General features: G+C 73.0%; 51 protein-coding genes and 1 pseudogene (1 of these 52 only partly in view). 17 read left to right on the top strand and 35 right to left on the bottom strand.

All coding sequences use genetic code 11. From position 1 onward, the window contains the following. From ACZ7G1_RS07115 to ACZ7G1_RS07105, 3 genes and pseudogenes are all read right to left on the bottom strand, one after another. On the bottom strand, positions 1-584 hold the 5' portion of the coding sequence (locus ACZ7G1_RS07115) for a tyrosine-protein phosphatase (RefSeq protein ID WP_470881508.1). It extends 52 nt beyond the left edge of the window; only the first 584 of its 636 coding nucleotides appear in the window; its start codon is at positions 582-584; its stop codon lies off the left edge, out of view. A gap of 91 nt (positions 585-675) precedes the next feature. After that, positions 676-750: pseudogene (locus ACZ7G1_RS07110) on the bottom strand (hypothetical protein); the annotation flags it as partial. A 109-nt stretch (positions 751-859) separates the two neighbouring features. Beyond that, positions 860-1,864, bottom strand: a complete 1,005-nt coding sequence (locus tag ACZ7G1_RS07105) for an NAD-dependent epimerase/dehydratase family protein (protein ID WP_470881506.1) — start codon at positions 1,862-1,864, stop codon at positions 860-862. Between the two features lie 219 nt (positions 1,865-2,083). Here ACZ7G1_RS07105 and ACZ7G1_RS07100 point away from each other — a divergent pair, with 219 nt between their 5' ends. Continuing rightward, on the top strand, positions 2,084-2,680 hold the full coding sequence (locus ACZ7G1_RS07100) for a hypothetical protein (protein WP_470881504.1): 597 nt from the start codon (positions 2,084-2,086) through the stop codon (positions 2,678-2,680). A 50-nt stretch (positions 2,681-2,730) separates the two neighbouring features. After that, positions 2,731-4,164, top strand: a complete 1,434-nt coding sequence (locus ACZ7G1_RS07095; RefSeq protein WP_470881502.1) for a PepSY-associated TM helix domain-containing protein — start codon at positions 2,731-2,733, stop codon at positions 4,162-4,164. Here ACZ7G1_RS07095 and ACZ7G1_RS07090 read toward each other — a convergent pair whose 3' ends face one another. From ACZ7G1_RS07090 to ACZ7G1_RS07075, 4 genes are all read right to left on the bottom strand, one after another. Further along, on the bottom strand, positions 4,165-4,728 hold the full coding sequence (locus ACZ7G1_RS07090) for a winged helix-turn-helix domain-containing protein (RefSeq protein WP_470881500.1): 564 nt from the start codon (positions 4,726-4,728) through the stop codon (positions 4,165-4,167). Between the two features lie 350 nt (positions 4,729-5,078). Continuing rightward, positions 5,079-6,110: a glutamine synthetase gene (gene glnII / locus ACZ7G1_RS07085; RefSeq protein WP_470881498.1), complete on the bottom strand. Its 1,032-nt coding sequence runs from the start codon at positions 6,108-6,110 to the stop codon at positions 5,079-5,081. Positions 6,111-6,266: 156 nt separating this feature from the next. Then, positions 6,267-7,424 (bottom strand): ARPP-2 domain-containing protein, encoded by a 1,158-nt coding sequence (locus ACZ7G1_RS07080; protein ID WP_470881496.1) that lies wholly within the window; start codon positions 7,422-7,424, stop codon positions 6,267-6,269. Further along, entirely contained in the window at positions 7,421-8,830 is a 1,410-nt protein-coding gene (locus tag ACZ7G1_RS07075; protein ID WP_470881494.1) for a hypothetical protein, read from the bottom strand. Before ACZ7G1_RS07075 ends, ACZ7G1_RS07080 begins: the two co-directional genes overlap by 4 nt. Positions 8,831-9,007: 177 nt before the next feature. Between ACZ7G1_RS07075 and ACZ7G1_RS07070 the strand changes: the two genes are divergently transcribed. Then, positions 9,008-9,955 carry a Gfo/Idh/MocA family protein gene (locus ACZ7G1_RS07070; protein ID WP_470881492.1) on the top strand — a complete coding sequence of 316 codons (948 nt, stop codon included), beginning with the start codon at positions 9,008-9,010 and terminating at the stop codon, positions 9,953-9,955. Here the strand turns inward: ACZ7G1_RS07070 and pdxR are convergent. Together pdxR and ACZ7G1_RS07060 are read right to left on the bottom strand one after the other, a co-directional pair. Then, positions 9,945-11,330 carry a MocR-like pyridoxine biosynthesis transcription factor PdxR gene (gene pdxR, locus ACZ7G1_RS07065; protein ID WP_470881490.1) on the bottom strand — a complete coding sequence of 462 codons (1,386 nt, stop codon included), beginning with the start codon at positions 11,328-11,330 and terminating at the stop codon, positions 9,945-9,947. The genes ACZ7G1_RS07070 and pdxR overlap by 11 nt on opposite strands. A 37-nt stretch (positions 11,331-11,367) precedes the next feature. Beyond that, a complete protein-coding gene (locus tag ACZ7G1_RS07060) occupies positions 11,368-11,727 on the bottom strand; it encodes an arsenate reductase family protein (RefSeq protein ID WP_470881488.1) in 360 nt (119 codons plus the stop codon). Between the two features lie 149 nt (positions 11,728-11,876). Here ACZ7G1_RS07060 and ACZ7G1_RS07055 point away from each other — a divergent pair, with 149 nt between their 5' ends. Continuing rightward, on the top strand, positions 11,877-12,152 hold the full coding sequence (locus ACZ7G1_RS07055; RefSeq protein ID WP_470881486.1) for a hypothetical protein: 276 nt from the start codon (positions 11,877-11,879) through the stop codon (positions 12,150-12,152). Between the two features lie 60 nt (positions 12,153-12,212). Here ACZ7G1_RS07055 and ACZ7G1_RS07050 read toward each other — a convergent pair whose 3' ends face one another. The 3 genes from ACZ7G1_RS07050 to glnA form a co-directional block, all read right to left on the bottom strand. Further along, on the bottom strand, positions 12,213-13,409 hold the full coding sequence (locus tag ACZ7G1_RS07050) for a cytochrome P450 (protein ID WP_470881485.1): 1,197 nt from the start codon (positions 13,407-13,409) through the stop codon (positions 12,213-12,215). Continuing rightward, positions 13,406-14,119, bottom strand: coding sequence for a cyclodityrosine synthase (locus ACZ7G1_RS07045; protein ID WP_470881483.1), 714 nt, complete (start codon positions 14,117-14,119; stop codon positions 13,406-13,408). Before ACZ7G1_RS07045 ends, ACZ7G1_RS07050 begins: the two co-directional genes overlap by 4 nt. Before the next feature lie 228 nt (positions 14,120-14,347). Further along, entirely contained in the window at positions 14,348-15,772 is a 1,425-nt protein-coding gene (gene glnA / locus ACZ7G1_RS07040; RefSeq protein ID WP_470881481.1) for a type I glutamate--ammonia ligase, read from the bottom strand. A 220-nt stretch (positions 15,773-15,992) separates the two neighbouring features. Between glnA and ACZ7G1_RS07035 the strand changes: the two genes are divergently transcribed. After that, on the top strand, positions 15,993-16,460 hold the full coding sequence (locus ACZ7G1_RS07035; protein ID WP_470881479.1) for an RDD family protein: 468 nt from the start codon (positions 15,993-15,995) through the stop codon (positions 16,458-16,460). Positions 16,461-16,534: 74 nt separating this feature from the next. Here ACZ7G1_RS07035 and ACZ7G1_RS07030 read toward each other — a convergent pair whose 3' ends face one another. From ACZ7G1_RS07030 to lipB, 4 genes are all read right to left on the bottom strand, one after another. Next, a complete protein-coding gene (locus ACZ7G1_RS07030) occupies positions 16,535-17,239 on the bottom strand; it encodes a DUF4191 domain-containing protein (RefSeq protein WP_470881477.1) in 705 nt (234 codons plus the stop codon). A 10-nt stretch (positions 17,240-17,249) separates the two neighbouring features. Beyond that, on the bottom strand, positions 17,250-17,465 hold the full coding sequence (locus tag ACZ7G1_RS07025; protein WP_470881475.1) for an SCO2195 family GlnR-regulated protein: 216 nt from the start codon (positions 17,463-17,465) through the stop codon (positions 17,250-17,252). A 286-nt stretch (positions 17,466-17,751) separates the two neighbouring features. Next, entirely contained in the window at positions 17,752-18,720 is a 969-nt protein-coding gene (lipA, locus tag ACZ7G1_RS07020; protein ID WP_470881473.1) for a lipoyl synthase, read from the bottom strand. 135 nt (positions 18,721-18,855) lie between these two features. Further along, entirely contained in the window at positions 18,856-19,665 is an 810-nt protein-coding gene (gene lipB, locus ACZ7G1_RS07015) for a lipoyl(octanoyl) transferase LipB (protein WP_470881471.1), read from the bottom strand. Positions 19,666-19,953: 288 nt separating this feature from the next. Between lipB and ACZ7G1_RS07010 the strand changes: the two genes are divergently transcribed. After that, positions 19,954-21,429 (top strand): regulator, encoded by a 1,476-nt coding sequence (locus ACZ7G1_RS07010; protein ID WP_470881470.1) that lies wholly within the window; start codon positions 19,954-19,956, stop codon positions 21,427-21,429. Between the two features lie 40 nt (positions 21,430-21,469). Here the strand turns inward: ACZ7G1_RS07010 and ACZ7G1_RS07005 are convergent, their stop codons facing one another. Beyond that, positions 21,470-22,834 carry an NAD(P)/FAD-dependent oxidoreductase gene (locus ACZ7G1_RS07005; protein ID WP_470881468.1) on the bottom strand — a complete coding sequence of 455 codons (1,365 nt, stop codon included), beginning with the start codon at positions 22,832-22,834 and terminating at the stop codon, positions 21,470-21,472. Positions 22,835-23,023: 189 nt separating this feature from the next. Next, on the bottom strand, positions 23,024-23,944 hold the full coding sequence (locus ACZ7G1_RS07000; protein ID WP_470881466.1) for a TIGR01777 family oxidoreductase: 921 nt from the start codon (positions 23,942-23,944) through the stop codon (positions 23,024-23,026). 39 nt (positions 23,945-23,983) lie between these two features. On the opposite strand from ACZ7G1_RS07000, the gene ACZ7G1_RS06995 reads away from it, so the two are divergent. Next, positions 23,984-24,484 (top strand): GNAT family N-acetyltransferase, encoded by a 501-nt coding sequence (locus ACZ7G1_RS06995; protein ID WP_470881464.1) that lies wholly within the window; start codon positions 23,984-23,986, stop codon positions 24,482-24,484. Here the strand turns inward: ACZ7G1_RS06995 and ACZ7G1_RS06990 are convergent. Next, complete coding sequence (locus ACZ7G1_RS06990) at positions 24,474-25,157, bottom strand: TetR/AcrR family transcriptional regulator (RefSeq protein ID WP_470881463.1); 684 nt, start codon at positions 25,155-25,157, stop codon at positions 24,474-24,476. The two genes, ACZ7G1_RS06995 and ACZ7G1_RS06990, sit on opposite strands and share 11 nt — an antisense overlap. Positions 25,158-25,277: 120 nt before the next feature. Here ACZ7G1_RS06990 and ACZ7G1_RS06985 point away from each other — a divergent pair, with 120 nt between their 5' ends. Further along, the gene (locus tag ACZ7G1_RS06985; RefSeq protein ID WP_405853207.1) at positions 25,278-26,072 is read left to right on the top strand and encodes an SDR family NAD(P)-dependent oxidoreductase; all 795 of its coding nucleotides are present in this window, start codon (positions 25,278-25,280) and stop codon (positions 26,070-26,072) included. A 90-nt stretch (positions 26,073-26,162) separates the two neighbouring features. On the opposite strand, the gene ACZ7G1_RS06980 is transcribed toward ACZ7G1_RS06985, so the two are convergent. Further along, positions 26,163-26,684, bottom strand: coding sequence for a DUF4240 domain-containing protein (locus ACZ7G1_RS06980; protein ID WP_470881523.1), 522 nt, complete (start codon positions 26,682-26,684; stop codon positions 26,163-26,165). 99 nt (positions 26,685-26,783) lie between these two features. Between ACZ7G1_RS06980 and ACZ7G1_RS06975 the strand changes: the two genes are divergently transcribed. Next, positions 26,784-27,713, top strand: a complete 930-nt coding sequence (locus tag ACZ7G1_RS06975; protein ID WP_470881461.1) for an SDR family oxidoreductase — start codon at positions 26,784-26,786, stop codon at positions 27,711-27,713. Between the two features lie 20 nt (positions 27,714-27,733). Here the strand turns inward: ACZ7G1_RS06975 and ACZ7G1_RS06970 are convergent, their stop codons facing one another. From ACZ7G1_RS06970 to ACZ7G1_RS06945, 6 genes are all read right to left on the bottom strand, one after another. Next, positions 27,734-28,696 (bottom strand): helix-turn-helix transcriptional regulator, encoded by a 963-nt coding sequence (locus tag ACZ7G1_RS06970; RefSeq protein WP_470881459.1) that lies wholly within the window; start codon positions 28,694-28,696, stop codon positions 27,734-27,736. Positions 28,697-28,730: 34 nt separating this feature from the next. Then, positions 28,731-31,436, bottom strand: a complete 2,706-nt coding sequence (gene aceE, locus ACZ7G1_RS06965; RefSeq protein WP_470881458.1) for a pyruvate dehydrogenase (acetyl-transferring), homodimeric type — start codon at positions 31,434-31,436, stop codon at positions 28,731-28,733. 302 nt (positions 31,437-31,738) lie between these two features. Then, positions 31,739-32,362, bottom strand: a complete 624-nt coding sequence (locus ACZ7G1_RS06960) for a GntR family transcriptional regulator (protein WP_470881457.1) — start codon at positions 32,360-32,362, stop codon at positions 31,739-31,741. Between the two features lie 128 nt (positions 32,363-32,490). Further along, a complete protein-coding gene (sucB, locus tag ACZ7G1_RS06955) occupies positions 32,491-34,263 on the bottom strand; it encodes a 2-oxoglutarate dehydrogenase, E2 component, dihydrolipoamide succinyltransferase (RefSeq protein WP_470881455.1) in 1,773 nt (590 codons plus the stop codon). Positions 34,264-34,325: 62 nt separating this feature from the next. Next, positions 34,326-35,714 carry a dihydrolipoyl dehydrogenase gene (gene lpdA / locus ACZ7G1_RS06950; protein WP_470881454.1) on the bottom strand — a complete coding sequence of 463 codons (1,389 nt, stop codon included), beginning with the start codon at positions 35,712-35,714 and terminating at the stop codon, positions 34,326-34,328. A gap of 290 nt (positions 35,715-36,004) precedes the next feature. Continuing rightward, on the bottom strand, positions 36,005-37,510 hold the full coding sequence (locus tag ACZ7G1_RS06945; RefSeq protein ID WP_470881452.1) for a leucyl aminopeptidase: 1,506 nt from the start codon (positions 37,508-37,510) through the stop codon (positions 36,005-36,007). Between the two features lie 313 nt (positions 37,511-37,823). Here ACZ7G1_RS06945 and ACZ7G1_RS06940 point away from each other — a divergent pair, with 313 nt between their 5' ends. The 5 genes from ACZ7G1_RS06940 to ACZ7G1_RS06920 are packed head-to-tail and all read left to right on the top strand — an operon-like array spanning position 37,824 to position 44,339. Further along, on the top strand, positions 37,824-39,923 hold the full coding sequence (locus ACZ7G1_RS06940; protein WP_470881450.1) for a hypothetical protein: 2,100 nt from the start codon (positions 37,824-37,826) through the stop codon (positions 39,921-39,923). Between the two features lie 26 nt (positions 39,924-39,949). Beyond that, positions 39,950-41,494, top strand: coding sequence for a GT4 family glycosyltransferase PelF (pelF, locus tag ACZ7G1_RS06935; protein WP_470881448.1), 1,545 nt, complete (start codon positions 39,950-39,952; stop codon positions 41,492-41,494). After that, a complete protein-coding gene (locus ACZ7G1_RS06930) occupies positions 41,491-42,915 on the top strand; it encodes a hypothetical protein (RefSeq protein WP_470881446.1) in 1,425 nt (474 codons plus the stop codon). The genes pelF and ACZ7G1_RS06930 overlap by 4 nt, the downstream gene beginning before the upstream one ends. A gap of 9 nt (positions 42,916-42,924) precedes the next feature. After that, entirely contained in the window at positions 42,925-43,545 is a 621-nt protein-coding gene (locus tag ACZ7G1_RS06925) for a spherulation-specific family 4 protein (protein ID WP_470881444.1), read from the top strand. Next, the gene (locus ACZ7G1_RS06920) at positions 43,542-44,339 is read left to right on the top strand and encodes an endo alpha-1,4 polygalactosaminidase (protein WP_470881443.1); all 798 of its coding nucleotides are present in this window, start codon (positions 43,542-43,544) and stop codon (positions 44,337-44,339) included. The genes ACZ7G1_RS06925 and ACZ7G1_RS06920 overlap by 4 nt, the downstream gene beginning before the upstream one ends. Here ACZ7G1_RS06920 and ACZ7G1_RS06915 read toward each other — a convergent pair. Both ACZ7G1_RS06915 and cobS read right to left on the bottom strand, forming a co-directional pair. Next, on the bottom strand, positions 44,336-45,568 hold the full coding sequence (locus ACZ7G1_RS06915; RefSeq protein ID WP_470881442.1) for a hypothetical protein: 1,233 nt from the start codon (positions 45,566-45,568) through the stop codon (positions 44,336-44,338). The genes ACZ7G1_RS06920 and ACZ7G1_RS06915 overlap by 4 nt on opposite strands. 56 nt (positions 45,569-45,624) lie before the next feature. Beyond that, positions 45,625-46,389 carry an adenosylcobinamide-GDP ribazoletransferase gene (cobS, locus tag ACZ7G1_RS06910; protein WP_470881440.1) on the bottom strand — a complete coding sequence of 255 codons (765 nt, stop codon included), beginning with the start codon at positions 46,387-46,389 and terminating at the stop codon, positions 45,625-45,627. 67 nt (positions 46,390-46,456) lie between these two features. Here cobS and ACZ7G1_RS06905 point away from each other — a divergent pair, with 67 nt between their 5' ends. After that, on the top strand, positions 46,457-47,221 hold the full coding sequence (locus tag ACZ7G1_RS06905) for a hypothetical protein (RefSeq protein ID WP_470881438.1): 765 nt from the start codon (positions 46,457-46,459) through the stop codon (positions 47,219-47,221). Here the strand turns inward: ACZ7G1_RS06905 and ACZ7G1_RS06900 are convergent. The 4 genes from ACZ7G1_RS06900 to ACZ7G1_RS06885 all read right to left on the bottom strand — a co-directional run bounded on the left by ACZ7G1_RS06900 (position 47,161) and on the right by ACZ7G1_RS06885 (position 52,184). Continuing rightward, entirely contained in the window at positions 47,161-47,979 is an 819-nt protein-coding gene (locus ACZ7G1_RS06900) for a hypothetical protein (protein WP_470881436.1), read from the bottom strand. The two genes, ACZ7G1_RS06905 and ACZ7G1_RS06900, sit on opposite strands and share 61 nt — an antisense overlap. Beyond that, entirely contained in the window at positions 47,976-49,739 is a 1,764-nt protein-coding gene (locus ACZ7G1_RS06895; RefSeq protein WP_470881435.1) for a phosphatidylglycerol lysyltransferase domain-containing protein, read from the bottom strand. Before ACZ7G1_RS06895 ends, ACZ7G1_RS06900 begins: the two co-directional genes overlap by 4 nt. A gap of 101 nt (positions 49,740-49,840) precedes the next feature. After that, positions 49,841-50,923: a nicotinate-nucleotide--dimethylbenzimidazole phosphoribosyltransferase gene (cobT, locus tag ACZ7G1_RS06890; protein WP_470881433.1), complete on the bottom strand. Its 1,083-nt coding sequence runs from the start codon at positions 50,921-50,923 to the stop codon at positions 49,841-49,843. Positions 50,924-50,981: 58 nt separating this feature from the next. Continuing rightward, positions 50,982-52,184: a bifunctional adenosylcobinamide kinase/adenosylcobinamide-phosphate guanylyltransferase gene (locus tag ACZ7G1_RS06885; RefSeq protein WP_470881431.1), complete on the bottom strand. Its 1,203-nt coding sequence runs from the start codon at positions 52,182-52,184 to the stop codon at positions 50,982-50,984. 91 nt (positions 52,185-52,275) lie between these two features. Between ACZ7G1_RS06885 and ACZ7G1_RS06880 the strand changes: the two genes are divergently transcribed. Next, positions 52,276-52,482 (top strand): hypothetical protein, encoded by a 207-nt coding sequence (locus ACZ7G1_RS06880; protein WP_470881429.1) that lies wholly within the window; start codon positions 52,276-52,278, stop codon positions 52,480-52,482. Positions 52,483-52,520: 38 nt separating this feature from the next. Here ACZ7G1_RS06880 and ACZ7G1_RS06875 read toward each other — a convergent pair whose 3' ends face one another. From ACZ7G1_RS06875 to ACZ7G1_RS06865, 3 genes are all read right to left on the bottom strand, one after another. Continuing rightward, a complete protein-coding gene (locus ACZ7G1_RS06875) occupies positions 52,521-53,594 on the bottom strand; it encodes a S1C family serine protease (RefSeq protein WP_470881427.1) in 1,074 nt (357 codons plus the stop codon). 83 nt (positions 53,595-53,677) lie between these two features. Further along, positions 53,678-54,454 carry a class I SAM-dependent methyltransferase gene (locus ACZ7G1_RS06870; RefSeq protein WP_470881425.1) on the bottom strand — a complete coding sequence of 259 codons (777 nt, stop codon included), beginning with the start codon at positions 54,452-54,454 and terminating at the stop codon, positions 53,678-53,680. Positions 54,455-54,525: 71 nt separating this feature from the next. Continuing rightward, positions 54,526-55,131, bottom strand: a complete 606-nt coding sequence (locus ACZ7G1_RS06865) for a DUF3043 domain-containing protein (RefSeq protein WP_470881423.1) — start codon at positions 55,129-55,131, stop codon at positions 54,526-54,528. Positions 55,132-55,459: 328 nt separating this feature from the next. Here ACZ7G1_RS06865 and ACZ7G1_RS06860 point away from each other — a divergent pair. After that, the coding region (locus ACZ7G1_RS06860; protein WP_471204000.1) for a PspA/IM30 family protein at positions 55,460-56,268 on the top strand (809 nt) is incomplete at its 3' end.

Raw genomic sequence — 56,268 nt, 5'->3', positions numbered from 1 at the left:
TGGACCCCGAGCCCCTCCCGTACGTACTTCTCCATGGAACCGTGGCGGACCGCCACTTCGTCCAGCGCCGCGTCGAGGTACTCCGGCAGCACTCCGATCAGGTCCAGCGCCAGCTGAGGGTCGCCGCCCTGCGCCGTGAAGCCCTCGATCATCGGCGCGAAGGCCTGGCGCACGGCCGGGTTCACCGCCAGGTACTCGCTCCGCACGGTCTCCTCGTCCGCGCCGAGCAGCGACAGCACGATCGTGGCGGCCCAGCCCGTCCGGTCCTTGCCCGCCGAACAGTGGAACAGCAGCGGGCCGGCCCCGGGCGTCCCCAGCTCGCCGAGCAGGGCGCGGTAGGAGGCACGGGCGGAGTCCCCGGAAACGAAGGTCCGGTACGTCCGCTCGAAGGCCTCCCGCACCCGCCCCCCGCCCAGGTGCTCCTCCGCGAGCGCCGGATCGGAGAGCAGCGTCTTCAGCCGCGCGGCCGGCGGCAGTCCGCTGCCCGCCAGCTGGTCGCCGAGCACGTCCGCGACGAGCAGCCGCGCGTCCGCCGGCAGCCGGTCGGGCCGCTCCGCGCGCTCCCGCTCCGTCCGCAGGTCCACGACCGTACGGATGCCCGAGGCCCGCCACCACCGGCTCCTCGGGCTCCAGCCGGTCGAGCTGCGCCGCGCGCAGCACCCGGCCGGCCCGCACCGACCGCCCGCCGCCGAGCGGCAGCCCGCCGAGGTCACGGAGATTGGCGACGGAGGTGGCGGGGATGGCGGGCATGGCGTCGGCTCCTCCGGTACGCGCGAATGGGGACAAACTTCGTACACCGTCGTACCGACCGTAGTGGATCACCCCGCGACAGGCAGGTCGGAGCCGTACGCCCCGGCCCTCACTCCCCGGACGCGGACAGCTCCGCGAGGACCTTCCGCTCCCGCTCGGCGGAGAGGCCGACCGGCGGCCGGTCGGGGCGCTGCGGCGCGGTCCCGCCGATCGACCGCAGCCAGGCCCAGGTGTCGGCGACCGTCTCGGCCACCGGCCGGCAGCGCAGCCCGGCGGCGACCGCGCGGGAGACGTCGGCCGCGTGCAGCGCGTCGTACGTCTCGCCCGGCGGCACCCACACGGGCAGCTCCGTCCAGGGCTCGACCCCGGCGCCTTCGAGCACCTCCGGCGCCGCCCACCGCAGTTCGGCGTCGGATCCGGTGACCCGCACACAGACGTCGAGGAGCTCGCCCATCGTCGCGTGCCCGGCCGGCGAGATGAGGTTGTACGGCCCCGAAAGCCCGGCTGCCACCGCGTCCAGCGTCCACCCGGCCAGGTCACGGACGTCGACGTACTGGATCGGCAGGGCGCGCGGCCCGGGCGCCAGGACCTGGCCGCCGCGCGCGATCCGGCCGAGCCACCAGGGGAGCCGGCCCACGTTCTCGTACGGGCCGAGGATCAGCCCCGCCCGCACGAGCAGCGTCCGGTCCGCCCCGAAGGCCGCCGTCGCGGCGAGCTCGCCGCCCCGCTTCGCCTCCGCGTACGGCACGTCCCCGTCGTCCTGCGAGCCCTCCACCAGCGGCCCGTCCTCCGCCAGCCCGGCGGCCGGGGGCCAGGAGTACACGGACCGGCTCGACACGTACGCGTACCGCCCCACCCGGTCCGCGAGCAGCCGCGCCGCGTCCCGCACCGCCGACGGCGCCGCCGACCACGTGTCCACGACGGCGTCCCACGACCCGCCTTCGAGCGCGGCCAGGCCCCCCGGCGCCGTCCGGTCCCCGATCAGCGACACCGCTCCCGCCGGCGGCTCGTGCCGGCCCCGGTGGAACACCGTCACCTCCCAGCCCCGCCCCAGCGCCTCCTCGACGACCGCGCGGCCGACGAACTCCGTACCTCCGAGCATCAGCAGTCTCATGGTCCGAAGCCTGCCCGGCCCGCCCGGCCCCGATGAAGGGGTTCCGCTCCCGGAGGATTCCGCCACGGGAGGAACGATGCCGGAGGCCCTCTCTTCGGCCATTCGGCCGGGATGAGACCATGACGCACGATGACGGACGCCCGGTCGCCCCTGCGCGCACTACGAGCCGCACTTTTCGCGGTGGTGTGCGTGGCCTTGGCAGCCGTGGGGCATTCGTCCATGTCTGCGCACGAACTTCCGCCCTCCACGCTCCTCGCCGCCCTCGCCGCGACGACCGCCCTCGCCTGGACCGCCGCCGGCCGCCGCAGAGGCACCCCGACGATCGCCGGCGCCCTCCTCACCCTCCAGGGCGCCCTCCACCTGACCTTCTCGACGACGGGCGCGCACCAGCCGGTCTCCGCCGCGATGCCCGCCATGCCCGCGATGCCCGGCATGGCCCCCACGCACGCGCACGCGATGAGCGGCATGAGCGGCATGGCCGACCACACGGCGACCACCGCCACGGCCGCGCCGACCGGATCCGGCGCCGGCATGCTCGCCGTCCACCTCCTCGCCGCGCTCCTCTGCGGCCTCTGGCTGGCCCACGGCGAGGCCGCCTTCTTCACCCTCGCGCGAGCCGCCCTCGCCTACGCCTTCACGCCCCTGCGCGCGCTCTTCGCACGCGTGCGCGTGCCCGACGCCCCGCGCCTGCCGAACCGCCGGCCGCGCCGCGACGCCCACCGCCCCCACACCGTCGTCCTCGCGCACACCCTGTCCCGGCGCGGCCCGCCCCGACTGTCCGCACCCCGCGCCAAGACCCTCGGAGCACACGTCTGACCGGGGGTCCCCTTCCCCTGTCTGCACCGAACTCCCGAGGACAGTCAGTCATGACGACCATCGACGATCCCGCACGCCCGGACACCCCGGACACACTCGAAGCGAAGCCCGCCGACACGCCCACCAGGCGGGGCGGCACCTGGAGCGCCCTGCGCCCCCTCGTCCTGCGCCTCCACTTCTACGCGGGCGTTCTCGTCGCCCCGTTCCTCCTCGTCGCCGCCGTGAGCGGCCTGCTGTACGCGCTCTCCTTCCAGGCCGAGAAGGTCTACTACGCGCACGAACTCGAAGTCCCCGTCGGCGACACCACCCTGCCGCTCTCCCGGCAGGTGGAGACCGCGAAGGCGGCGAACCCGAACGGCACCGTCACCGCCGTCTGGCCCGGCGCCGAACCCGGCGCGACGACCCGGGTCCTGATGGCCGACCCGGACGCGCCCGAGGACGCCTCCATGGCCGTCTTCGTGAACCCCTACACCGGTGAGGTGCGCGGACAGCTGCCCAGCTTCGGCAGCTCCGGCGCCCTGCCCCTGCGGACCTGGCTCGACGAGCTCCACCGGGACCTGCACCTCGGCGAGACCGGCCGGATCTACAGCGAGCTCGCCGCGAGCTGGCTGTGGGTGATCGCCCTCGGCGGCCTGCTGCTCTGGCTCGGCCGCCGGCGCCGCAACCGCCGCGCCCTGATCCTCCCCGAGCGCGGCCCGAAGTCCCGCCGCCGCACGCTCTCCTGGCACGGCTCCGTCGGCCTGTGGGCCGTCACCGGCCTCGTGCTGCTCTCGGCGACCGGTCTCACCTGGTCGACGTACGCGGGCGAGAACATCGGCGCCGTACAGGACGGTCTCGGCGGCGCCACCCCCACCCTCACCGCGACCGTCGGCTCCGGCGCCGGCTCCTCCTCCGAACACGAGGGCCACGGCGCCGGACACTCCCCGGCCGCTCCCGCCACGGGCACGGACATAGGCCTCGACAAGGCGGTCGAGGCGGCCCGCGCGGCCGGCATCGACAGCCCGCGGATCTCGGTCAAGCTGCCCGCCGACGGCAACGGGTACGTGGTCAAGGAGACCGACACGCAGTTCCCGGTCCAGCTCGACTCGGTCGCCGTGAACCCGGCGGACGGCACCGTCCTCGACCGCCTGGCCTTCGCCGACTACCCGCTCCTCGCCAAGCTCACCCGCATCGGCATCGACGCGCACACCGGCGTGTTCCTGGGCCTCTTCAACCAACTGGCCCTCGCCGCCCTGGCGCTCGCCCTCGTGCTGCTCATCCTGTGGGGCTACCGCATGTGGTGGCTGCGCCGCCCGGGCCGCCCGGTGGCCCGCGGCGCCTGGCGGAAGGTCCCCGTGACCCTGCTCCTGCCGCTCGCGGCCGTCACGGCCGTCGTCGGCTGGTTCGTCCCGCTGCTCGGCCTCAGCCTGCTGCTCTTCCTCGCGGTCGACCTCACCCTCGCCGCCCTGGCGAAGGTGAGGGCACGCTCCGGCCGAACCGCCTGATCAGGGCGTGTACTTGTAGCCGACCCGCCGCACGGTCTGGATCGTGTGGCGGTGCTCGGCCCCCAGCTTGCGGCGCAGCCGGGCCACATGGACATCGACCGTCCGGCCGTCGCCCACATGCCCGTACCCCCACACCGTCGTGACCAACTGGTCCCGCGTGTGCACCCGGTGCGGGTTCCCCACCAGATGCGCCAGCAGCTCGAACTCCAGATACGTCAGGTCCAGCGCCTCCCCGTCCACGAACGCGATCCGCTGCACCCCGTCGATGGCCACCGGCCCCTGCTCCTCCACCGCCACTCCCGCCGCGACGGGAGCCGGTACGGCCGCGGGCGCCACCGGCAACTGCGCCTGCTGATCGGCGGGTACGAGCACCAGGTACCCCACCATCGGCGGGCGCCCCGGCAACGTCGGCAGCGCGTGCTGCGGCGCCGGCAGCAGCGTGGCACCCGGCGGCAGGAAGCTCGCCACCTGCGAGAAGTCGACGACCTCGTTCGGATCGACGGCACGCAGTCGATGCCGACCAGGACGAACGGCGGCAAGAGAAGCGGTCTGGGTCTGGGCCATGGCAAATCAGCTCTTTCGCGCGAAGAAACGGACGGAGAGATCTCGTACGTCGTGCGCGTCGGCCGAAGGCCGCAACCGGCTCGTACCGGTCAGGGCGTTAGAGGGCCGACGCGTTCCTCACGCGTCGACAGCACCGGTCGAAGTCGTGGTGCGCCCGGGTAGGCCAGAACGGCTCGAGGTCGTGGCGACCCGTCGCGGTGTCGTTCTGCATGATGGCCATATCCCTATTGAACCAGAAGGGAATGCCGCCGACGAGCCTTTGGCAGTCGAACATCGTGTCATCCATCCCACATGACGGAAAGGGCGCCCACCGTGTGAAACGGTGGGCGCCCCTTGCGGAGTGCTGGGGGTCAGACCTGGCCGGCCTTGGCGAGGGCCTCGCAGCAGGTGTCGACGATGAGGCGGGTGACGACGTAGGGGTCGACGTTGGCGTTGGGGCGGCGGTCCTCGATGTAGCCCTTCTGGTCCTGCTCGACCTGCCAGGGGATGCGGACCGAGGCGCCGCGGTCGGAGACGCCGTAGGAGTACTGGTCCCAGGGGGCGGTCTCGTGGAGGCCGGTGAGGCGGTCGTCGATGCCGGCGCCGTAGTTCTTGACGTGGTCGAGCGGCTTGGAGCCCTCGCCGAGGGACTCGCAGGCGGTGATGATGGCGTCGTAGCCCTCGCGCATCGCCTTGGTGGAGAAGTTGGTGTGCGCGCCGGCGCCGTTCCAGTCGCCCTTGACCGGCTTCGGGTCGAGGGTGGCGGAGACGTTGAAGTCCTCGGCGGTGCGGTAGAGCAGCCAGCGGGCGATCCACAGCTGGTCGGAGACCTCCAGCGGGGACAGCGGGCCGACCTGGAACTCCCACTGGCCGGGCATGACCTCGGCGTTGATGCCGGAGATGCCGAGACCGGCCTTGAGGCAGTTCTCCAGGTGCGCCTCGACGATCGGGCGGCCGTGGATCTCGTCCACGCCGACGCCGCAGTAGTAGCCGCCCTGCGGGGCCGGGAAGCCGTTGACCGGGAAGCCGAGCGGGCGGGTGCCCTCGAAGAAGGTGTACTCCTGCTCGATGCCGAAGATCGACTCCTGGGAGGCGTACTTCGTGGCGACCTCGACGAGCGCGGCGCGGGTGTTGGACTCGTGCGGCGTCATGTCCGTGTTGAGGACCTCGCACAGGACGAGGACGTCGTTGCCGCCGCGGATCGGGTCGGGGCAGACGAAGACCGGCTTGAGGACGCGGTCGGAGGCGTGGCCCTTGGCCTGGTTCGTGCTGGAACCGTCGAAGCCCCAGATCGGCAGCTCCTCGAGCGCGAGGGTCTCGCCGGCGATGATCTTCGTCTTGGAGCGAAGCTTCGCGGTCGGCTCGGTGCCGTCGATCCAGATGTACTCAGCCTTGAAGGTCACGGGTCTCATCCTTTGGCGTGCTGCTGCGGGGTTCCGTCGCGGCTCGCGGCACTGCGAGAAGCTGCGGTGTCTGCGCTGACTGCGCTGTTTGTGTTCGACCGCAGCTTCGCAACACGGGATTTCCCGTCGGTTGCCCGTTTGTGAACCCCGTGTTACTCAGCTTTCCCGATCTTCGCGCAGCCGCTGTGACACCACGTGCGCGTCGAGCAGCCCGCCGAGCCCCGCCGCTCCGATCCGCCGCACCAGCTCCGCGTACGAGGTGCCCAGCGCCTCCGCCGTCCGCCCCACGTGCCAGTCGTGCCGGTCGAGCAGCCGCAGCAGATAGCCCTTGCGGACCTGGCTGTCGGACAGCCGGAAGCTCTTCAGATAGGCCGTCCGCCCCTTGCGGTCGGTGATCACCTCGCCGATGTGCTGCTCCTGCCCGCCGCGCAGGAACGGCGGCAGGAACCGGTACAGACCGAAGGACCCCATCCGGTACACCCGCTCGAAGGCGTACGGAGTCTCCAGGAGGTCCCGCGCCATCAGACCGTCGTGCGCCACCGCCCAGGCCCGCTCCTGCTCGCGCGCCGCCGCCCGCAGGTCCGCCAGGGTGCGGATGCCGCCGGCCCCGTCGCGGATCCGCGCCGTGAACTCGCCCACCGGGGCGCCGTAGTGCGCGTACTGGTGCACCAGCTCCCCGTACAGGTCCTCCACCAGCGTCGGATGCAGGACCCGGTAGTCCTCCGGGTGCGGCACCACGAAGGCGGCGGCCAGCGCGTCGGCCACGTAGAGCAGCAGCCCGCACTGCCCCGGATGCAGCTCGAAGATCCGCAGCGCCTCCGCGAGCCCCGGCACCGACCACCCCGCGTACGCCGCCTCCGCGCGCGGCGAGAGCCCGCGCCGCACGGCCTCCCGCGACCAGTCGTCCCAGACCACCGAGGGCCCGCCGAAGTGCAGCGCGAGATATCCCTCCAGGGCGAGGTGCAGCGGCAGGAACCGCAGCCGCCGCTCGCCCTGGCGCCGCTTCGCCATCCGGTGCGGCCGCCGCACGGGTACGCTCGCCGGCGCCCCCTCCCCGCCGAGCCGCGTCCCGTACGCCGCCCGCTCCGCCCCGCCCCCCTCGCCCGTCCAGTCCGCGACGAAGCCGTGCGGGATGTACGAGGTGTACGTCGTCCGGTCACCGAGCTCCACGGAAGCCCCGCCCCACCCCTCGTACACCTCCCGGTGCAGCCGCAGCCCCGGCACCGGCTCGGCCCGCACCAGCGGCACCAGCCGCACCCCGCCCCACACCTGCGCCGGACGCACGTCGAGGCCGGTCAGATCGATCCGCGTCACGCCCCCGCCCCTTCCAGAAAACGCTCCACCCGCCGGTCCAGATAGTCCTTCAGCTCCGAGAAACCCGTCCGCCCCTCGGCGAACTGCGCGATCTCCACCAGCGCCGCCAGGTCCTCCGCGTCCCGGATGCCCGCCGTCGGCACGCTCGGCGCGAGCCGGCGCACGTCGAAACCGGTCGCGTCGTATACGGGGTTGAGGTGGACGACACTCGTCGCCCGCCCCGGATCCAGCCGCGTCCGCCACACCCGCAGCACCTCGCCCGCGAGGCCGGGCGGCGCGTTGTCCCAGCCGTCCGAGACGATCACCAGCCGCTCGGGCCCCGTCTCCAGGGCGTCCAGGATCCGCGCCCCCAGCGGCGTCGGGCCGTACGGCCGGACCAGCAGCGGATCGTCCCCGCCCGAGGTCCACAGCGGCGTGTACGCCCCCGGTGCCGCGAGCGCCTCGAGGAGGAAGTGGCAGCCCAGCGCGACCGCCAGCGGCCGGCGCCGCTTCACCGCCGACCCCGACGACGAGAAACTGTCGTCGAGCACCGCCGCCACCCGCCCCCAGCTTCCCGCGTACGGCCCCGCCGCACGCCGCGCGGCGGCCCGCAACGCGCCGGTGAGCTCGGCCCGGCGCTCCACCTGCTCACCGAACGGCAGCGCCAGGACGTACAGCGCCAGCCGCGTCAGCGGCATCGCCGAGAGGTCCGCCCGCGCGGCCGCGGCCCGGTCCGTCCTCAGCCGTTCGAGCCGGGTCATCCGGGGCGCGATCCGCTCCAGGAACACCGCGCGCGACACCCCGTGGCGCGCCGCGAACCCCTCCCCGACCGTGAACGGCAGCTCGTACATCGCGCCCTGCTCGTAACGCGCCCGCCGGTACGCGTCGAGGGTCGCGTTCCCGTACCGGACCCGCCGCCCCGGCGCGAACAGGAAGTCGCCCGTCTCCGGGTCCGCCGGCCGGCCGTGGACGTGCCGCAGGGCGGCCTTCACGCCCGCCCGGTACTTCACCGCGTCCAGCGCCGGATCGGGCCGCGCCGCCAGCCACGCGCGCACGATCGCGCGCGTGCGCCGGTTGTTGACCCCGGCCGCCCGCAGCGCGCCGAACAGCCGGTACACCCGCTGCGGCGGAAGCCGCGCGAGGCGTGCCGCGATCAGCCGCCCCTCGGCCCGCTTCCCCTCGACACCGTCCGCGTCCCCGGCGGAGCGCAGCAGCCCCTCGATGATCAGCGCGGCGTTGTGGTCGTTCACGTCGAGCGCGAGCGCGGCCGCGTACACGGGCCGGTAGTTGACCCGCACGTACTCGTGCAGGAACGACAGCGAGAACCGCTGCTCGGCGGCGGACGAGCGGAACTCCCGCTGCCCGGTCGCCGTCACCGCGGCGTTGACGAACAGCAGCACGTCCTCGGCCGCCACCAGCTCGGACACGGCCCTCCCCCTTCTGCCGGATGCCGGCCGGGGAATGAGGGCGCGAACAGCGAAGACGTTGCTTCAGAGGCAGGTTTCGGAAGTCGCGCCGGAGTCCCGCGGCCGGCCTGGAAACGCTAACCCGGGCGGGCCGGAACCCGCCAACGGGTTGTCGGTGGGGCGGGGCAGACTGGGGGCATGGCGAAGAAGGTGGGCGGGAAGCCCCGTATCGGACTGGTCGGCACAGGGCCCTGGGCGGTCAGGACGCATGCCCCCGCGCTCGCGGCGCACGCGGGGGCGGAGTTCAGCGGGGTGTGGGGGAGGCGTCCGGAGGCGGCGGGCGCGCTCGCGGAGGCGTCGGGGACGCGTGCGTACGACGATCTGGACGCCCTGTTCGAGGCGAGCGACGCGGTCGCGTTCGCGCTGCCGCCGGACGTCCAGGCGCCGCTGGCGGTGCGGGCGGCGGAGGCGGGCTGTCATGTGCTCCTGGACAAGCCGGTGGCCACGACGGTGGCGGGGGCCCGTGCGGTGGCCGAGGCGGTCGAGGCGGCCGGGGTCGCCTCGGTGGTCTTCTGCACCCTGCGGTTCGCGGAGCCGACGGCCCGCTGGATCGAGCGGCGGACGGCGGAGGGCGGCTGGTTCCTCGGCGAGGCGCACTGGCTGGGCTCGCTGTACGGCCCGGGCTCCACGAGCGCGTACGCGGCCTCTCCCTGGCGGCGGGAGAAGGGCGGCCTGTGGGACGTCGGCCCGCACGTCCTCTCGGTCTACCTGCCGGTCCTCGGCGACGTCACCGCGATCACGGCCGCCGCCGGCCCCGACGACACCCATCACCTGGTCCTGCGGCACACCTCGGGCGCGAGCAGCACCGCCACCCTCACCCTCAGCGCCCCGCCGGAGGCCGCCGAGGCCGCGCTCACCCTGTACGGCACGGCGGGCCGCTCCGAACTGCCGCGCTGGGACGGCGCGGTGACGGCTTTCGGCGCGGCCGTCGACGCCCTGATCGGCTCCGCCCGCACCGGCGAACCGCATCCCTGCGGCGCCCCCTTCGGCCTCCGCCTGACCGAGATCCTCACCGAGGCGGAGCGCCTCGCGTCCGGCACCCCGTCCGGCACCGTGCCCGGCTCCGCGTCCGGGCTCAGGGGGTGACGGCGGAGGCCAGCGCCGCGCACAGGGCGTCGAGGGCGGGGGCGTACAGGCGCTCCGGCGGGGTGGCGTAGCCGACGACGAGGGCGTCGGGGTGCGCGGGTCCCGGGGCGGAGGGGTGGCGGTAGGCGGCGAGGCCGTCGAGGGCGACGCCGTGCCGGGCGGCCGCGGCGAGGGCGGCGGGCTCGGTGCCGGGGGGCAGTCGGAGGACGGCGTGGAGGCCGGCGGCGATGCCCGTCACGCGGACCGGCGGGACGCGTTCGGCGAGGGTGGTGACCAGGCGGTCGAGGCGGCCCCGGTGGCGCTGGCGCATGCGGCGGACGTGCCGGTCGTAGGCGCCGGAGTCGAGGAAGTCGGCGAGGGTGAGCTGCTCGGTGGCGGAGCCGTACGGCTCGCGTTCGCCCTTCGCGGCGACGACGGCGTCGACGAGCGCGGCCGGGAGGCACATCCAGCCGATGCGGAGCGCGGGGGAGAGGCTCTTGCTGACGGAGCCGAGGAGGACGGTCCGCTCGGGGTCGAGGCCCTGGAGGGCGCCGACCGGGCGCCGGTCGTAGCGGAACTCGCCGTCGTAGTCGTCTTCCACCACGAGCCCGCCGGAGCGCCGCGCCCATGCGAGGACGCCGGCCCGCCGTTCGGGGAGGAGGGGTCCGCCGGTGGGGAACTGGTGGGCGGGGGTGAGCAGGACGGCGCCCGCGCCGGGCGGGAGCTCCGCGACCCGGGCACCGCCCTCGTCGACGGGCACGGGGAGGGTGCCGACCCCGGCCTCGGCGAGGAGTCCCCGGTGGAAGGGCAGCCCGTAGGCCTCGACGGCCCAGGGGGTCCGCGGTCCCAGGACGCGGGCGAGCAGCCGCAGCGCGTGGGCGGTGCCGGAGCAGACGACGATCCGTTCGGGCCCGGTCCGTACGCCCCGCGCCCGGGCGAGGTAGGCGGAGAGGGCGAGGCGGAGCTCGATCCGGCCGCGCGGGTCACCGGTCCCGAAGGCCTCGTGCGGCGCCGCGGTCAGTGCCCGCCGCGCCGCCGCGAGCCAGGGCCCGCGGGGGAAGGTGGCGGGGTCGGGCTTGCCCTGGACCAGGTCGTACGGTGCCGGTGGCGGCGCGGCCGGCTGTACGGGGCCGGGGGCGGGCGCGGCGACGCCGTCGGCGACGCGGGTGCCGGAGCCCTGGCGGGCGGTCAGCCAGCCCTCGGCGACCAGTTCGGCGTACGCGTCGGCGACGGTGTTGCGGGCGATCCCCAGGTCGGCCGCGAGCGAGCGGTACGGCGGCAGCCGTGTCCCGGGGGCCAGCCGCCCGCCCCGTACGGCCTCGCGCAGCGCGGTGGTGAGGGCCGCCCGCCGGCTTCCGCCCGCGGTGAGGTCCAGATGCAGATCGTTCCCGAGCACGTTGTCCTGGCTCCGTGTCAGCTTCCGGGCCCCGGGGTCAGCGGGACAGGGCGTCCCGTACGGCCTCGTCGGTCCTGCCGACGACGGCCGTGCCGTCCTCGGCCGTGATGATGGGCCGCTGGATCAGCTTGGGGTGTGCGGAGAGCGCCTCGATCCACCGCTCGCGGTTGGCCTCGTCGCGGGGCCACTCCTTCACGCCGAGCTCCTTGGCGTCGGCCTCCTGGGTCCGTGTGATGTCCCACGGTTCGAGCCCGAGCCGTTCGAGGACCCGCCGGATCTCCTCCGGCGAGGGCACGTCCTCCAGGTAGCGGCGCACGGTGTAGTCGGCGCCTTCGGCGTCGAGCAGGGTGAGGGCGCTGCGGCACTTGGAACAGGCGGGATTGATCCAGATCTCCATGCCCCACACGGTACCCCCCAGACCTCCCGCCACCACCCCCCAAACCCCATCTGGCCAGGGGCGATTGTCAGTGGGGGTCTCTAAAATAGGGGGTGAAGGTGAGGGTCCCGGGGAGGGCTCTCGCCGTACCGTTCGCCAGGAGGTAGCCCATGGCTCTCGCCGTGATCCGCACGCCGTCCATCGAACCCTGGAAGCCCCTCCAGCGGAAGCCCCTGCCCGCGGGCCGGCCCCGTGAGTGGTATGTGACGCACAACCGGCGCCTCAAGGCGATGCGCCTCGCCATCGCGCTCCTCGACGCGGGGGTCTACCTCCCGTCGAAGGCCACCAACACGGCCATACGCACCACGGCCGAGGCCATCGGCATCCACCCGCCGTCCGACACCACCTGCCGGATGGTCCGTGCCCTGATCCGTTACGGCCGCTGACACCGGAGGTGCGCTGCCCGGACGGGGTCCGGGCAGCGCTGTCGTGGCAGGGGGCCGCCCTTACCAGGCCACCGGCAGGCGCTCGGGGAGCCGCTTCATGAAGTTGGTGCGCCACACCAGCTGTTCGACCGGCACCGCGAGCCGCAGTTCCGGCAGCCGGTCGAGGAGCGTCTCCAGGGCGATCTCGGCGTGCCGCTTGCCGAGCGCCGTCGCCGGGCAGTAGTGCCGCCCGCCGCCGAAGGAGAGGTGCTCGGCGGCGTTCTCCCGGTCCGGCCGGAAGGTCAGCGGGTCCGGGAAGTGCTCCGGGTCGTGGTTGGCGGCTTCCACGAGCACGAGGACGAGTTCACCGGCCCGCACCTCGACGTCGCCGAGGCGTACGTCCTCCAGGGCGAGCCGCGGCAGCCCGTCGCCGATGGACAGGTTCACCCGGAGCAGTTCGTCCATGGCCCCGGCGACGGCGTGCGCGCCGCCTGCGGTCAGGGCCTCGCGGACGTCCGGCCTGGTCAGGACCGAGACCAGGGCCATGGTCAGGAACCCGGCGGTGGAGATCACCCCGGCGCCGAACAGGGTCACGCCCACCGTCGCCAGCATCTCGTCCGTCAGGTGCGCGTACTCGGGGTCCTCGCGCAGCGCCGCGAGCTCGGCCATCAGTCCGCCGGTCGCCGGGTCGTCGAGGCGCTCGGTCATATAGGCGATGTCCCGGTCCCAGTTGAGGCGGGCCGCCTCGATCTCGCGGGGCGCGTTCATGAACGCCACGTCCAGGCTGCGCAGCAGCCGCGGCCCGTCCTCCTCCGGGATGCCCAGCATCCGGCAGTGCAGCCCCGCCGAGTACGGATCGGCGTAGTCGGCGCGCAGTTCGCCGGGCGCCCCCTCGGCGACCAGCCTGTCGAGCAGGGACGTGGCCCGCGCCCGCAGCCATTCCTCGAGGCCGGGTGCCTTGGGGTTGATGGCCTTCATGACGGCCTTGCGCAGCCCGGCGCCGGTGATGTTGCCCATGTTGTTCACCACGTGCGGCGGGATCGTCAGCGCGTACTGCCGGGGCACTCCCGGGGCCGAGGTGTCCTTGAGGCTGAACCGGGGGTCCTCCAGGACGTGCTTGCACAGCTCGTACGAGGAGACCAGCCAGGCCTCGGCGCCGGCGATCGTGCGGACCTTGCGGACCGGCTCGGCGCGCAGCGCGTCGATCTCGGCGGGCAGCCGGGTGCCGTCCCAGTCGAAGGGGAAGGCCGGCGGTTCGTTCGTCATGACCATGGTCATCGCGCGTCTCCTTCGACAGGCGTGAGGATGCCGTGCCCCTGGTTGCGGGAGGCACGCAGCCCGGTGCCCCGGGCGTAGAGCAGATCGGCGAGGGGCAGGGCCTGGTGGTAGCAGTTGAGCGAGGAGGGCACCCCGAGGATCGCGGGGGTGTCCAGGAAGAGCGGCACCTCGGCGCAGATGTACGCCCGGCACACGTCCTTCTGGAGCGCGCTCGCCTCCTGTCCCGGCGTCAGCTTCCCGGCCAGGAAGATCCCGGTGAGCGCGTCGCAGGTCTCGCGTACCACCGGATCCCCGTCGACGGCCGCCACGACCTGACGGTGCAGCTCCTGGTACGCGGGGAGGGTCTGGAACTCCGACATCCCGCGGGCCCGCACCCGCGTGCCGGTGGGATCGGCCTCGGTGGCGGCGGCCCCGACCTTGGCGCGCACCCCCCGGAGGTTCTTGACGGCCTTGCGTCGGGCCTCGTCGGCCCCGTAGCCCAGGGCCTCGTACATGTCGGCGACATGCAGATCGGTGTAGACGAGATCGACCTGTTCGAAGTGGTCCGTGCCCCAGCGCGTCAGCTCGCGCAGCCGCTGGGCGGTGAAATAACTGTTTCCCGGAGAGACGCCGATGACCACGTGTGCGCCTTCGTCGGCGATGACACGGCAGTGGTCGGTGTACGGCTGGAGCCGGAGCGTCTCTGCGGGGGCGAAAGCCGCCTGAGTCACGTAGGCAGTCCTCATCGCGCCAGCTAGTCCCAGCGGAGCCCTGTGCTCCGGGTGTGGCGGCGGCGACGACGACACGCTATCGACCGGTCGCTGAGCGTGAACACCCTACTCGTAGGTACGCGCGATAGTTCGTCAGCTGTTCGCATTGCCGTGATCTTGGCGTGAAAAACGGCGACGCCCGCCGCCCCCACACAGGGGGCGACGGGCGTCGGAAGACCGCGGTACGGCTTAGAGGTCGAAGTAGAGCTCGAACTCGTGCGGGTGCGGGCGCAGCTGGATCGGGGCGATCTCGTGGGTGCGCTTGTAGTCGATCCAGGTCTCGATGAGGTCGGAGGTGAAGACGCCGCCGGCCTGGAGGTACTCGTTGTCGTCCTCGAGGGCGTTGAGCACGGCCTCCAGGTTGGTCGGGACCTGCTGGACGTTGGCGTGCTCCTCGGGAGCGAGCTCGTACAGGTCCTTGTCGATCGGCTCCGCCGGCTCGATCTTGTTCTTGATGCCGTCGAGGCCCGCGAGGAGCAGCGCCGAGAAGGCGAGGTACGGGTTCGAGGACGGGTCCGGCGCGCGGAACTCGACGCGCTTGGCCTTCGGGTTCGAGCCCGTGATCGGGATGCGCATGGCGGCGGAGCGGTTGCGCTGCGAGTACACCATGTTGACCGGCGCCTCGAAGCCCGGGACCAGGCGGTGGTACGAGTTCACCGTCGGGTTGGTGAAGGCGAGCAGCGACGGGGCGTGCTTGAGGATGCCGCCGATGTAGTAGCGGGCGGTGTCCGAGAGGCCCGCGTAGCCGGTCTCGTCGTAGAACAGCGGGTCGCCGTTCGACCACAGCGACTGGTGGACGTGCATGCCCGAGCCGTTGTCACCGAAGATCGGCTTCGGCATGAAGGTCGCGGTCTTGCCGTTCCGCCAGGCGACGTTCTTGATGATGTACTTGAACAGCATCAGGTCGTCGGCCGAGGCCAGCAGCGTGTTGAACTTGTAGTTGATCTCGGCCTGGCCGGCGGTGCCGACCTCGTGGTGCTGGCGCTCGACCTGGAGGCCGACGTTCTCCAGCTCCAGGGACATCTCGGAGCGCAGGTCGGCGAAGTGGTCGACCGGCGGGGCCGGGAAGTAGCCGCCCTTGTAACGGACCTTGTAACCGCGGTTGTTCTCCTCCGCACCGGTGTTCCAGGCGCCGGCCTCGGAGTCGATGTGGTAGAAGCCCTGGTTCGCCGAGGTCTCGAAGCGCACCGAGTCGAAGACGTAGAACTCCGCCTCGGGGCCGAAGTAGGCGGTGTCGGCGATGCCGGTGGAGGCGAGGTACGCCTCGGCCTTCTTCGCGATGTTCCGCGGGTCGCGGCTGTAGGCCTCGCCCGTGATCGGGTCGTGGATGAAGAAGTTGATGTTCAGCGTCTTGTCGCGGCGGAAGGGGTCCACGCGGGCCGTCGACAGGTCGGCGCGGAGCGCCATGTCGGACTCGTGGATCGCCTGGAAGCCGCGGATCGACGAGCCGTCGAAGGCGAGTTCGTCGGACGGGTCGAAGGCCGTCGCGGGGATCGTGAAGTGCTGCATCACGCCCGGAAGGTCGCAGAACCGGACGTCGACCATCTTGACGTCGTTGTCCTTGATGAACTTCTGGACCTCGTCGGCGTTCTGGAACCCGTTGGTCTGGGACATCCCACTCCTCCTACTCCCGGCCCGGGGAGGGGCGGGGTTTGCAGCGGTCGTGCGGCCAGTGCGGTGGCACACGCTGGACCCGACCATAGGCAGACGGGATTTCTCAAGCATGACCCATTTGTTTCGTCGAAGTTAACCGGGGTGGGTGTCGCCGCGCATGTCGGAGCCGTATCCGCACCCGGGCCGAAGTGATCAAAAACGGGCGCAGTACCGTGGTCGGGTGGACAACAGGCAAGCACTCGGATCTTGGCTCTCCGGCCCCCGCGCGGCGGCCGAGGACGCAGGCGTCGACTTCGGTTACCGCGGTCAGCAGCTGGGGCTGCCGGAACAGGGCCCCGGCTCCATCGCCCGCCCCGGACGGCGCCTCGGCGCCCTGGCCGTCGACTGGGCGCTCTGCCTGCTGATCGCATACGGCCTGATCACCGACGGCTACAACCAGGCGACGGGCAACTGGGCGCTCGGCATTCTGCTCGTCCTGAGCGTGCTGACCGTCGGTACCGTCGGCTCGACCCCCGGCAAGCGCCTCTTCGGCCTGCGGGTCGTCTCCGTGAACGGCGGCCGCCTCGGCCTCGGGCGCGTCGCGATCCGCTCCGCGCTGGTCTGCCTCGCCCTCCCGGCCCTCATCTGGGACCGCGACGGCCGCGGCCTCCACGACCGCCTCTCCGGCGCCGTCCAGGTCCGCATCTGACCCACGCGCACGAGACGCGCGCATGAGGAAGGCCCCGGACCGCTCGGTCCGGGGCCTTCCTCGTCGGTTTCGGGTCAGCGCATCTTTCCGCCGCGCGGCATCCGCATGCCCTTGGGCATCGGACCCTTCGGCAGCGGCATGTTGCTCATCAGGTCGCCCATCGCCCGCAGCCGGTCGTTGGCGGCGGTCACCTGGGGGCCGGTGAGCATCCGGGGCATCTTGAGCATGGTCGTACGGATCTTCTTCAGCGGCACCTGGCCCTCGCCGTCGCCGACGATGATGTCGTGCACCGGCACGTCCACCACGACGCGGCTCATGCGCTTCTTCTCGGCCGCGAGGAGGGTCTTGACCCGGTTCGGGTTGCCCTCGGCGACCAGCACGATGCCGGCCCGGCCGACCGCGCGGTGCACGACGTCCTGGCTGCGGTTCATCGCGACCGCGGGGGTCGTGGTCCAGCCGCGTCCGACGTTCTGGAGCACCGCCGCGGCAGCGCCCGGCTGGCCTTCCATCTGTCCGAAGGCGGCGCGCTCGGCGCGCCGTCCGAACACGATGGCCGCCGCCAGGAGCGCCAGGACGAAGCCCAGGATGCCCAGATAGACCGGATGACCGATGAGGAAGCCGATCCCGAGGAGGACACCGAGTACGACGATGCCCACGCCCGCGACGACCAGACCGACCTTCGGGTCGGCCTTCCGGGTCATCTGGTACGTGAGGGCGATCTGCTTGAGTCGCCCTGGGTTCGCAGCGTCAGCGCTGCCCGTGTTTGCCTTCCTCGCCATGTCCTGAAGTTTACGTGGCCCGCGAGGTACGGCCGGACGCGGCCTCCATCACATGCTGGGCCTCGACCCGGTCCTTGGCGCGGCGGCGGTCCTCCAGGACGGAGTTCCAGGCGTTGCGCCGGGCGGTGCGCTGTCCGGCGCCGAGGAGCAGGGCCTCCACGGCCTTGAGGGCGTCGGTGACGGACGGGAGCGCGGTGACGCGGACGTGCGTCGATGCGGCCGGCATGTCGGGTCCTCTCTCGATGGCGGGTGAGACGAGGTGGGGGGATGCGTGCGAGCGGTGGCGGTGCGTGAAACCAGGCTCACAGATCGGTGTTACCAGGGCGTGACCCGGTGGTCAAACACTGGTGAAACGTTGATGCGGCCGGGCGCGGCGCCCGGAGACGACGGTGCGGCCCGTACGCCCCCGCTGAGCTGCGGGGCCGTACGGGCCGCACCGGATCCGGCCACTACCGACCGGTAACTGCTTGTGCTCGGATTCACACGCGGCCGGGGAGGCCGCGCGGGTCCGCTCAGACCGCCTGGGTGGCGTTGTCCACCGCGCCGCGCTTCTCGATCGCCTGCTGGAAGAGCCGGCCCGCGCGGTACGAGGAACGGACCAGCGGGCCCGACATCACACCGGAGAAGCCGATCTGGTCGGCCTCCTCCTTGAGCTCCACGAACTCCTGCGGCTTCACCCAGCGCTCGACGGGGTGGTGCCGGACGGAGGGACGCAGGTACTGGGTGATCGTGATGAGCTCGCAGCCCGCCTCGTGCAGCTGGCGGAGCGCCTCGCTGACCTCCTCGCGGGTCTCGCCCATGCCGAGGATCAGGTTCGACTTCGTGACCAGACCGTAGTCGCGGGCCTGGGTGATGACGTCGAGGGAGCGCTCGTAGCGGAAGCCGGGACGGATGCGCTTGAAGATCCGCGGGACGGTCTCGACGTTGTGCGCGAAGACCTCGGGGCGCGAGTCGAAGACCTCCTTCAGGAGCTCCGGCACCGCGTTGAAGTCGGGGGCCAGCAGCTCGACCTTGGTGCGGCCCTCGGCGCGGTCCGCCGTCTGCTGGTGGATCTGGCGCACGGTCTCCGCGTACAGCCAGGCGCCGCCGTCCTCCAGGTCGTCGCGCGCGACGCCGGTGATGGTGGCGTAGTTCAGGTCCATCGTGACGACCGACTCGCCGACGCGGCGCGGCTCGTCGCGGTCGAGGGCCTCGGGCTTGCCGGTGTCGATCTGGCAGAAGTCGCAGCGCCGGGTGCACTGGTCACCGCCGATGAGGAAGGTGGCCTCGCGGTCCTCCCAGCACTCGAAGATGTTGGGACAGCCCGCCTCCTGGCAGACCGTGTGCAGGCCCTCGCTCTTCACGAGGCTCTGCATCTTCGTGTACTCCGGACCCATCTTCGCGCGGGTCTTGATCCACTCGGGCTTGCGCTCGATGGGGGTCTCGGCGTTCCGGACCTCCAGGCGCAGCATCTTGCGTCCGTCGGGGGCGACTGCGGACACATCGGCTCCTGTAGCTTCGATTCTTCGGCGCACACCAGGGTACGCCGTTGGTTCCCATGCCTTACTACGTCTGGCCAACCTCTGGCCACTGCCCCGCATTCCTCCGGGGCTCCTCGCGGTTCCTCCGGGGCTCGCTCAGGCGGAGGCCGGCTCCGCCGGGCGCTCGATCACGCGCGGCTTCGGCTCCGCGCCTTCCAGGACCTCCCGCAGATGGCGCTCCACGACCGGCAGCACCTCCTCGATCGTGACGTCGCGGCCCAGCTCGTTGGCGAGCGAGGCCACGCCGGCGTCCCGGATGCCGCACGGGATGATCCTGTCGAACCAGGTGTTGTCCGGGTTCACGTTGAGGGCGAAGCCGTGCATGGTGACGCCCTTGGCGACCCGGATGCCGATGGCGGCGAGCTTGCGGTCCTCGCGGCGCTGGCCGGCGTTGGACGGCGCGTACTCGGGGCCGTTCAGGCGCGGGTCGAACTCCTCGTCCGTCAGCCGCGGGTCGAAGTCGAGCGAGAGGCCGCCGAAGGACGGCCGCTGCTCGATCGGATCGCCGAGGACCCAGACGCCGCTGCGCCCCTCGACCCGGGTCGTCGCCACGCCGAACTCGGCGGCCGTACGGATCAGGGCCTCCTCCAGGCGGCGGACGTGCGCGACGACGTCCACCGGGCGGGGCAGCTTCATGATCGGGTAGCCGACCAGCTGGCCCGGGCCGTGCCAGGTGATCTTGCCGCCGCGGTCCACGTCCACCACGGGCGTCCCGTCCAGGGGGCGCTCGCTCTCCGCCGTGCGCCGGCCGGCCGTGTAGACCGGCGGGTGCTCCAGGAGCAGACAGGTGTCGGCGACCTCGTCGGCGAACCGCGCGGCGTGCACCTCGCGCTGCTTGTCCCACGCCACCTGGTATTCGACGGCTTCGTCGCCGAACCCAAGGCGGACGAATCGCAGCTCACTCACGGCCATGCCTCCTCCTGGGTGCCGGGGTCCGGGGACCGGGGATCATCCCGGGCCGGCTCGGCACCATGCGTCATTCGCGCCCATGCCACTGTACGGCGGCCTCGCGGACACCCCTCCGGCAGGTGACCGGGGGTGCCTACGTCAGCGATGCCGTCAATCCTCACACGATCGGATGAATGTGGGGCGAAGCTGGCGGTACGGGCCGTGAAGACCGCTAAATTCACGCCGTTCCATGAGGGTCCGACGGGGCTGCCGCCCGGACCCGGAAGGCAGGAGACCGCACAGCTGATGACGGAACGACCACCGCAGCGCATCCCGAACCGCCAGCTCGCCGCGCTCATCGCCGAAGCCGGGTTCTCCAACGCGGGCCTCGCCAGACGGGTCGACCAGCTCGGTCTCGAACACGGCCTCGACCTGCGGTACGACAAGACCTCCGTCACCCGCTGGCTCCGCGGCCAGCAGCCGCGCGGCACCACCCCCGCCCTCATCGCCGAGGTCTTCACCCGCCGCCTCGGCCGCCGGCTCTCCGCCCAGGACCTCGGCCTCGACGCCTGCGCCCCGGTCTACGCGGGCCTGGAGTTCGCCGCCACCCCCGAGGAGGCCGTCGACATCGTCAGCGGCCTCTGGCGCAAGGACTCCGGCAGCCACGCCGAACTCCGCAAGATCGCCTTCACCCCGGCCGGCCTCGTCGTCCCCAGCCGCGACTGGCTCATCGGCCGCGCCGACGACCGGGTGGCGCGCGGCGAACCCTCCCCCCTCGCCCCCAGGACCCCCGCGGGGGCTCCTCCGCACGACCCGCGCGTCCCGCCCCAGGGCCGCTTCTCCGTGCCCCGCCAGCGCGGTACGGACAGGGGGCCGGGCCAGCGGGTCTCCAGTGGCGACATCGCCGCGCTCCGCTCCGTCGGCGAGCTCTTCCGCACCCTCGACCACGCCTACGGCGGCGGCCACGCCCGACAGGCCCTCGTCCGGTACCTGGAGCACGAGGCCGAGCCCATGCTGCGCGGCACCTACGGCGAGTCCGTCGGGCGCCGGCTCTTCGCCGCCGTCGCCGACCTCACCCGGCTCGCCGGCTGGACCTCGTACGACATCGCGGCCCACGGCCTCGCCCAGCGCTACTTCGTCCAGGCGCTCCGGCTCGCCCAGGCCGCCGGCGACCGGGCCTACGGCTCGTACGTGCTCCTCACCATGAGCTGCCAGGCCGTCTACCTCGGCCACGGGCGCGAGGCCGTCCAGCTCGCCCGGGTCGCCCAGCAGGGCGTCGGGCCCGCGGCGCCGCCCGTCGTGCAGGCCATGCTGCACGCCATCGAGGCCCGCGGGCACGCCGTGCTCGGCGAGGCCCGCGCCTGCAGCGCCTCCCTCGTCCGCGCCGAACGCGCCCTGGAAGCCGCCCGGCCCGGCGACGAGGTGCCCTACTGGGCCCGGATGTTCGACGAGGCCCAGCTCGCCGACGAACTCGGCCACTGCCACCGGGACCTCCAGCAGTACCGCCCCGCCGCCCAGCACGCCGAGCGCGCCCTCCAGCTCCGCGCCCCGGGCTTCGCCCGCAGCCGCCTCTTCTGCCGGGTCGTCCTCGCCACCTCCCGGCTCGCCCTCGGCGAACTCGACCAGGCCTGCGCGCTCGGCGCCGAGGCCGCCCAGCAGGCCTCCGAGATGCGCTCCGCCCGCGCCGTCGAATACGTCCGCGACTTCGAGCGCCGCCTGGAGCCCTACCGCGACGCCGCCCCCGCCCGCACCTACCGGGACCGGGTCTCCGCCCTCGGCTGAACCCCCGCCCCGAAGGGCGGAGGTCCGGCGGCCCGGAGGGTCAGGCGGCCTGCCGGGGCAGCGGGTGGGCGTGGCCGAGGTCGGCGAGGAGCGAGTCGGCCGCGCGGTGGGCGGAGTCGAGGGCGCCGTGCACGGTCCCGGCCCCCCGGTGGTCGCCGCAGACGTACAGGCCGGCCAGGAGACGGACCGAGCGCCGCGCGTCGTGCGGCGGCGGCATCGCCGGGACGGCGTCGGGCGTGTGGTGGAGGCCGAGGAGCTCCCAGTCGTCGGTGGACGTGCCGTACAGCGTGGCGAGGTGCTTGCGGACCCGCCGCTCGGTGTCGTCGGGCGGCGTGCCGAGCACCGTCGAGGTGACGAGGGCGCGGCCCGCCGGCGCCCGGCCGGGGTCGACCGCGCTCATCACGGCCGTGTGGGCCACCGGACCGCCCGGGTCGGACTCCAGGATCAGGGTGGGGTCGGCGGTGGGCGCGACGGGCGCGGTGTGGTGAAGGACCGTCACCGGGTGGAAGGCGGGCGTCCGCAGCCCCGGCAGGAGCGCGGCGGCCGACCGCGCCCCGGTCGCGAGGATCATCGAGCGACAGCCGAAGACCCCGTGCTCCGCCGTGGTGACCCGGGAGACGGACGCCTCGGTGACCCGGACGCCGGTCCGGACGGTGCCGGGCGGCAGGGCGGCGGCGAGCCGCTCGGGGAGCGCCGCCGAGCCGCCCTCGGGGACGGCGAGCCGGCCCCGGGCGAAGGCGCGGAGCGCGAGGTCCGCCTGGCGGCTGGACATGCCGAGGTCGGGGTCGGCGAGGAGCGCGGCGAGCAGCGGCCGCAGGACCCCCTGGACGGTACGGCCGGGCAGCCGCGCGGTCAGCGCCTCGCGGGCGGTCCGGTCGGGGCGGGCGAGCAGCCGCTGCGTCGGGGTGGCGGCGAGCCGGACGAGGGACGCGCCGAGCCGCGCCTGGTCGAGCGAGGCGGCCGGATGACGGGGGGCGCTCGCGAGGGCGCGTGCCACGCTGAACGCTCCCCCCACGCTCCGGTGGCCCCCGGCCCGGGCCCCGCCGGGCGTCCGGCGCGGGTGCGGCGCGCCCCAGCGCGCGTACCGGCCGTCGGTGTGGACGAGCACCCCGGGGCCGAAGGGGCGCAGCGCGAGGCCGTCCAGCCCCGGTGTCGCCCGCAGTTCCTCGTACGACAGGGTGAGCAGCGGCCCGACCCGGTCGAGGAGGAAACCGTCGACGGAATCGGTCGCCAGCCGGCCTCCGGCCCGCGGCCCCTGTTCCAGGACGGCGACGGAGAGTCCGGCGCCGGTCAGCCGGTGGGCGGCCGCGAGGCCGGCGATGCCGGCTCCCACGATCACGACGTCGACGTCCTCCACGACGTCCGTACGCTGTGCGTTCCTTGTGCTGTTCACGCTGCTGAGCACGTGCCCCTCCCCAGGTCGGCGCGGCGTGTAGGGAGGCCTATGCCCCCAACAGGCCTCCGGAATGCCCGAGTTCGCCGTTCGTGTCGAGCCTAGGCAGCGCTCCCACGGGTGACAGCCGCGCGCGGCGGGGTGCGTGCGGCACGGGGGAGCGCAGAGGCGCGGGGAGGGTGCGCCGGTGGGGGGCGGGGGTCAGCGGAGGGCCGCGCGGATCGAGTCGTCGATGCCCGGGAAGGCGAAGTCGAAGCCGGACTCCAACAGGCGCCCCGGCAGGACCCGCTGACTGCCCAGCACGTCCTGGGCGAAGTCGCCGAGGACGACCTTGAGGGCGGGCGCGGGCACGTGGAAGAGGGCGGGGCGGCGCAGTACCCGGCCCATCGCGGCGGTGACCTCGCGGTTGGTGACCGGGTCGGGGGCGGTGAGGTTGACCGGGCCGACGACGGAGGGGGTGTCGACGAGGTGGCGCAAGGCGGCGACCTCGTCGTGGAGGGAGATGTGGGACCAGTACTGGCGGCCGTCGCCCATCCGTCCGCCGAGCCCGGCGCGGAAGAGCGGGAAGAGCCGTCCCCAGGCCCCGCCCTGGCGCGCCACGACCAGGCCGGTACGGGCGTAGGTGACGCGGATGCCGGCCTCTTCGGCGGGGGCCGCGGCGGCCTCCCACTCCACGCACACCTCGGGGAGGAAGCCGGTGCCGGCGGGGGCGCTCTCGTCGACGGCGCGGTCGCCGGTGTCCCCGTACCAGCCGAGGGCGGTGCCGCAGACGAGGGTCTCGGGCGGGTTCGCGAGCGAGGCGAGGGCCTGGGCGACGGCCGTGGTGCCGAGCACCCGGCTGTCGCGGATCTCCCGCTTGTAGGCCTCGTTCCAGCGGCGTTCGCCGACGCCGGCGCCCGCCAGGTGGACGACGGCGTCGACGCCGACGAGCCCGGCGGCGTCGACGTACAGCCGCTTCGGGTCCCATTCGACCTCGTCGGCGGCCGCGGCGGGGCGGCGGACGAGGCGGAGGACGTCGTGGCCGTCGGCGCGCAGGGAGCGCACGAGGGCGGAGCCGATGAGCCCGGAGGCGCCGGTGACGGCGATTCGCTTGCGGGTTGCGGAGCGCTGCATGGGCACCATCCTGCCTCTTCCGGCCCGGCACGTGGCACAGTGGCCGGCATGATCGCGCCGGAGACGCACATACGCACCGCGGGACCCGACGACGAGCACGCCCTCGGCGCGCTCGACCGGGACACCTGGTCGACCCTGCACGCCGTGCAGCCGCGCCCGTCGGAGCCGTATCCGCCGTTCTTCGACGACCGCCACGTGCCGGGCGACTACCTGGTCGCGGAGCGCGGGGGAGAGCTCGTCGGCTACGTCCGGGTGGTGCCGCCGACCCCGCTGGCGGTCAACGCGCACGTCCGCCAGATCCAGGGCCTGGCCGTCGCCGGGTCCGCCCGGGGGAAGGGCGTCGCGCGGGCGCTGCTCCGGGCGGCGATGGACCGGGCGCGGGAGGAGGGCGCCAACCGGATCACCCTGCGGGTGCTCGGCCACAACGCGCCCGCCCGCGCGCTCTACGAGTCCGAGGGCTTCGCCGTCGAGGGCGTGCTGCCGGGGGAGTTCCTGATCGGCGGGGTGTACGTGGACGACGTCCTCATGGGCCGGTCCCTCACCCGCTGACGCCCGGGTCGAGCAGCCGCATGCCACCCGTCAGTTCGCGCAGGCACCGGACCGCGAGGGCGGCGGGTGACCCCTCGCCCCGCACCGGCGGCTCGCCGTCCGGTCCGTCTCCGGCGTCGGTCCCCCGCTCCGCCCAGCTCTCCAGCGCGATCCGGATCGCGTCGGTGGCGGCCGCCGCGGCGAGCCGCACCTCAAGGGGGTCGGCGCCGGGGCCCGCGAGGGCGGCGACGACCTCGCGGAGCCGCTCCTCGGACTCCTGGTTGACGCGGTACCAGACGGCCCGGAGCGCGGGGTCCTCGGCGGCCGCGCGCAGCAGTCCGCGCGTCCAGCGCAGGCCTTCGGCGGCGGCCTCGCCCTCGGGGGTGAGGGAGTCGGCGATGGATTGTTCGAGGAGCCCCCGGAGGCCGGTGCCCGCCTCCGGGCCGCCTGCCGCGAGCTGCTGCCGCCAGCGGTCGGCGCCGCCCGCGAGGAGCGGGGCCACGGCGTCCTGCTTGGAGCGGAAGTAGCGGTAGAAGGTGCGCAGGGCGACCCCGGCCCGCTGGGCGATGTCCTCGGCCGTGGTCCCGTCGGGGCCGCGCTCGGTGAAGAGCTCGGCGGCGGCGCGGGCGATGTCCAGCTGGGTGGCGGCCTTGCGGCGCTCCGTCAGCGTCGGGGAGGGGGGCTTGGTGCTCACCGTACGAAGCGTACGCCCGCGCGCACTCGAAGTGCACACCGTGCAGATATGGCAAAACGTGCCATCCAGGCGTACGGTGTCAGCGTTCCGCCGAAAGCTTGACATCGAGAGGTTGTCGCCATGAACCAGCTGACCCGTTACGAAGGACGCCGCGCCCTCATCACCGGCGGCGGCTCCGGCATCGGCCAGGCCACCGTCCTGCGCGTGCTCGCCGAGGGCGGCCGGGTCGTCGCCGCCGACATCAGCGAGGACGGCCTCAAGGACACCGTCGCCAAGGCCGGCGACGCCGCCGACCGCCTCACCACCGTCGTCGTGAACGTCGCCGACGAGGCCTCCGTACGGGCCGGCGTCGCCGCCGCCGTCGAGGCGCTCGGCGGCCTGGACGTCCTGGTCAACGCGGCCGGCATCCTGCGCTCCTCGCACACCCACGAGACGAGCCTCGACTCCTTCGAGCAGGTGATCCGGATCAACCTCACCGGCACCTTCCTCGTCATCCGCGAGGCGATCCCCGCCCTCCTGGAGGGCAACGGCTCCGCCGTCGTGAACTTCTCGTCCACCTCGGCGATGTTCGCCCACCCCTACATGGCGGCCTACGCGGCCAGCAAGGGCGGCATCCAGTCCATGACCCACGCGCTCGCCGCCGAGTACGCCAAGCAGGGCATCCGCTTCACCGCCGTGCAGCCCGGCTCCATCTCCTCCGGCATGACCGACGGCACTGGCGCCAGCCGCCAGAGCGTGGGCCCCGGCCTCCCCGAGGACGCCGACTTCTCCCTCTTCATGAAGCTCGCCCCCGCCCTCGGCCAGGGCTTCGCCGGCCCCGAGACCGTCGCCGGCGTCGTCGCGATGCTCGCCAGCGAGGACGGCAGGTTCATCACCGGCACCGAGGTCCGCATCGACGGCGGCACCCACTTCTGATCCGGCCTCTTCCGGTCCGGCCTCTTCCGATCCGGCCCTGAGAACGCGCGCGGATCCCGGGACCCCCTCCTCCGGGATCCGCGTCCGCGTTCACACCGCCCCGAAGCGCTCCCACAGCCGGGGGAAGCGGGCCGCGAGCTTGTCGTCGTCGGCCAGGTCGAGGGGCGTGCCGAGGGGCTCCCCGCCCGGCACCGGGATGCCGAGGTCCGGGGTCTCGGCGCCGGTCAGCGCCTCGTAGGCCTCGTCGGCGGCGAAACCGATCTCCTCGCCGTCCCCGTCGATCTCCACGTCGAAGTCGTCCAGCAGCTCCGCGAGCGCGTCCGGGTCGTGCACGGCCCCCTCGTACACCTCCCGGCCCTGGCCGATCAGCCAGCAGCGGAAGGAGTCGAAGGTCTCGTCGCCCGCCCCGTCGAAGAGCACGGCCGCCGCGCCCCACAGGTCCCACAGGTACGCGCGGTTGAAACGGGCCTCGAAATGGCGCGCGTAATCGAGCACCGAGTCGGGGTCGAGGCGGGTCAGCCGTTCCACGAGCAGATCGGCCTGCTCCTCGGGATCGCCCTCGGCGTCCTCCCGGCTGGCGTCGATGATCTCCCAGAACTCGGTCTCGTCCATCACGGGACCAGCATCCTGCCCAGGCGAGCGCGACGCACCCGGAAACCCCGAAAGGAAACCGGACAGAAGATGTCGTACTTTCCTGGCAGCCTGGTCAGCATGACGACCGAAACGACTGAGACCACACCCCTGCGCGGACGGATCTGCCTGGTCGCCGGGGCCACCCGGGGCGCCGGACGGGGCATCGCCGTCCAGCTCGGCGCCGCCGGAGCCACCGTGTACGTCACCGGGCGCACCACCCGCGAACGGGCCAGCGAGGTCGGCCGGACGACCGAGACCATCGAGGAGACCGCCGAACTGGTGACGGCCGCCGGCGGCGAGGGCATCGCCGTCCCCACCGACCACCTCGACCCCGGACAGGTCCGCGCCCTCGTCGACCGCATCGACCGCGAGCGGGGCCGCCTCGACGTCCTCGTCAACGACGTGTGGGGCGGCGAGCACCTGCTCGCCTTCGGCAAGAAGACCTGGGAGAACGACCTCACCGGCGGCCTGCGCATGCTGGAGCTCGGGGTGCGGACCCACGCCATCACCTCGCACACCGCGCTGCCGCTGCTCATCCGCAACCGGGGCGGACTCGTCGTCGAGGTCACCGACGGCACCGCCGACTACAACGGCACCCGCTTCCGCGAGAACCTCTTCTACGACCTCGCCAAGAACGCCCCCCTCCGGATGGCCTTCGGCCTCGGCAAGGAGCTGGCGGAGTACGGCGGCACGGCGGTCGCCCTGACCCCCGGCTGGCTCCGCTCCGAACAGATGCTGACCGCCTTCGGTGTCACCGAGGAGACCTGGCGCGACGCCGTCGCCGAGACCCCCGACTTCGCGATCTCCGAGTCCCCGGTCTACGTCGGCCGGGCCGTCGCCGCCCTCGCCGCCGACCCCGCCCGGCACCGCTGGAACGGCGGCTCGCTCTCCAGCGGACGGCTCGCCCGCGAGTACGGCTTCACCGACGCCGACGGCTCACAGCCGGACGCCTGGGGCTTCATCACCGCCGGCGAGACGGGCAAGCCGGACGTGGCCGACTACCGCTAGGGCCGCCGGCGCGGCACCCGTCAGCCGTACAGTGCGGCCAGGGCGCGCGCCGCCTCGCCGAAGCGCTCGCGGAGGGAGGCCGGGGACAGCACCTCGGCCTCCTGGCCGAGGGCGAGCAGCTGGGAGAGGGCGACCTCCTCGCTCTCCACGGGGAGCGTCACCGTCACCCGGCCGTCCTCCCCGGGCGTGCCCGCCGACAGGGCCTGCTCGGCGGCCGCGCGGTCGGTGACGTACGGCAGCCTGCGGGCGCCGGGCCCCGTGAGCCGTATGACGACCTCGGCGCGCAGGATCGAGCGGGCGAACTCGGCGGCGCGCTCGGCCCAGAAGGCCGCCAGGTCGAAGTCCTCGTCGCGGACGAAGCGCTCCTCGGTGAGCGCGACGGCGGTGAAGCGGTCCATCCGGTAGGTGCGGTACGCCGTGCCGGAGCGGGCGCACAGGTACCAGACGCCCGCCTTGAGGACCAGACCGTACGGAGCCAGGTGCCGCTCCACCTCGCGGTCGCCGCGCCGATAGCGGACGTCGAGCATCCGGTCGTCCCAGACGCCCTCCGCGACCGGCGGCAGCAACTCCGGGGTCTCCGGCTCCTGGTACCAGCCGGGCGCGTCGAGCAGGAAGCGCCGCGCCGCCGACTCGGGGGCGTCGCGCAGCGAGGGCAGCAGCGCCGCGGAGACCTTCAGCCGGGCCGCCGAGGCCGCGTCCTCCAGGCCCATGTCCCGCAGCGCGCCCGGCAGTCCCGACAGGAACAGCGCCTCGGCCTCGCCGCGGGCGAGCCCCGTGAGCCGGGTCCGGTAGCCGCCGACCAGCCGGTACCCACCGTGTCTGCCCCGCTCGGCATACACCGGAACCCCCGCCTCCGAGAGGGCGAGGGCATCACGGGTGATGGTCCGCTCCGACACCTCGAGTTCGGCGGCAAGTTCGGCCGCCGTCATCGAGGGACGGGACTGGAGCAGGAGGACCATCTTGATCAGGCGGGCGGCACGCATGAACCCATCATGCGTGCCCCCACCGACAGTCGGCCTAGAGGCCGTAGCGCTCGCGCGCCTCCTTCACGGCCGTCGCGCGGACCGCACCACGGCGGGCCAGCTGCGCGAGGGCGGCGACGACGATCGACTGGGCGTCGACGCCGAAGTGGCGGCGGGCCGCGTCACGGGTGTCCGAGAGGCCGAAGCCGTCGGCGCCCAGCGAGGTGTAGTCCTGCTCGACCCACTGCGCGATCTGGTCAGGGACCTGGCGCATGTAGTCGGAGACCGCGAGGACCGGGGAGTCGACGCCCTCCAGGGCCTTGCGGAGGTACGGCACCCGCTCCTCGCCGCGCAGGAGGGCCGCGTCGGCCTCCAGGGCGTCACGGCGCAGCTCGGTCCAGGAGGTCGCGGACCACACGTCGGCGGCCACGCCCCACTCGGCGGCGAGCAGCTTCTGCGCCTCCAGGGCCCAGTGGATGGCGGTGCCGGAGGAGAGCAGCTGGATCCGGGCGGCGTTCGCGGGCACGTCGAGACCGGCGGACTCGGCCGTGTTGAAGCGGTAGAGGCCCTTGACGATGCCCTCGTCGATCCCGGCCGGCTTGGCCGGCTGCGGCATCGGCTCGTTGTAGACCGTCAGGTAGTAGAAGACGTTCTGGTCCTCGCCCTCGGCGGCCTCGCCGTACATCCGGCGCAGACCCTCCTTGACGATGGCCGCGACCTCGTAGGCGAACGCCGGGTCGTAGGTCAGGGCCGCCGGGTTGGTGGCCGCGATGACGGGGGAGTGGCCGTCGGCGTGCTGGAGGCCCTCACCGGTCAGGGTCGTACGGCCGGCGGTGGCGCCGACGAGGAAGCCGCGGCCGAGCTGGTCGCCGAGCTGCCACATCTGGTCGGCGGTCCGCTGCCAGCCGAACATCGAGTAGAAAATGTAGAAGGGGATCATCGCCTCACCGTGCGTGGAGTACGCGGTGGACGCGGCGATGAAGTCGGCCATCGAGCCGGCCTCGGTGATGCCCTCGTTGAGGATCTGGCCGTTCTTGGCTTCCTTGTAGTACATCAGCTGGTCGCGGTCGACCGGCTCGTACGTCTGGCCCTTCGGCGAGTAGATGCCGAGCGACGGGAAGAGCGACTCCATACCGAAGGTACGGGCCTCGTCGGGGACGATCGGGACCCAGCGCTTGCCGGTCTCCTTGTCGCGGACCAGGTCCTTGACCAGCCGGACGAAGGCCATCGTGGTGGCCATCGACTGCGAGCCGGAGCCCTTGTCGAAGGCGGCGAAGGACTTGTCGGCCGGGGCCGGCAGCGGGGCGATCGCGTGGGTGCGGCGGGCCGGGGCCGGGCCGCCGAGCGCCGCGCGGCGCTCCTGGAGGTAGCGGACCTCGGGGGAGTCGGCGCCGGGGTGGCCGTAGGGCACCTGGCCGTCGACGAACTGCGCGTCCGAGATCGGGAGTTCGAGAAGGTCCCGCATGTTCTTGAACTCGTCGGTGGTGAGCTTCTTCATCTGGTGGTTCGCGTTCTTCGACGCGAAGCCCTCACCGAGGGTGAAGCCCTTGACGGTCTGCGCGAGGATGACCGTCGGCGCGCCCTTGAACTCCACGGCTGCCTTGTACGCGGCGTACACCTTGCGGGGCTCGTGGCCGCCGCGGGAGAGGTGGAAACACTCCAGGATCTTGTCGTCGGACAGCAGCTGCGCCATCGCGGCGAGCGCCGGGTCCTTGCCGAAGAAGTCCTGGCGGATGTAGGCGGCGTCGCGGGTCTGGTACGTCTGGACCTGCGCGTCCGGCACCTCGCGGAGGCGGCGGACGAGGGCGCCGGTGGTGTCGAGCGCGAACAGCTCGTCCCAGGCGTTGCCCCACAGGGACTTCACGACGTTCCAGCCGGCGCCGCGGAACTGGGCCTCCAGCTCCTGCACGATCTTGAAGTTGGCGCGGACCGGGCCGTCGAGGCGCTGCAGGTTGCAGTTGATAACGAAGGTCAGGTTGTCCAGGCCCTCGCGGGCGGCCAGCGCGAGCGCCGCCGTCGCCTCGGGCTCGTCCATCTCGCCGTCGCCGAGGAAGGCCCACACGTGGGACGCGGAGACGTCCTTGATGGAGCGGTTCGTCAGGTAGCGGTTGAAGCGCGCCTGGTAGATCGCGGAGAGCGGGCCGAGGCCCATGGAGACGGTGGGGAACTCCCACAGCCAGGGCAGCCGGCGCGGGTGCGGGTAGGAGGGCAGGCCCTCGCCGCCGGACTCCTGCCGGAACTTGTCGAGGTGCGCCTCGGTGAGGCGGCCGTCGAGGAAGGCGCGGGCGTAGATGCCGGGGGAGGCGTGGCCCTGGATGAAGAGCTGGTCGCCGGAGCCGTCGGCTTCCTTGCCCTTGAAGAAGTGGTTGAAGCCGGTCTCGTAGAGCCAGGCCGCGGAGGCGAAGGTGGCGATGTGGCCGCCGACGCCGTACTTGGAGCCGCGGGTGACCATCGCGGCCGCGTTCCAGCGGTTCCACGCGGTGATCTTCCGCTCCATCTCCTCGTCGCCGCCGAAGGCGCCGATGGACGGCTCGGCGGAGGTGGGGATGGTGTTGACGTAATCGGTCTCCAGCAGCTTGGGCAGGGCCAGGCCCGCGCCCTCGGCGTGCTGGAGCGTGCGGCGCATCAGGTAGGCGGCCCGGTGAGGGCCGGCGGCCTTGGTGACGGCGTCCAGGGAGGCCGCCCACTCGGCGGTCTCCTCGGTGTCACGGTCCGGGAGCTGGTCGAGCTCGCTCGGAATCTTGCCTACGGGATCGGTCATGATCGCCGCCTTCCGGACAGATGGGGGTGGAGATAAAGGGGCCTTGTCTGGCAGGACAGGGCGAAGGGCCGGGTGACGGCCCGCCGAAGACTGTAAACCGGCGATCGATGATCGATCAAAGGGTTGAAGGGGAAAACCTCTTCAGATCGAGAAAGTCGGCACAGGGTGCCAAGGAAACGGGCACCCGGTGCCTCGTTTTCGAGCCGTTTTCGCAGGTCGGACCCGCTGCATGAGAGGGTGCTCGCACGAATGAGCGGGCCCGTCGGACGAGGGACCCGCTCACTCCGCGTAAAACCTTTGGCTCAGGCCCGGGGGGCGCAGCCGAGCACATGGGCCTTCACGAGCGCCCCGATGTTCGGGTCGCCCCGCCGGAAGGCCTCCACCAGCTCCTGGTGCTCCTCCGCGTACGACTTCTGGACCGTGCCGAGCCAGCGGATCGACAGGGCCGTGAAGACCTCGATGCCGAGCGTCTCCCAGGTGTGCAGCAGGACGCCGTTCCCGGCCGCCTTCACCAGCTCCCGGTGGAAGGCCACCGTGTGCCGCACCTGCGCCGTGCCGTCCGAGGTCGCGTCCGCCTCGTACAGCGCCGCCACGTGCGGCTCCAGGGCCGAGCAGTCGCTCGCGAGCCGCGCGGCGGCCAGCTCGGCCGCGATCTGCTCGAGACCGGCCCGCACGGGGTAGCTCTCCTCCAGGTCCGCCGCCGTCAGATTGCGCACCCGGACGCCCTTGTTGGGCGCCGACTCGATCAGCCGCAGCGACTCCAGCTCGCGCAGCGCCTCGCGGACCGGGGTCTGGGAGACCTCGAGCTCGGTCGCGATCCGGCGCTCCACGATCCGCTCGCCCGGCTTCCAGCGGCCGCTGACGATCCCCTCCACGATGTGCTCGCGGATCTGTTCGCGCAGCGAGTGGACGACGGGGACGGTCATGAAGGCTCCTCGGGGAGTGTTGACCCTTAGACAATACGGCGGCGCCCCCGCCCGGAAACACTTCCGGGTGGGGGCGCCGCAGGTGAGGCTCGTTACGTTGCGCCTCGGGGACCGCCTGGCACCAGGGCTCAGAGGCCCAGGTCGACCTCGAACTCGCCGGCCTCCAGGATCGCCTTGACGGCCGTCAGGTAGCGGGCGGCGTCCGCGCCGTCCACCAGACGGTGGTCGTAGGACAGGGCGACGTACGTCATGTCGCGGATCGCGATCGTCTCACCCAGGTCCGGGTGGTTGATGACGACCGGACGGCGCACGGTGGCGCCGATGCCCAGGATGGCGACCTGGTTCGGGGGCACGATGATCGTGTCGAACAGCGCGCCGCGCGAACCGGTGTTGGAGATGGTGAAGGTCGCGCCGGCCAGGTCGTCCGGCGTGATCTTGCTGGCGCGCACGGCGGCGGCCAGCTCCGCGGTCTTCTTCGAGATGCCGGCGATGTTGAGGTCGCCCGCACCCTTGATGACCGGGGTCATCAGACCCTTCTCGGAGTCCACCGCGATACCGATGTTCTCGGTGTCGAAGTAGGTGATCGTGCCCTCGTCCTCGTTGATCCGGGCGTTGATGACCGGGTAGGCCTTCAGCGCCTGGGCCGCCGCCTTGACGAAGAACGGCATCGGGGAGAGCTTGACGCCCTCACGGGCCGCGAACGCGTCCTTGGCACGGGCGCGCAGCTTCATCAGCTTGGTGATGTCGACCTCGACGACCGAGGTCAGCTGGGCCTGGCCGTGCAGCGCCTTCATCATGTTGTCGCCGATGACCTTGCGCATGCGGGTCATCTTGACGGTCTGACCGCGCAGCGGGGAGACCTCGAGCGACGGGGCCTTCGCGGCGGCCGGGGCGGCCACGGGGGCGGCCGGCGCCACGGCGGCGGCCTTCTTGGCCTCGGCGGCCGCGAGGACGTCCTGCTTGCGGATGCGACCGCCGACGCCCGAACCCTTGACGGCCGCCAGGTCGACACCGTTCTCGGTGGCGAGCTTGCGGACCAGCGGGGTCACGTACGCGCCGTCCTCGGCCGGAGCCGCGGCGGGGGTCGCCGGGACCGGGGTCACGACGGCCGGGGCGATCGACGGGGCCGCGGCGACCGGGGCCGGGGCGGCGACCGGGGCGGCGGGCGCGACCGGGGCCGGGGCGGCGACCGGAGCGGCCGGGGCGACCGGCGCCGGGGCGGCGACCGGGGCCGGAGCCGCGGCGGGGGCGGCCGGGGCCGGGGCGGCGGCGGGAGCCGGAGCGGCACCCGCGGCGCCGATGACGGCGAGCTTGGCGCCTACCTCGGCGGACTCGTCCTCGGCGACGACGATCTCCAGGAGGACACCCGAGACGGGGGCCGGGATCTCGGTGTCGACCTTGTCCGTGGAGACCTCGAGCAGCGGCTCGTCGGCCTCGACGGTCTCGCCGACCGACTTCAGCCAGCGGGTGACGGTGCCCTCGGTGACGGACTCGCCGAGCGCGGGCAGCACGACGTCGGTGCCGGCGGCGCCACCGGCCGGAGCGGCGGCCGGAGCCTCGGCCACGGGGGCCGGAGCGGCGGCGGGGGCCTCGGCGACCGGCGCCGGGGCGGCGGCCGGAGCGGCCTCGGCGACCGGGGCCGGAGCCGCGGCCGGGGCGCCCGTGCCGTCGTCGATGATGGCCAGCTCGGCGCCGACCTCGACCGTCTCGTCCTCGGCGACCTTGATGGAGGCCAGGATGCCCGAGGCGGGGGCGGGGATCTCGGTGTCGACCTTGTCGGTCGAGACCTCGAGCAACGGCTCGTCGGCCTCGACACGCTCACCCTCGGCCTTGAGCCAGCGGGTGACGGTGCCCTCGGTGACGCTCTCGCCGAGCGCCGGCAGGGTTACGGAAACCGACATGGTTTCAGTTGCTCCTAACGAATTGCGGAAAGTGGTCGTCGCGCCCTGTGATGACGTGAGCGTCAGTCGTGGGAGTGCAGCGGCTTGCCGGCCAGGGCCAGGTGGGCCTCGCCGAGCGCCTCGTTCTGCGTCGGGTGGGCGTGGATGAGCTGCGCGACCTCGGCCGGCAGCGCCTCCCAGTTGTAGATCAGCTGCGCTTCGCCGACCTGCTCGCCCATGCGGTCACCGACCATGTGGACGCCGACCACGGCACCGTCCTTGACCTGGACGAGCTTGATCTCGCCCGCGGTCTTGAGGATCTTGCTCTTGCCGTTGCCCGCGAGGTTGTACTTCAGGGCGACGACCTTGTCCGCGCCGTAGATCTCCTTGGCCTTGGCCTCGGTGATGCCGACGGAGGCGACCTCGGGGTGGCAGTACGTCACCCGGGGAACGCCGTCGTAGTCGATCGGGACGGTCTTCAGACCGGCCAGGCGCTCCGCGACGAGGATGCCCTCGGCGAAGCCGACGTGCGCGAGCTGGAGCGTCGGGACGAGGTCGCCCACGGCCGAGATCGTCGGCACGTTGGTGCGCATGTACTCGTCGACCAGGACGTAGCCGCGGTCGATCGCGACGCCCTGCTCCTCGTAACCGAGACCGGCGGAGACCGGGCCGCGGCCGATGGCGACGAGCAGCACCTCGGCCTCGAAGGTCTTGCCGTCGGCCAGGGTGACCTTGACGCCGTTGTCGGTGTACTCGGCGGACTGGAAGAAGGTGCCGAGGTTGAACTTGATGCCCCGCTTGCGGAACGCGCGCTCCAGCAGCTTCGAGCTGTTCTCGTCCTCGACCGGGACGAGGTGCTTCAGGCCCTCGATGACGGTGACGTCGGTGCCGAAGGACTTCCAGGCGGAGGCGAACTCGACGCCGATGACGCCGCCGCCCAGGATGATCGCGGACTCCGGGACCCGGTCCAGGGTCAGCGCGTGGTCCGAGGAGATGATCCGGTTGCCGTCGATCTCCAGACCGGGGAGCGACTTCGGCACGGAACCGGTGGCCAGGAGGACGTGGCGGCCCTCGACTCGACGGCCGTCCACGTCGACGGAGGTCGGGGAGGACAGGCGGCCGGTGCCCTCGATGTAGGTCACCTTGCGGGAGGCGACGAGACCCTGGAGGCCCTTGTACAGGCCCGAGATCACGTCGTCCTTGTACTTGTGCACGGCCTTGATGTCGATGCCCTCGAAAGAGGCCTTGACACCGAACTGCTCCGCCTCGCGCGCCTGGTCGGCGACCTCGCCGGCGTGGAGCAGGGCCTTCGTCGGGATGCAGCCGTTGTGCAGGCAGGTGCCGCCGAGCTTGTTCTTCTCGATCAGTGCGACGTCCAGGCCCAGCTGCGCTCCGCGCAGCGCCGCGGCGTAACCGCCGCTACCGCCGCCGAGGATCACTAGGTCGAAAACGGTGCTGGCGTCGTTCGCCACGTCACGTCCTCCATGCATGTGCGCTCGTCGCCGGTCTTCGATGACCGGGCGGCGGCTGGTGTTCGGCCGCTTTATTTCGGCCCTGTGGTGGGGGCCCTGTCCTGCCGAGAACCCATCTTCGCACTTGTTGACGGATGGCGGGACGCGGGGCCGTGCTCTGAGACGGCCGATCGTCCGTACGGCGGGGTCGGCGCGGCGTACGAACCTACGGATTTCGTCGCGAGCGAACAGCTGACGAACAGGTACGGCCCCGGGCGCGCAGCCCGGGGCCGTACCTGTCACAGGTGAGCTCAGAGCTCGCCGGCCGCCGTCAGCTCGGCGAGACGGACCAGGGTGCGGACCGAGGAGCCGGTGCCGCCCTTGGGGGTGTAGCCGTACGGGGCGCCCTCGTGGAAGGCCGGGCCCGCGATGTCCAGGTGGGCCCAGGCGATGCCCTCGCCCACGAACTCCTGGAGGAAGAGGCCGGCGACCAGGCCGCCGCCCATCCGGACGCCCATGTTCGCCATGTCGGCGCTGGGGGAGTCCATGGTCTTGCGCAGGTCCGCGGGGAGCGGCATCGGCCAGGACTGCTCGCCGACCTCCTCGGCGATCTCGTGGATCGCGGTACGGAAGTCGTCGTCGTTGGCCATGATGCCGAAGGTGCGGTCGCCCAGGGCGAGGACCATCGCGCCGGTCAGGGTCGCCACGTCGACGATCGCGTCCGGGTGCTCCTCGGAGGCCTTCGTCAGCGCGTCGGCCAGGACGAGCCGGCCCTCGGCGTCGGTGTTCAGGACCTCGACGGTCTTGCCGCTGTACATGCTCAGGACGTCACCCGGGCGGGTGGCGGAACCGGACGGCATGTTCTCGGCGAGGGCGAGCCAGCCCGTGACGTTGACCTCCAGGCCGATGCGGGCCGCGGCGACGACGCTGGAGAACACGGCGGCCGCGCCGGCCATGTCGCACTTCATCGTCTCGTTGTGGCCGGCCGGCTTCAGGGAGATGCCGCCCGAGTCGTAGGTGATGCCCTTGCCGACCAGGGCGAGGGTCTTCTCCGCCTTCGGGTGGGTGTAGGCGACCCGGACCAGGCGCGGCGGGTTCACCGAGCCGTTGCCGACGCCCAGGATGCCGCCGAAGCCGCCCTTGGTGAGCGCCTTCTCGTCGAGGACCTGGACCTTGAGGCCGTGCTCCTTGCCGACGGCCTGGACGGTGGCGGCGAAGGCGGCCGGCGTCAGGTGGTTCGGCGGCAGGTTGACCAGGTCGCGGGTGCGGTTGATCTCCTCCGCGACGGCCTGGGCGCGCTCGGCGGCGGCCTTGTACGCCTTGTCGCGGGGCTTGGCGCCGAGCAGGGCGACCTCGGCCAGCGGCTTCTTCGCGTCGGTGGTGTCCTGGTACGCGGTGTAGGCGTACGCACCGAGGAGCGCGCCCTCGGCGATGGCGGCGGCGTCGTCGGCGGCGGCGATCGGCAGGGCGAACGCGGCCTTCTTCACGCCGGTCAGGGCGCGGGCGGCGACACCGGCGGCGCGGCGCAGGGTCTCGGTGCCGAAGGACTCGTCGTCCTCGGGGGCGGTGCCCAGGCCGACGGCCAGGACGACGGGGGCCTTGACGCCGGCGGGGGCGGGCAGCTTCGTCGCCTCACCCTCGGCACCCGAGGCGCCCAGGGACTCCAGGACGGCGGCGAGCCGGCCTTCGAAGGCCTTGTCGACGGCCTCGGCGCCCGGGGCGACGACGAGCGTCTTGCCGGACTTCGCGACGCCGACGACCAGGGCGTCGGCACGCAGCGTCGCCGCGCCGGCGGTGCTGAGAGTGAGAGCAGTCACGGTGGTGAATTCTCGCTTTCGTTGTGTCTGTGGTGGTCGAGGGATGGGCCGACCGTGCCCGCCTCATCGTATTTCGGCCCGAAGAGGGCCGAGAACGAGCCTACGCTCGCTCACTCGGTTCGCTCACGGCGGCGTTGATTCACTCATCCGTGGTGTCTCTTTCATGTTTACCTTCCCGGCTCGGAGAGCTGCTCCACACTCGCCTCATTCACGCAAGGACGACTCTCTCGCCTTTGCATCATCTGCATCAATCTCCACAGGTCCCCCGATCCCACGACGGCACGGGCGGGCCTGCCGAGGGGGGACACACCTGATGGACTCCGGCCGAATCCGTACGCCCAGAAGCGCCCACGCCGCCCGCCCCGCACCCCGTACCGGCGCACCGCGCGGCACCCGGCTCGCGGTCCTCGCCGCCGCCGCGCTGCTCGCCACCGTCGTGCCCTCCGCGCAGGCGGTCGCCGCCCCGGTGCCCCGCGTCGACCTCACCGTCCTCGTCGTCGACGACGGAGGCAGCACGGTCGAGGCGATCACCGCCGAGCTGAAGGGCTCCGGCGTCCCGTACCGCACGGTCGACCTGAACGACCCGAACCGGCCGGTCGTCGACGCGGCCTTCCTCGGCGACACGGTCGACGGCCGCCCGCGCGCCAAGTACCAGGGCGTCGTCGTCCCCCACGAGAGCGTCTTCGGCCCCGACTCCGCCGAGCGGACGGCCCTCCAGACGTACGAGCGGACCTTCGGCATCCCGCAGGTCGACGCCTACACCTGGTCGCACCCCGGCGTCGGCCTCGACTACACCGACCAGGGCGGCTACTCCGGCGTCCTCGACGGCGCCACGGCCGACGTCACCGCCGCCGGCCGGACCGGCCCCTTCCGGTACCTCGCCGGGGCGCTGACCTTCGAGGACAACGACCCCTCGATCGCCGAGAGCTACGGCTACGCGGGCCGCCCCCGGACCGGCTACACCAGCTACCTCGACATCCCCGTCGGCGGCGGCGGCCGGGCCAGCCTCGTCGGCGAGTACGCCGCCGACGGCCGCCGCGAGCTCGTCGTCACCTTCGCCTACAACCAGCACCAGCGGCAGTTCCGGGCCCTCGCCCGCGGCATCGTCGAATGGCTCACCCAGGGCGTCCACCTCGGCCAGAGCCGCAACTACCTCTCCGTCCACGTCGACGACGTCTTCGCCCCCGACGCCCGCTGGGACGCCGCCCTGAACTGCACGCCAGGCGACTTCGACTGCGTCGGCGACGACGGCGAAGGGGCCGACCCGATCCGGATGACCGTCGCCGACGCCCAGTACGCCGCCGCCTGGCAGAAGGCCTCCGGCTTCACCCTCGACATGGTCTACAACGGCGGCCAGGGCGAGCAGTGGAAGACCGAGCACGGCGGCACCGACCCGCTCACCGACCGGCTGGTCGCCGACCGCGCCCAGTACCGGTGGATCAATCACACCTACACCCACCCCTTCCTCGGCTGCGTCCAGGACAACGCCGTCGTCCCCTGGCAGTGCGCCAAGGACACCGCGGGGAACACCCTGTGGGTCAGCCGCTCCGAGCTCTCCGCCCAGATCCGCGACAACCACGACTGGGCCGTCGGCAAGGGCATCTCCGTCGACCGCTCCGAACTCGTCACCGGCGAGCACTCCGGCCTCAAGACCCTGCCCCAGCAGCCCGTCGACAACCCCAACCTCGCCGGCGCCCTCGCCGACAACGGCGTCAAGTGGACCGGCAGCGACAACTCCCGCGAACCGCAGCAGCGGACCGTCGGCACCGGCTCCGGCGCTGCCAGGACCGTCCCCCGGCACCCCATGAACGTGTACTACAACGTCGGCACCGCCGCCGAGATGACCGACGAGTACAACTGGATCTACACCTCCCGCGCCGACGGCGGCAGCGGCATCTGCGAGTCCAACCCGGCCTCCACCTGCCTGCCCGCCCCCCTCGACACCGCCACCGGCTACGCCGAGCGGATCGTCCCGCAGGAGGCCCGCACCGCGCTCTCCCACGTCCTGGGCAACGACCCGCGCCCGCACTACGTCCACCAGTCCAACCTCGCCGAGGAACGGCTCCTCTACCCCGTCCTCGACCGCGTGCTCGCCGACTACCGGGCCCTGTTCGCCGCCAACGCGCCCCTGGTCAACCCCGCCCAGCGGGACGTCGGCACCGAACTGAGCCGCCGCACCGCCTGGGACCAGGCCCTCGCCGCCGGCAAGGTCACCGCCTACCGCATCGGCACCACCGTCACCGTCAAGGCTCCCGCCGGCGTCACCGCGCCCGTCACCGCCCCCGAAGGCACCCGCAAGCGGCTCCTCCTCGGCACCACCGCCTTCGGCACGCCCTACGCGGGCACCCGCTCCGCCTGGACCACACCCGAACTGCTCCAGAGCACCGTCACACTCACGCTCCCGACCGCCTGACCAGCACGTTCTGGGGGGAACCGCACATGCCGAGCCGTGGCCGCCACGTCACCATGCTCACCGAAGGCACCTACCCGCACGTCCACGGAGGCGTCAGCACCTGGTGCGACCAGCTCGTCCGCGGCATGCCCGAGGTCGACTTCGAGATCCTCGCCCTCACCGGCAGCGGCCGCGAGCCCGTCACCTGGGAGTTGCCGACCAACGTCACCCGGCACACCGCGTACCCCCTCTGGGGAATCCCGCGGGGACCGGCAGGCGGGCGCACCCGCCGGCCCCCGCGGGGGCACGAACGCCGCCGCTTCCTCGACGCGTACGAAGGACTGCTCCTCGCCCTCCTCGACCCCGCGTCGGGCCGCGACTTCGGCGCGAGCCTGTACGAACTGGCCGTCCTCGCCCGGCAGGGACGGCTGACGGCCGCGCTCCGCTCCGAGCCGGCCCTCCGCTCCCTCATGTGGATCTGGACCATGCCGCACCTGCCGATCCTCGCGGCCCGGCCCACCGTCCACGACGCCCTCACCGCCACCGACCTGCTCGAACACGCCCTGCGGCCGCTCGGCGCCCGGATAGCCGACGGCAGCGTCGCCCACGCCGTCTCCAGCGGTCTCGCCACGCTGCCCGCCCTCGCCGCGCAGCACTTCGAAGGGGTCCCGTTCCTGCTCACCGAACACGGCATCTACCTCCGCGAGCGCTACCTCGGCTACCGCACCGAAGCGCAGCGCTGGCCCGTCAAGGCCCTCATGCTCGGCTTCTACCGCGAGCTCAACACGCTCGGCTACCGCAAGGCCGACCTCATCACCCCCTGCAACCAGTACAACCGCCGCTGGGAGGAGCGCGGCGGCGCCCCCGCCGACCGCATCCGCACCGTCTACAACGGCGTCGACCCCGCCCTCTTCCCCGAAGCAGGACCCGAACCCGAGACCCCCACCCTCAGCTGGTGCGGCCGTGTCGACCCCATCAAGGACCTGGAGACCCTGATCAGGGCGTACGCGATCTCCCGCGCCGAACTCCCCGAGCTGCGGCTCCGGTTGTTCGGCCCGGTCCCGGCCGGCAACGAGGACTACCTGACCCGCCTGGAGAAGCTCGCCGCCGAACTCGGCGTCACCGACGGGGTGTCCTTCGAGGGCCGCGTCTCCGACGTCCCCTCCGCCTACGCCGCCGGCAGCGTCGTCATGCTCTCCTCCATCAGCGAGGGCTTCCCCTTCTCCCTCATCGAGGCCATGTCCTGCGGCCGCGCCACCGTCTCCACCGACGTCGGCGGCGTACGGGAGGCCGTCGGCGACACCGGCGTCGTCGTCCCGCCCCGCGAACCCGCCGTCATGGCCGCCGCCGTCACCGAACTCCTCAGGGACGGAGCCCGCCGCGCCGAACTCGGCCGCCGCGCCCGTCAGCGGGTCATCGACGAGTTCACCCTGCACCGCTCGGTGGACGGCTTCCGCCGGATCTACCGCGAACTCGCCGGCGCCCGCACCCCGCACCCCGCCCCGGCCGCCCCGCAGGCACCCCTGCGCCTCAGCATCCCCGCCCCGCGCCGCACCTCCCCGGCCCTCGTCACAGGAGGCACCCCGGCATGAGCGGCTCCCTCTGGCTGAAGCCCCCGCGAGCGGAGACCCCGCTCCCCGCGATCCCCCGCCCGGGGGCGGTCCCCGAGCCCCCGGACGAGGACGGCATCGCCGCCGACCCGCTCGACGAACTCGCCCAGCGCCTCGACGCGTTCGTCGCCGCCGCCGTCCACCCGGACGAGATCGCCGCCATCCTCGAATCCGACGGCATGACCGACGAGCACATCCGGCTCACGTACGGCCGCGCCGACTCCTTCTCCCTCGCCGAAGACCTCTACGCGCGCGTGGCACGGCGCCACCCCGAACCCGCGGCACCACCCGGCGCCGCCTGGTACGGCGAGCTCGCCGGCTGCCTGCTGCGCGGGCTCGTCTTCGCGCTCCCCGGCCTCGCCTACGTCCTCGCCGCGCCGATGCTCACCGGCGCGCACGGCCGGGCGGGGCTCCCCGGCGGAACGATCCCGCTCCTCGCCGGAGCCGTCACCGGCTGGGTCTGGAACCAGGCCCTCTCGCACCGCGCCTACACCTGGCTCGGCCTCGGCGACCGGCCCGCCGCCGCCCGCGCGCTGCTCCTCGGCGCACCGGCGGGCGCGCTCGCCGGGACGGCCGTCGCCCTCGCGGCCGCCGCGCCCGGCGAGACCCCGGCCGCCCTGTTCGCCGCCGGGCAGTCGCTGTACCTCGCCGCCGCGACCGTGCTCCTGGTCATGGGCCGCGAACGGGCCCTGCTCGGCGCCCTGTCGCCGCTGGCCGGAGCGCTCCCCGCGTTCCGCTGGGACCTGCCCGACGCGCTGCGCGCCGGCCTGCTCCTCGCCTCGCTCGCCGCCGCCGTCGGCTGCGCGGCCCTGACGCTCGCGCCGGGCCTGCGGCGGGGCGCGCGGGGCCGTGGCGGGCCACCGCCCGCGGCCTCCCTGCCGTACGGCCTGTTCGGCCTGGGCAGCGGCCTGCTCGTGCTGCACGCGGGCGTGGGCGACACCCTGGTCAGCGGGGCGGGGGCGGTCATGGCGCTCACCCTCTCGATGGGCCCCGCCGAGTGGCTGCTGTACCGCTTCAGGGACGGGAGCCTGGCCCGGCTGCGCACCCTCACCACCGCCCGGGAGTTCCGCCGGGCCGTCACCGGCACCCTCGCCCTCTGCCTCGGCGGCTACCTCACCGTGCTGCTCGCCCTGACCCTCGCCGCGACCCTGGCCTGGCCGGACGCGCCCTGGCCGACACCGCCGCGGCTCGCCACGCTGCTCCTGATCGGCACCGTGCTCTGGCTCGGGCTGCTGCTCCAGGCCTTCGGGGCGGTGGCCGCCGCCGCCGGCGTCTGCCTGCTCGCGGCGGCGGCCCAGACCGCGGTGCCCGCGGCGGGGCCGGCGGCGACCGGGGGAGCGGCGGCGCTGCTCGCCGTCCTGAGCTGTGTTCTGCTGGTACGACCGACCGTCCACCGCGTCTGAGGGGGGACCGTGCCGACACCCTCGCTCCTGGTGCCGTACTACGAGCACCCGGCCGAGCGCCCCGAGGCCTGGACGGCCCTCGTCGAAGCGGCGCCCTCCCTCTACGGCGTCGTCCTCAACCCGGCGGACGGCGCCGGCGACGCGCCCGACCCGGCGTTCGCCGCCGCGGCCGGCCGTCTGCGGGCCGCCGGGGTGCGGGTCCTCGGTTACGCGGACACCGCCTACGGCCGCCGTCCGCACGGCGAGGTCGTCACCGACCTGCTCCGCCACCGCGACTGGTACGGCGCCGACGGGGCCTTCCTCGACCAGGTCGCGACCGCCCCCGGCGCGCTCGCCCACTACCGCCGCATCGCGGTCGCCGCGCGGGCCGCCGGGGCCGCCACCCTCGTCTTCAACCACGGAGCCCACCCGGACGCCGGATACGAGGCCCAGGCCGACCTCCTCGTCACCTTCGAGGGCCCCTGGGACACGTACCGCACGCTCGACCTCCCGGTCGCCCCGCACTACTGCCACCTGGTCTACGCGGCCCCGCCCGGCGTCCGCCCCGCCACCCCGGTGCACTGCGCCGTCCCCGGCGCCGGCGCCCACCCCTGGGGCACCCTTCCGCACCTCCTGGAGCCCGCCCGATGAGACGTACGACGCCCCTGCTCGCCGGCCTGCTGCTGCTCGCCACGGCCTGCACGGCGGCCCCGGGCCCCGACCCGAAACCCACCGGCACCGACGGCGGCCGCTGGCGGCCCGAGCCCGGCCTCGCCTGGCAGTGGCAGCTCAGCGGCCGCCTCGACCCGACCGTCGACGTCCCCGTGTACGACATCGACGGCTTCGACCACCCCGCCTCCACCGTCGCCGACCTGCACGCCCGCGGCCGCAAGGTCATCTGCTACCTCTCCACCGGCGCCTGGGAGGACTTCCGCCCCGACGCCGCGAAGTTCCCCGCGTCCCTGCTCGGCAAGGGCAACGGCTGGGACGGCGAACGCTGGCTCGACATCCGCCGCACCGACCTCCTCGAACCCCTCATGGCCGCGCGCCTCGACATGTGCCGCGCCAAGGGCTTCGACGCCGTCGAACCCGACAACATGGACGGCTACCGCAACGCCACCGGCTTCCCCCTCACCGCCGCCGACCAGCTCCGCTACAACCGCCTCGTCGCCCGCCTCGCCCACGACCGCGGCCTCTCCGTCGGCCTCAAGAACGACCTCGACCAGATCCCCAAGCTCCTCCCCGACTTCGACTTCGCCGTCAACGAGCAGTGCGCCGAGTACGACGAATGCGGCCGCCTCGCCCCCTTCGTCGCCGCGGGCAAGGCGGTGTTCCACGTCGAGTACGAACTGACGAACCCCCAGTTCTGCCCCCAGGCCCGCGAGCTGGGCCTCAGCTCGATGAGCAAGAAGTACGAACTCGGCGTCTGGCGCAAGCCCTGCTAGGAGTCGCCGCGCTGCGTCGTCGCGTAGCAGGTGACCCCGTCCTTGCCGGACCCCCCACGGGGCACGGGGGTCCACCAGGCCCAGATGTCGGTCGCCTTCGGCAGCCACGCCGGCTTGAGCATGCCGTGCGCGGTGGCGCAGGCGATGTCGGCCCGCTCCTGGGTGTCGGCCTGCGAGGTGCCCTCGCGCAGGGGGAGTTGGGTGAAGACCCGGGCGTCGTGCGGCCCGGCGCACTCCGTGGTCACGACCATGTGCGCGAGGCGCAGGCCGGAGTCGAAGTCGACGCAGCCGCCGTCCTTCACGTCCCGCAGGGCCAGGACGCTCCCGGCCGCCTCGCGGACGGTCCCGGACGGGGTCGTGACGGGCGCCGAAGCGCCGTGACCGGCGAGGGTGAGCTCCGAGGTGAGGGTCGTGAACCCGGAGAAGGCGCCCTTCTTCCGGAGGAGCGCGGAGAGGTCGGCGGTGGCGCGGGTGATCCGGCCCTCCCGGTCGACGGTGACGGTCAGCGGCACGCCCGGCTGCGCGTGCCCCGTGGACAGGTCGGTGGCCAGCTCCCTGTTCAGGTCGGCGGGGAACATCGCCGCGAGGACGCCGAAGGGCATGGTCGCCCGGTACGCGCGGCCGCCTTCCGCGGGGCTCTGCGCGGTCGCCTCGGCTCCGCTGATCCCCTCGAAGAGGGTGCCGCCGATGGGTGCCTCGGTGCCCCGCAGGTGGTCGAGCGCGTCGCTCGTCCCCTGCTCCCCGATGCCGCCGGAGGCGTAGCGGAGCCAGTATCCGGAGCCGGCGGCCCGGTAGTGGGTCCGTTCGCCGTCGACCAGGTAGGCGACGGAGGCGGGGCCGTCCCCCCGCCCCGGGGTCGCGCCGAGCACGACGGTCCGGGTCTCCTTGGGCAGCCCCTTCGGCACCTTCCAGACCACGTCGGCCTGGCCGCGCTCGCCGGCGAAGTCCAGGCGTCCGGTCGTCGTCCTGACCAGGTTCCCCGTGTTCCCGGGCTTCTTCGAGCCGAAGGTCAGCGTCTGGACGAAGCGCGCGCTGCCCGTCTTCTGCGTCTGACGCGCGGCCAGGAACACCTGCCGGTCCAGCTTCTGGCCGAAGACGGGGTGCGCGGTCGGCGTGGCCGACGCGGGCTTCCCGTCGGCGGCGCCGTCTCCGCCTCCTCCGCCGCAGGCGGTCAGGAGCAGCGACGCGGCGGCGAGGGCGACGGCGGTACGCGGAAGGTCTCTGATCATGAACAGGAGACCCGCCGGAGGTACCGGAAGTTGTGCCCCGGCGGGTAACGGAACGATCACCCCAGCGTCAGGGCCACCAGGGCCACCGTCGCCGCCGTCTCCTCGACGGCGCCGAAGACGTCGCCGGTGACGCCGCCGAAGCGGCGGAGGCAGCGGCGGAGGAGGAGGGCGGCGGCACCGAGGGCGGCGCCGGCGGCGACGACGTTGCGGACGGCGTCGTACGGGGAGAGGAGGAGGCCCGCCGCCGCGCAGGCCGCGAGGGCGAGGGCGGTCGTGAGGGTGGAGGAGCGGACCGGGACGGTCTCCGCGACGATCGCGCCGAGGCCTTCGGGGCGGGCCGGGGGTACGCCGTCGCGGGAGGCGTGGGTGAGGGCGAGGCGGGCGACGGTCGCGGCCAGGGCGGCGGCGATGGTGCCGCGCGCCCAGCCTTCCCCGTACAGCTCGTACAGGGCGGCGACCTGGGCGAGCAGGACGAGGACGAGGGCGATGACGCCGAAGGGTCCGATGTCCGACTGCTTCATGATGCGGAGGGCGTCCTCGGCGGGCTTGGCGCTGCCGAGGCCGTCGGCGGTGTCGGCGAGGCCGTCGAGGTGGAGGCCGCGGGTGAGGACGGCGGGGACCGCGGTGGCGGCGACGGCCGCGAGGAGCGGGCCGGAGCCGAGCAGCAGGAACGCGCCGCCGAGCGCGCCGGCGGCGAGGCCGACGACAAGACCGGCCACGGGGGCGCAGAGCATGCCGGCGCGTGCGGCGTCCCGGTCCCAGCGGGTGATGCGGGCGGGGAACACCGTGAGGGTGCCGAAGGCGAAACGCAGGCCGTCCATCCGGGCAGGGTAATCGCCGCCCCCGGACGGTAGATTGCGCATATCGCGCATATCGGAACGGGGTGGCATGGGTCACTGGTTCTCCCGCAACTTCGTCGAGCCGGGCAAGCTCCCGATGCTGCTCGCTCTGACCTCGTTCGTCCTGACATTCCTGGTCACCCGCACGGTCACCCGGCTCATCCGGGCGGGCAAGGGCCCCTTCCGGAACGTCTCCTCCGGCGGGCTCCACATCCATCACGTCGTGCCGGGCGTCGTCCTCACCGTGCTCGGCGGATTCGGCGCGGTGGCCAGCGACCGGCACGGCGTGGGCGCGTGCGTCTTCGCCGTCGTCTTCGGGATCGGCGCCGGGCTCGTCCTGGACGAGTTCGCGCTGATCCTCCATCTGGACGACGTGTACTGGACCGACGAGGGCCGCCAGAGCGTCGAGGTGGTCGTCCTCACGGCGGCCCTGGCGGGGCTCGCGCTCAGCGGCTTCTCACCGCTCGGCGTCAACGACATGACGGCCGACGAGCGTCAGGACCGGGCCACCTTCATCCTCACGCTCGCGCTGAACTTCCTCCTCGTCCTGGTCACCCTGGTGAAGGGGAAGATCCGGATGGCCGTCATCGGCACCCTGATCCCCTTCGTGGCGATCGTCGGCGCCGTCCGGCTCGCCCGCCCCGGCTCCTGGTGGTCCCGGCGCTTCTACTCCCGCCGCCACCGGGCCAGGGCGCGCTGCACCCTCCGCGCGTACCGCCACGACAAGCGGTGGACCAAGGTCCGGCGCCGCTTTCAGGACGTGATCGGCGGCTTCCAGGAACGCGTCCCAGGACGGGGCGCACCCCCGTCCTGACCGCCCCCGCCCCGACCGGCCCCGCGCTCACCGGAGCCGTGGCCCCGGCCGGAGCCGTCGCCGATGCCCTTGCCCTTGCCGTCGCCCGGGCCGGAGCCGTCGCCCCGGCCCCGCTCGCGCCAGGCCTGGACCGCGACCAGCACGAGGACGGCGGCGATGGCCGCGAGGTGCTCCTTGCCCGCCAGGTTCGGCTTGATCACGACCTCGACGACCATCGCCACCACGACCAGCGAGCCGGTCCAGCGGGCCCCGTAACGCCAGCAGACGTAGACGGCGAGGCCGACCACGGCCGCCGAGGGGCCGGTGTCGACGACCTGGGCGTCGGTGGCGGGCAGGCCGAAGGGGCTGTCCGGGCCGATCGCGATGCCCACGCGCGCGTACAGCGTGCCGGCCAGCGTCGCCAGATAGGCGACGGCGAGCGTCCGCCACCGCCCCAGACAGATCTCGGCGATCCCGAACACCAGCAGCACCTGCGCGAGCGCGCCCCACACCGGCAGGTCGAGCGCCGGGACGAACAGCGAGAGCGGGGTCCGCAGCAGCGCGAGCCACAGCGGCTCCTCGGCCCGTACGGAGCCGATGTCCTGGACCGGCTGATAGCCCCAGTCCTGGTTCTGCACGATCTGGAAGAGCGAGGTGAGGCAGACCGCGGCCAGCGTCATCGGCACGGCCCGCCACCGCTTCGCGACCAGCGCCGTCCGTACGGTGGTGAACAGCGGCCCCCACTCGCGGCGGGCGAACCCCTTCAGGGTCTTGCTCAACGCCCGCTCTCCAGGTGTCTGCGGTGCATCCACTTGGGCAGGCCGGGGGCTTCGAGGAAGCCCTCCGCTCGGCCCGCGGCGAGGCCGATGCGCAGCAGGTCCGCGCTCTTCTCGAAGAGCATGAATCGGGGCTCCCAGATCGGTCGGTACTTGGCGTTGGCACGGTACAGCGACTCGATCTGCCACCAGCGCGAGAAGAAGCTGAGCAGTGAACGCCACATGCGCAGCACGGGTCCCGCCCCGAGCTTCGAGCCACGCTCGAAGACGGAGCGGAACATGGCGAAGTTCAGCGAGACCTGAGTGATCCCGATCTCCTTGGCGCGCTGGAGCAGCTCGATGACCATGAACTCCATCAGGCCGTTCTCGGACTCCCGGTCACGGCGCATCAGGTCGAGCGAGAGCCCCTTCGGCCCCCAGGGCACGAAGGAGAGCACCGCCCGCAGCTCGCCGGACTCGTCGCTGCACTCCAGCATCACGCAGCGGCCGTCCCTCGGATCGCCCAGCCGCCCGAGCGCCATCGAGAAGCCCCGCTCGGTGGCCCCGTCCCGCCAGTCGTCGGCCTTGCGCAGCAGTTCGGCCATCTCGTCGGCCGGGATGTCCTCGTGGCGCCGGATCCGGACCTCGTACCCGGCCCGCTTGACCCGGTTGTAGGCCTGCCGGACCGTGCGCATGGCGCGGCCGTCCAGGGTGAACTCGTCGGTCTCGACGATCGCCTCGTCGCCCAGCTCCAGGGCGTCGAGGCCGTGCCGGGCGTAGATGGTGCCGGCCTCCTCGCTGGCGCCCATCACCGCCGGGATCCAGCCGTGCTCGCGGGCCTCGGCGAGCCAGGGCTCGATCGCGCCGGGCCAGGCCTCGGGGTCGCCGATCGGGTCGCCGGAGGCCAGGGACACCCCGCCGACCACGCGGTACGTGATCGCGGCCTTCTCGCTCGGCGACCACACGACGCTCTTCTCGCGGCGCAGCGCGAAGTAGCCGAGCGAGTCCCGGTCGCCGTGCTTGTCCAGGAGCGCCCGCAGCCGCTCCTCGTCCTCCTCGGTCAGCGGGTCGACGGCCCGCCGGGAGCGGAAGGCCGCGAAGAGCACGGCGAACAGCAGCAGCGTGGACAGGACGTTGATGGTGACGTCGACCCAGCCGGGCGTGGAGATCCCGGCGATGGCCGAGTCGTCGGCGGCCAGCGTGATCAGCCGCATCACGCCGTACCGCCAGCGCTCCAGGAACGTCGAGTGCTCGGTGGCGGTGTTGGTGACGGTGACCAGGACCGCGGCGAGCAGCGAGGTGACGAGCAGCCCGCCGACGGCCACGACCGCGGCGAGCCACGGGTTGGAGCGGTCGCCCTTCGCGTAGAACTCCTTGCGGCCGAGGAGCAGCGCCGCCACGAAGGCTGCGGTCAGGCCGAGCGAGATCCAGTTCTGCGCGTGCTGCCGGATCTCCGGGAAGAACATCACCAGCGCGAAGAGCAGCAGGAAGAGGCCGCCGAGCACCATGTTGAGGATCCACGCGGCCCGCTTGCGCCGCCGCATGGTGATCGCCAGGAACAGGGTGAAGACACCGGAGGCGAAGCCGGCCGTGAGCATGTACGGCGTGAAGTAGTTGTCCTCGTTGTGCCGGCGCAGGTCCTGCCCGAAGGAGACCCAGACGGCGCTCAGGAAATTGATGAACGTGACGGCGCGCAGATACCAGACGGCGAACGCGGCGCCGCGCCGCGAACGGACCGTGCTGCCCCGGGGCGCTGCTTCGGCGGACAAGCGGACCTCTCCCATGAAAAGCGATCATATGGGGCATCGCTTGACATGCGGAGACGCCGGAGGCGGTCACGCGCGCGTGGCGCGCGACCGCCCCGGAGTCGGTCTGCCGTCGTCTCTCAGCTCTCCCCGTCCACCGCGGCCCGATCGGCCGGAGTGGTCGGGTCCGGACGCTCGGGCAGCTCCGCGGCGAGCGCCGCCGCGGCCTGTACGAGGGGAAGCGCGAGCAATGCCCCGGTTCCTTCACCCACATGGACGCCGTGGTCGAGCAGAGGGTTGAGCGCCATCCGGTCCAGCGCCTTCGCCTGCGCCGGCTCCCCGCTCACCTGGCCCGCCAGCCACCAGTCCGGCGCCCGGAACGCCGCCCGCTGCGCCACCAGCGCGCAGGCCGCGCCCACCACGCCGTCCAGGATCACCGGCATCCGGCGCACCGACGCCTGGAGCAGGAAGCCCGTCATCGCCGCCAGGTCCGCCCCGCCGACCGCCGCGAGCAGCTCCAGCTGGTCGCCGAGCACCGGCCGGGCCCGCCGCAGCGCGTCCCGGATCGCCGCGCACTTGCGCATCCACGCCAGATCGTCGATCCCGGCGCCGCCCCGGCCGGTCACCACCGAGGCGTCCGTCCCGCACAGCGCCGCGATCAGCGTCGACGCCGGGGTCGTGCCGCCGACGCTCAGATCGCCGAGCACCACCAGATCGGTGCCCGAGTCGGCCTCCTCGTCGGCGATCGCGATGCCGAGCCGGACCGCGGCCTCGGCCTCCTCGACCGTCAGCGCGTTCTCCACGTCGATCCGGCCGCTGCCGCGCCGTACCCGGTGGCGCACCACCTCGGCCGGCAGCAGCTCGGGCTCGCAGTCGAGACCGGCGTCCACGACCCGCACCGGCACGTTCATCGAACGGGCGAGGACCGCGACCGGGCTCGCCCCGTCGAGGACCGCGCGCACCAGCTCGTGCGCGGTGCCCGCGGTACGCCCGGACACGTCGAGCGAGGCCACCCCGTGGTCACCGGCGAAGAGGACCACCCTGGGCTGCTCGACCGCCCGCACCTTGACCGTCGCCTGCGCGGCGGCCAGCCACTCGCCCAGCTCGTCGAGACGGCCCAGCGCCCCGGGCGGCACGGTCAGCCGCTCCCGGCGCTCCTCGGCGTCACGCCGGATCCCGCCGTCGGGGCGCTCGATCAGATCGGAGAAGTCGTCCAGGTTCACGGGTTCCGCCTTGTGACAATCAGCTGGGGCCTGTCCGGTGGCCATCGGTGATCGCACCCTACCCGCGCAGCACCAACGGCTGTCCGGCGACCACGAGGACCACCTGCTCGCACTCGTCCGCGAAGGCCGCGTTCAGCCGCCCCAGCTCGTCCCGGAACCGCCGTCCCGCCGCCGTGCCCGGCACCACGCCCGAGCCGACCTCGTTCGTCACCGCCACCACCGTGCGCCCGGTCGCCCGCACCGCCGCCACCAGCTCCGCCGTCCGCTCCCGCAGCGCCTCCTGGCCGCCCGAGGCCCACCGCTCGTCGTCCCAGGCGTCCACCCGGTCCATGGCGTCCGTCAGCCACAGCGACAGACAGTCGATCAGCAGCGCCGGGCCGTCCCCCGCGAGCAGCGGTACGAGATCACAGGTCTCCGCGGTACGCCACGAACCCGGCCGCCGGTCCCGGTGCAGCCCCACCCGCTGCGCCCACTCCGCGTCGCCCTCCCGCGTCCCGCCCGTCGCCACGTACATCACCTCGGGGAAGGTCTCAAGGCGTCGCTCGGCCTCCACCGACTTCCCCGACCTGGCGCCGCCCGTCACCAGCGTCCGCCGCGGCACGTCCGGCACCTCGTGGTACTCGCCCACGTACAGCGTCGTCCCGTCCGGCACCGTCCGCGCGCCCGCCGCCGCCAGCCGACGGTCCAGCTCCGCGCCCGCCGGCGCGTCATGGTCCAGATGCACCGCGATCACCTCGGTGGCCGGCCCCACCGCCCCCGTCGCCCGCAGCCGCGCCAGCCCGTCCGGCCGGCCCGTCACATCGCCGATCACCATGTCGTACGGGACCCGGTGATCCTCCGGCAGGCCCGCCGCGGCGCCGCCCGGCGGCAGGTACAGCAGCCGCTCGCCGTCCGGCGACGTCACCTCGTACCCCGTACCCGGCGAGTCCATCGGCACCGCCCGCACCGTGTGCCCGCTGATCAGCGTCAACTCCCGGCCGTCCGGCACCCGGCCCGCCGTCGGCAGTCCCGCCGGCACCTCCACCGCGGGACCGTCGTGCGGATGCGTCAGCAGCACCTGCCGCACACCCACCAGCGAATGCCCCGAACGAGCCGCCGCCAGCGCGGCCCCCGGGGTCAGATCGAGCAGCAGCGCGCCGTCCACGAGCAGTGCCGTCGCGGCCCGCGCCCGGGTCCCGCGGGAGAGCGCGCACACGGCGCAGGGGCATGCGGGGCGGGGCAGGCCGAGCGGGGCTCCGGTGCCGAGCAGAGTCAGTTCCACCCTCAGATCCTCCCGCGCCCCCGCAAGCCGTGCGCGCCCGGCTACGCTGCGGGCAGGAAACCGATCACCGGGTGAGCACCAGGAGGCGCACATGGCATGGACGTGGCGGTTCGAGAAGTCCGACGGCACACAGGTCGAGCCCGTCGTCACCCCCGAGGAGTTCACCACCCAGGGCGACGCCGAGTCCTGGCTCGGCGAGAACTGGCGTGACCTCCTCTCCGGCGGCGCCGACCAGGTCACCCTCTCCGAGGACAGCACCAAGATCTACGGCCCCATGCCGCTGAACGCCGACGCCTAGGCCCTGGCGTCCGCCTGTGGGCCCCGCACCGGCGGGGCCTACATCTCGCCGAGGGTGATGTCCGTCTTGTGGGTGGCGGTGCCGCGGAGGTAGGTGGCGGAGACCGTCTGGCCGGGCTTCATGGCGGCCAGCGCCTCGGAGAGCGACGTGATCGTCGTGATGTCGGCGTCGCCGAGGCGCGTGATGACGTCACCCGGCTTGAGCCCCGCCTTGCCGGCCGCGCCGGTCGCGGGGGCCTCGACGACGGCGACCCCGGCCGGCTCGTAGTCGTCGTTGAGGACGGTGCGGCCCGTGATGTTGAGGGCGGCGCGCCCGGAGTCCGTGACCTTGCCGTCCTTGATGATCTGGTCGGCGACGGTGCGGACCATCGACGCGGGGATGGCGAAGCCGATGCCGGGGGCGGAGCCGCCGCCGAGCTCGGGGTCGGTCGCCGCGAGGGTGGGGATGCCGATGACCTCACTGTCGAGGTTCACGAGGGCGCCCCCGCTGTTGCCGGGGTTGATCGCCGCTGACGTCTGGACCATGTTGCCGATCGTGGCGCCGGTCCCGCCGCCGGTACGGCCCTCGCTGACGGTGCGGCCGGTCGCCGAGACGATGCCCTGGGTGACGCTGCCGGAGAGGCCGAGCGGGGAACCCATGGCGAGCACGATCTGGCCCATGTCGACGGCGGCGGAGTCGCCGAGCCTGGCGGCCTTCAGCCCCTGCGGCACGGTGTCCAGCTTGATCACCGCGAGGTCCTGCTCCGGGTAGGAGGCGACGAGCTTGGCCGCCACCGGCTGCCCGCCGGTGGCGGCGGTGACCTTGAAGGTCTTCTCCTGGCCGACCACGTGCGCGTTGGTGACGATGTGGCCCTTGTCGTCGTAGACGACCCCCGACCCGAGGCTGTTCGCCGCGTCGATCTGCACGACGGACGGCAGGACGTTCTTGATGACCGCCTGGTAGTCGTCCTGGAGGTCGTTGGCGGACAGTGGCGCCGCCGCCTGGGTGGACCGCTCCTCCGCCGGCCCCTCCCCGCCGGCGGAGCACCCCCCGACGAGCGCGACGGCGCACGCCCCGGCGGTCAGCGGAAGGAGGAGTCGTCGGGCACGGGCAGAGGCACGGGATACGTCCATGTCCGGAGTATCCGGAAGATCCCCCAGCCGGGCCCCCGGAGCGCACCCGACCGGGCGAGCCCGTTCGGCCGGGAAGACGGGCGCTAGCCCCGCCGGACCCCGCACAGATGAAGCAGCGCCGCGATCCTGCGGTACGGCTCGAGGCGGCCGGCCCGGTCCTCGGCGGCGAGGAGACGGTCGAGTTCCTCGGCGGCCGGCAGGCCGGCGCCGGCGGGAACACCGTCGGTGAAGACGCGCACGCCGTACCAGGCGTGCAGCGGCGCGGCGATGCCGGCGAGCGTCGTGGTGAGGGCGTCGAGACGGTCGGCCCGGACCTTGACGCCGTGGTCGTCGGTGTAGACGTCGGTGTCGAAGGCGGCGAGCGCGCCGGACCAGTCACCGGCGAGGCCGGGCCGCATGGCGAGCGCCTCGGCGTTGCGCACCACGAGCGAGAGCAGACCGCCCGGGGCCAGCATGCGGGCGAGGCCGGCGAGCAGGGCGTCCGGCTCGTCGGCGTACATCAGCACGCCGTGGCAGAGGACCACGTCGAAGCTGCCGGGCAGGAAGTGGACGCCGGTCTCGCGCCCGTCGCCCTCGATCATGCGGACCCGCTCACGGATCCCGGCGGGCTCGGTCGCGAGCGACTCGCGCGCCGTCTTGAGGAGCTCGGGATCGGCTTCGAGGCCGGTCACGGTGTGGCCGGCGCGGGCGAGGCGCAGGGTCTGCGCGCCCTGCCCCATGCCGGCGTCGAGGATGCGCAGCCGCTGCCCCACGGGGTAGCGGCCGGATATCTGCTCGTCGAGCTGGCGGGCGACGATCTCCTGGCGGATGGTGTCGCGCAGACCGCCGGGACCGGCCGGCTGCGCGACGGCGGGCAGCACGGGGCCGCCCGCCTCCGAGGTGGCCGCGCCGAAAGCGCCCTCGCCGAGGCCCAGCGCCGAGCTGTCGGCGCTCAGGGCCGCTCTCCGCGCTTGACCTGCGGCTTCGGCAGTCGCAGGCGGCGCATCTGGAGCGTACGCATCAGGCCGTAGGCGATCGCGCCGCGCTTCGGCTCGTTCGGGAAGCGCTCGTTCAGCTGCTTGCGCAGCCGGATCCAGATACCGATCGAGTCGATGACGATCAGGATGATCACACCGAGCCAGAGCAGCAGGGAGATGTTCTGCAGCGCCCGGTTGGCGTTGCCGAACAGCGACAGTACGAGGATCACCACGGCCATCGGCAGGAAGAACTCGGCGATCGCGAACCGGGAGTCGACGAAGTCGCGCACGAAACGGCGGACCGGACCCTTGTCGCGGACCGGCAGATAACGCTCGTCGCCACTGGCCAGCGCTTCGCGCTGACGGGCCAGGTCGGAGCGGCGTGCCTCGCGCTGGCGCTTGGCGGCCTCCTTGCGGTCGGTCGGCACCGTCGCGGCGCGCCGACGCTGGGTCTGCGCGTCACTCCGCTTCGGGGTCGGGCGGCCCTTGGGGGCCTCGGGGTCGCGGGGCTGCTTGGTGGAGAGGTCCGCCGTCACCTTGTCGGTGGGGGCCTTCTCGTCCTTCGAACGGCTACGGAACACAAAACCCAAGGGTACGGGGTGGTGGGCATGGACCCCAGCTCGGGCGGGAACGATCTGATAGCAATGCTTCGAAAAGATCTTGAAAATTCTCCGGCATTGGCGGAGCGATAGCGGAGCAGAGTGCGTCCTGGGGAGTACGCACACGGGACGAGCAAGGGTCCCCCCGAGGTCCTTCTACACCCTGGGCCGGAGGGATCAAGGGGCGCAGTCGTCCTTGGGGAGGAGCGCATCCGGCTCCGAACAGTGCGGTAATGGAGACAGGGCCCGTACTGTGGACCTGTTGGTAGAGCTGGAGCCGAAGTCCGTCAGAAGGGGGCGCGCGAAGCCCATGAGCGGTGTCATGAAGCGTATGGGGATGATCTTCCGCGCGAAGGCGAACAAGGCCCTTGACCGGGCCGAGGACCCGCGCGAGACGCTCGACTACTCGTACCAGAAGCAGCTGGAACTGCTGCAGAAGGTCCGGCGCGGCGTCGCCGACGTCGCCACCTCCCGCAAGCGGCTCGAACTCCAGCTGAACCAGCTGCAGGGCCAGTCCGCCAAGCTGGAGGACCAGGGCCGCAAGGCGCTCGCGCTCGGCCGTGAGGACCTGGCGCGCGAGGCGCTGTCCCGGCGCGCCGCCCTCCAGCAGCAGGTCAGCGACCTGGAGGTGCAGCACCAGACGCTCCAGGGCGAGGAGGAGAAGCTCACCCTCGCCGCCCAGCGTCTCCAGGCCAAGGTCGACGCCTTCCGCACCAAGAAGGAGACGATCAAGGCGACCTACACGGCGGCCCAGGCGCAGACCCGGATCGCCGAGTCCTTCTCCGGCATCTCGGAGGAGATGAGCGACGTCGGCCTCGCGATCCAGCGGGCCGAGGACAAGACCGCCCAGCTCCAGGCCCGCGCCGGCGCGATCGACGAGCTGCTCGCCTCCGGCGCGCTCGACGACCAGTCCGGGCTCGCCAAGGACGACATCCAGGCGGAGCTCGACCGGCTCTCCGGCGGTACGGACGTCGAGCTGGAGCTCCAGCGCATGAAGGCCGAACTGGCCGGCGGCCCGTCGGCCCAGCAGCAGGCCATCGAGGGCGGCGGGGGGGGGGGGGGGGGGGGGGGGAAACAGCAAGCCCACCCCCCCCCCTCAAAACGACACCTCCCCCCACC

The sequence above is a fragment of the Streptomyces sp. NPDC037273 genome, from assembly GCF_055603625.1.
This window is presented reverse-complemented; position numbering and strand designations above follow the sequence as displayed.

Bases quoted from the DNA above. Each gene is read 5' to 3' on its own strand.
- ACZ7G1_RS07105 (WP_470881506.1), bottom strand. From the start codon at position 1,864: ATGAGACTGCTGATGCTCGGAGGTACGGAGTTCGTCGGCCGCGCGGTC.
- ACZ7G1_RS07100 (WP_470881504.1), top strand. From the start codon at position 2,084: ATGTCTGCGCACGAACTTCCGCCCTCCACGCTCCTCGCCGCCCTCGCC.
- ACZ7G1_RS07095 (WP_470881502.1), top strand. From the start codon at position 2,731: ATGACGACCATCGACGATCCCGCACGCCCGGACACCCCGGACACACTC.
- ACZ7G1_RS07090 (WP_470881500.1), bottom strand. From the start codon at position 4,728: ATGGCCCAGACCCAGACCGCTTCTCTTGCCGCCGTTCGTCCTGGTCGG.
- ACZ7G1_RS07070 (WP_470881492.1), top strand. From the start codon at position 9,008: ATGGCGAAGAAGGTGGGCGGGAAGCCCCGTATCGGACTGGTCGGCACA.
- ACZ7G1_RS07060 (WP_470881488.1), bottom strand. From the start codon at position 11,727: ATGGAGATCTGGATCAATCCCGCCTGTTCCAAGTGCCGCAGCGCCCTC.
- ACZ7G1_RS07055 (WP_470881486.1), top strand. From the start codon at position 11,877: ATGGCTCTCGCCGTGATCCGCACGCCGTCCATCGAACCCTGGAAGCCC.
- ACZ7G1_RS07050 (WP_470881485.1), bottom strand. From the start codon at position 13,409: ATGACCATGGTCATGACGAACGAACCGCCGGCCTTCCCCTTCGACTGG.
- glnA (WP_470881481.1), bottom strand. From the start codon at position 15,772: ATGTCCCAGACCAACGGGTTCCAGAACGCCGACGAGGTCCAGAAGTTC.
- ACZ7G1_RS07030 (WP_470881477.1), bottom strand. From the start codon at position 17,239: ATGGCGAGGAAGGCAAACACGGGCAGCGCTGACGCTGCGAACCCAGGG.
- ACZ7G1_RS07025 (WP_470881475.1), bottom strand. From the start codon at position 17,465: ATGCCGGCCGCATCGACGCACGTCCGCGTCACCGCGCTCCCGTCCGTC.
- ACZ7G1_RS07010 (WP_470881470.1), top strand. From the start codon at position 19,954: ATGACGGAACGACCACCGCAGCGCATCCCGAACCGCCAGCTCGCCGCG.
- ACZ7G1_RS07000 (WP_470881466.1), bottom strand. From the start codon at position 23,944: ATGGTGCCCATGCAGCGCTCCGCAACCCGCAAGCGAATCGCCGTCACC.
- ACZ7G1_RS06995 (WP_470881464.1), top strand. From the start codon at position 23,984: ATGATCGCGCCGGAGACGCACATACGCACCGCGGGACCCGACGACGAG.
- ACZ7G1_RS06985 (WP_405853207.1), top strand. From the start codon at position 25,278: ATGAACCAGCTGACCCGTTACGAAGGACGCCGCGCCCTCATCACCGGC.
- ACZ7G1_RS06980 (WP_470881523.1), bottom strand. From the start codon at position 26,684: ATGGACGAGACCGAGTTCTGGGAGATCATCGACGCCAGCCGGGAGGAC.
- ACZ7G1_RS06975 (WP_470881461.1), top strand. From the start codon at position 26,784: ATGACGACCGAAACGACTGAGACCACACCCCTGCGCGGACGGATCTGC.
- ACZ7G1_RS06970 (WP_470881459.1), bottom strand. From the start codon at position 28,696: ATGCGTGCCGCCCGCCTGATCAAGATGGTCCTCCTGCTCCAGTCCCGT.
- aceE (WP_470881458.1), bottom strand. From the start codon at position 31,436: ATGACCGATCCCGTAGGCAAGATTCCGAGCGAGCTCGACCAGCTCCCG.
- ACZ7G1_RS06960 (WP_470881457.1), bottom strand. From the start codon at position 32,362: ATGACCGTCCCCGTCGTCCACTCGCTGCGCGAACAGATCCGCGAGCAC.
- sucB (WP_470881455.1), bottom strand. From the start codon at position 34,263: ATGTCGGTTTCCGTAACCCTGCCGGCGCTCGGCGAGAGCGTCACCGAG.
- ACZ7G1_RS06940 (WP_470881450.1), top strand. From the start codon at position 37,824: ATGGACTCCGGCCGAATCCGTACGCCCAGAAGCGCCCACGCCGCCCGC.
- pelF (WP_470881448.1), top strand. From the start codon at position 39,950: ATGCCGAGCCGTGGCCGCCACGTCACCATGCTCACCGAAGGCACCTAC.
- ACZ7G1_RS06930 (WP_470881446.1), top strand. From the start codon at position 41,491: ATGAGCGGCTCCCTCTGGCTGAAGCCCCCGCGAGCGGAGACCCCGCTC.
- ACZ7G1_RS06920 (WP_470881443.1), top strand. From the start codon at position 43,542: ATGAGACGTACGACGCCCCTGCTCGCCGGCCTGCTGCTGCTCGCCACG.
- ACZ7G1_RS06915 (WP_470881442.1), bottom strand. From the start codon at position 45,568: ATGATCAGAGACCTTCCGCGTACCGCCGTCGCCCTCGCCGCCGCGTCG.
- cobS (WP_470881440.1), bottom strand. From the start codon at position 46,389: ATGGACGGCCTGCGTTTCGCCTTCGGCACCCTCACGGTGTTCCCCGCC.
- ACZ7G1_RS06905 (WP_470881438.1), top strand. From the start codon at position 46,457: ATGGGTCACTGGTTCTCCCGCAACTTCGTCGAGCCGGGCAAGCTCCCG.
- ACZ7G1_RS06895 (WP_470881435.1), bottom strand. From the start codon at position 49,739: ATGGGAGAGGTCCGCTTGTCCGCCGAAGCAGCGCCCCGGGGCAGCACG.
- ACZ7G1_RS06880 (WP_470881429.1), top strand. From the start codon at position 52,276: ATGGCATGGACGTGGCGGTTCGAGAAGTCCGACGGCACACAGGTCGAG.
- ACZ7G1_RS06875 (WP_470881427.1), bottom strand. From the start codon at position 53,594: ATGGACGTATCCCGTGCCTCTGCCCGTGCCCGACGACTCCTCCTTCCG.